Raw genomic sequence first — 56,308 nt, 5'->3', positions numbered from 1 at the left:
CTCGCCGGAGGCGTCCGAGCGCCCCTCGGCCAGCTTCAGGAACCGGCCGGGCTTGACCTTCTCCGGGGCCTCCACCTCGCCGTACGCGCCCTTCGCCGGGCGGCGGCGACGCAGCGGCGGCTCGACGCCGTCCGCCAGGCGGCGGGAGGTGAGCAGGAATCCGGTGTGGCCGATCATCCGGTGGTCCGGGCGCACGGCCAGTCCCTCGACGTGCCAGCTGCGCACCATCGACTCCCAGGACTGCGGCTCGGTGAAGGTGCCGTGCTCGCGCAGCGCCTCGACGGTGCGCGAGAGCTGCGTGGTCGTGGCGACGTAGCAGCAGATGACACCGCCGGGCACGAGCGCCTTGGAGACGACGTCCAGGCACTCCCAGGGCGCGAGCATGTCCAGCACGACCCGGTCGACCTCGGTCTCGACGAGGTTGTCCTGGAGGTCGCCCAGGGTCAGCTTCCACGCGGGGTGCGGGCTGCCGAAGTAGCGCTCGACGTTGTTCCGCGCGATCTCGGCGAAGTCCTCGCGGCGCTCGTAGGAGGAGAGCGAGCCGCTGTCCCCCACCGCGCGCAGCAGCGACATGCTCAGCGCACCCGAGCCGACGCCGGCCTCCACGACGCGGGCGCCGGGGAAGATGTCGGCCATGGTGACGATCTGCCCCGCGTCCTTCGGGTAGACGACCGCGGCACCGCGCGGCATGGAGAGGACGTAGTCGGGGAGCAGGGGGCGCAGCGCGAGGTACTGGGTGTTCCCGGTGGTGCGCACGACGGAGCCCTCAGGGGCCCCGATCAGCTCGTCGTGCGAGAAGGCACCCTTGTGGGTGTGAAAGGCCTTCCCGGCTTCGAGCGTGATGGTGTGGTGGCGCCCCTTGGGGTCGGTGAGCTGGACCTGGTCCCCGACCTGGAAGGGCCCACGGCGGCGGGCGGCGCCGGTCGGTTGAGTCATGGGCGCTAGTTTACGGGCGCGGGGACGGGCCCCCGACCAGGATGGGCGGCTCACCGGCCATCGCTCGGGCGAAGGCGCCCTCGACGTCGACGGCCGCGAGGACGCCGAGCGGGGTGCCGTCGGCGTCGCGGACCAGGTACTCGGCGGCCGGGGCGGCCCGCAGGGTGTCCAGCAGGTCCTCGCCGACGAGGGCGGAGTCCACGTAGCTGCCCGGACCCAGCGGCACCGACACCTCGCTGACCTGCATCCACGGCCGCCGGTGCTCGGGGATCGCCCGGACCGCCCGCTCCCGCACCAGCGCGATCGGGGTGCCCGCCGAGTCGGTGACGATGATGCCGAGCGCGTCGGCGGCCTCCAGCAGGCGCAGCGCCTCGGCGAGCGGGGTGTCGGCGCTGACGCTGACGGCCGGCCGGGTCAGCGCGGTGACGCTGAGCTCGGGCAGGCGCTCGCGCAGCCGCGCGGTGCGCAGGCTGCTGCCCGCGCCGTTCCAGATGATCGCGGCGAGGATCGCGCCGAGCACGGCGTCGGTCAGCAGCGCGCCGATGCCGACGTCCTGGTTCTGGGTCGCGGACCAGGCGGGCATCAGGATCAGCACCGCGATCGCGAGGGCCCGGCCGACCCACGCGGCGGCGAGGGTGCCGGTCATCTGGCGACCGGAGAGCTTCCAGACGACCGCCCGCAGCATCCGGCCGCCGTCGAGCGGCAGGCCCGGCAGCAGGTTGAAGGCGGCGACCACGAAATTGCTCAGCATCAGTGCGGTGACCAGCACGCCGGGGACGGTGGCCGGGGTCACGAACTGCATGGCGCCGAGGAAGACGCCGCCCAGCACGAGGGAGAGCAGCGGACCGGCGAAGGCCAGCCAGAACTCGCGTCCGGCGGTCTCCGCCTCCTTGGTGATCTCGGATACCCCGCCGAAGAACTGCAGCTGGATCCTGAGCACCGGCAGCTTGAAGCGGAGCGCCAGCACCGTGTGGGCGAGCTCGTGGATCAGCACCGACCCGTAGAAGGCCACCGCGAAGAAGAGCGAGACCAGGTAGCGCGCGTTGCCCAGCCCGGGCAGCACCGAGTCGATCTGTCCGCCGAAGAGCCAGGTGATCAGCGCGGCGATCAGGAACCAGCTGGGCGTGACGTACACGGGCACCCCGAACGGGCGGCCCATCCGCAGCGCCCCGGTGGGGCGCTCCTCTTCGGGCTCGCTCGCTCTGCTGTCCGCTTTGCCGTCGGTTCCGCTCACGTCCGCCCCTCCGTACCCGTGCCCGCGCGCCACACGCTACGCGATCAGTTCCCGCCGGGAGCGCGCGGCGGGCCGTCTGTTCAGTACTTACCCGCATGCTGTCGGTGCCAGGCCATAGGGTCGGACCCATGCAAGCCGCCGACCCGTCGACCGCTCCCGACGTCACACTGCCCGCCGTCACACTGCCCGCCGTCACACTGCCCTCCTCCCTCTCCCCCTCCCGGGCGGGAGACTTCATGACCTGCCCGCTGCTGTACCGGCTGCGGGTGATCGACAAGCTGCCCGAGCCGCCCAGCCCGGCGGCCACGAAGGGCACGCTGGTCCACGCGGTGCTGGAGCGGCTCTTCGACGCCCCCGCCGGCGCCCGCACCCCGGACGCGGCGCGGGCGCTGCTGCGCCCGGAGTGGGAGAAGCTGCTGCTGGAGCGGCCCGAAGCCGCCGAGCTCTTCCCAGCCGACGCGGACGCGACGGAGCTGGCCTCCTGGCTCGCCGAGGCGGAGAAGCTGCTCGACGCCTACTTCCGGATCGAGGATCCGAACCGGCTCCAGCCCGCCGAGCGCGAGCTGCTGGTGCAGACGACGCTCGAGTCCGGCCTGCTGCTGCGCGGTTACGTCGACCGGATCGACGTGGCGCCCACGGGCGAGGTCAGGGTGGTCGACTACAAGACCGGCCGGGCCCCCTCGCGGGACTTCGAGGGCAAGGCCATGTTCCAGATGAAGTTCTACGCCCTGGTGATCTGGCGTGAACGCGGCGTCCTGCCCAAGCGGCTCCAGCTGGTCTACCTGGGCGGCGGCGGGCAGATCGTCAGCTACGACCCGGACGAGGCGGATCTGCTCGCCGTCGAGCGCAAGCTGCTCGCGCTCTGGACGGCGATCCAGCAGGCGCTGGAGACGGGCGAGTGGCCGGCCAGCCCCAACCGGCTCTGTGACTGGTGTGCGCACAAGTCGCGGTGCCCCGCGTGGGGCGGCACTCCGCCTGCGTACCCTTTGGAGATCAAGACAGCTCTTGAACAAGCTGTGCCCGAACAAGCCCTGAACGAGACGGCCTGAACGAGACGGCCTGAACGGCCGAGTGGAGCGTGCTGTGACGATCCGAGTGCTGCTGGTCGACGACCAGCCGCTGCTGCGCACCGGTTTCCGGATGATCCTGGAGGCCGAGGGCGACATCGCCGTGGTCGGTGAGGCCGGGGACGGGCAGCAGGCGCTCGACCAGGTCCGCGCGCTGCAGCCGGACGTGGTCCTGATGGACATCCGGATGCCGCGCATGGACGGCGTCGAGGCCACCCGCCGCATCGCGGGCCCCGGCCGGGACGGCCCGGCCAAGGTGCTGGTGCTGACCACCTTCGACCTCGACGAATACGTCGTGGAGGCACTGCGCGCCGGGGCGAGCGGCTTCCTGCTCAAGGACGTGCCCGCGGAGGAGCTGGTCCAGGCGATCCGCGTGGTCGCCGAGGGCGCCGCGATGCTCGCCCCGAGCGTCACCCGCCGCCTGCTCGACATGTACGCGGGCCGACTGCCGTCCGGCGACGAAGCCCCACCGCCCTCCCTCGGCACGCTGACCGAGCGGGAGGTGGAGGTGCTGAAGCTGGTCGCCAAGGGCCTGTCGAACGCGGAGGTCGCCGCCGAGCTGTTCGTCAGCGAGACGACCGTCAAGACGCACGTCGGCCATGTGCTGACCAAGCTCGGCCTGCGGGACCGGGTCCAGGCCGCGGTCTTCGCCTACGAGAGCGGCCTGGTCCGTCCCGGCGGCAGCTGAACCACGGCAGCGAGGCTGCGCGAAGCCGCACGGGGCGGCCGACTCGTCGTCGGCCGCCCCGTGCGGTTTCTGCTCTGTCCCCGGCGGGATCAGCTCTTGCCGATCAGCCACCAGCGGGCGTTGCCTGAGCTGTCGAGCGTGAGCGGCACGCCGGTGACGTTCGCCTGCGAGGCGGCGTACTGCTGGTTGGCCCAGATCGGCAGGACCGGGACGTCGCGGGCGATGATGTCCTGGATCTGCTTGTAGATGGCGCGCGCGTCCTCGCGGTGCTGGACGGCCAGGCCCTGCTTGATCAGTTCGTTGATCCTGCTGTCGCTGTAGCCGTTGTACAGCGCTCCGGGGGCCGGGCCGGAGACCATGGGCGAGATGTAGTCGTCGGGGTCGAGGTAGTCGGCGGACCAGGCGACCATGAAGGCCTGGAAGTTGCCGGTCTCGAGAACCCTCTTCGACATCTCGGAGAACCCGCCGGCGAAGCCCTGGAGCGACACCTGGAAGAGCTTGGAGTTGTTCAGCTGATCGGCGATCATCTGAACCTCGCGCTCCTTGGCCGCGTCACCCTTACCGAAGGAGAGGGTGAACTTGACCGGCAGCGAGACGCCCGCGTCGACCAGAGACCGTTTGATCGCGGAGAGCGTCTTCTGCTTCGGCTGCATGTACGACACGTTCGCGAAGGACTCCGACTCGTCGGTGATGCCGGGGGGCATGACCGAGTAGGCGGGCGCGACCGTGTTCTGGTAGGGGCCGCTGATGATCGCGGTGCGGTCGATCAGCTGGGCCACGGCCTGGCGCACCGTGACGTTCTTGAACACGCCCTTGAGCGTGTTGAAGGACATCAGCCGGACCGTGCCGCCGGGGCCCTGGGCCACCTGCAGGCCGGAGCCGAGCTGCTGGTTGCCCTGCATCGAGACGATGTCGCTGGCGTTGAGGTCCTGGATGACGACATCGACATCCTTGGAGTCCAGCGCCTGCTTGGTACCGACCTGGTCCGCGTAGTACTTCAACTCGACGGCGGAGTTGTGCGGGGTCACCGTGGCGGCACCCTGGTAGTTCGGGTTCAGCGAGAGCTTGACGTCGACGGCGCGCTTGTCGGTCGAGCCAAGGGTGCCGAACTGCACCGAGTCGACCTTGTAACGGCCCGACCCGACCACGCCGGTGAAGTCGGCGGGCTCGGCGCTGGTCTCAGAGAAGACCTTCGGGTCCACCAACGAGGCGACACCGGAGGCGAGACGGTCCTTCAGGGTCGCGTCGGCCTGGGTCAGGTGGAAGGTGAACTGCGTGCTGCTCTGCACGTCGATCGACTTGATCGAGCTCAGCAGCGCGCCGACGCCGGTCTTCGACTTGATCTTCGCGACCCGGTCGAGCGAGAACTTCACCGCCGCCGCGTCGAGCGGGTCACCGTTGGAGAACTTGAGACCCGGCTTGAGCTCACAGTTGACCGTCACCAGGTCCGCGGCCGGGGTGCAGCTCTTGGCCGCATCCTCCGACGGGACGTTCGAGCCCGGTGCGTAGGTGTAAAGGCCCTGGTAGATGTTGTAGTACAGCGTCCACGAACCCTGGTCGTAGGCGTTTGCCGGATCCAGCGTGGAGTAGGCGTTGGCCGAGCCGACCTTGAGGGTCACGTTCGGAGCGCCCGCCACCGGTCCGGTCGACTTGGAGGAACCGCAGGCGGTGGTCGCGGCTATCAGGCCGACGCAGCTGATCGCTGCCAGCCGCTTGAGTGCTGACATGTGTCCTTCTTCTCCTTGCCGGCGCTGAGGGTCGCCGCCGTGCCTCGACGACACCGCGACACCACGACAAGGGGTGCCGCCGGGTCCGCGCAGGGTCGATCGTTGGGTAGCCTGCCATACGATCGCACGAAGCTGCAGCCGCCCTTTACCTAGGGTTCCTCCAAGAGCCCGAAAATGCGCCGGAATTGACGACCAGTGCACCGATAAGTCCGATTTGGCGTTAGCAGGTAGTTACCTTCGGCGGGCGAAACTCCGGGCGGTTCCCCTGCCCGGTCGCCTGCCCGGTCGCCCGCTCAGTCGTCGGCCAGCAGCGCGCGCAGCAGCGCGGTGTCGACGCCTTCCAGCGAGGCGCGCACCGTCGTGCGCGGGCCCGGCTCGATCACGGCGACGGAGGGCACCGCGAGCACGTGGCAGCCCGCGGCCTGGCCCGAGCGGACGCCCGTCGGCGCGTCCTCGATGACGACGCAGCGCGCGGGGTCGGCGCCCAGGCGGGCTGCGGCGAGGAGGTAGGGGTCCGGGTGCGGCTTGGTGCGGGCGAGCTCGTCACCGGCGACCGTGAAGGCGAAGAAGTGCGCGCCCAGGGTCAGCAGCACCTGGTCGATGATCCGTCGGTGCGAGGCGGAGACCAGGGCGACCGGCACGCCGTGGGCGGCGAGATCCACCAGCAGGGACTTGGCCCCCGGGCGGACCGGGACGCCCTGGCCGATCAGCTCGACGAAGCGCTCGTTGATCAGCTCGCCCAGCCGCTCCGGCGTGAGCGGCGCCCCGGAGACGGCGAGCAGGTGGTCGACCACCCGGGTCATCGGCCCGCCGACCACGACCTCGCGCTCCTGGACGCCGATCGGGTGACCCAGCTCGGCCAGGAGGGTCGACTCGGCCTCCCACCAGAAGTCCTCGGTGTCCACGAGGGTGCCGTCCATGTCGACGAGTACGGCCTGGAGGGTGCGGGAGGCGACGGTGGTCACGGGCGGTTCCGCCTTCTTCGTGCTGGTAGGGCCGTTCGGGCCGGTCACTTTCACAGTGGCCGGCCCGAATGGGTCCTACAGCTTAAGCCAGATCGATCCGCCTCGCAGATCGACTCGAAGCAGATCGACTAGAAGCCGATCGACTCACAGCGGATCGACTCAACGCGCGTTGAAGTACTTCGCCTCGGGGTGGTGGATGACGATGGCGTCGGTGGACTGCTCGGGGTGGAGCTGGAACTCCTCGGAGAGGTGGACGCCGATCCGTTCCGGGCGCAGCAGCTCCGCGATCTTGGCGCGGTCCTCGAGGTCCGGGCAGGCGCCGTAGCCCAGGGAGAAGCGGGCGCCCCGGTACTTGAGGGCGAACATGTCGCGCATGTCCTTCGGGTCCTCGGAGGAGAAACCCAGTTCTGCGCGGACCCGCGCGTGCCAGTACTCGGCCAGCGCCTCCGCCAGCTGCACGGACAGGCCGTGCAGCTCCATGTAGTCCCGGTAGGCGTTCGCCGCGAACAGCTCGTTCGCCTCCTCGGAGATCCGGTTGCCCATGGTGACGACCTGGAGCGCGACGACGTCCTTCTCGCCCGTCTCCTCCGCCCGGAAGAAGTCGGCCAGGCAGAGCCGGCGGCCGCGACGCTGCCGCGGGAAGGTGAAGTCGGTCCGCTCCTTGCCGTCCTCGCCCAGCACCACCAGGGTGTTGCCGCGGGCGACGGCGGGGAAGTAGCCGTAGACCACGGCCGCCTCCAGCAGGCCCTCGGTCTGCAGGCGGTCCAGCCACATCCGCAGCCGCGGCCGGCCCTCGGTCTCCACCAGCTCCTCGTAGGAGGGGCCGCCGGTGCGGGCGGCCTTCAGCCCCCACTGGCCCTTGAACAGCGCGTCCTCGTCCAGCCAGGACGCGTAGTCGGCCAGCGGGATGCCCTTGACGATCCGGTCGCCCCAGAACGGCGGGGACGGCACCGGGTTGTCGGCCGCCACGTCCGAGCGGGTCGTGGTCTCCTCCGGCTCGGCGACCTCCACCTTCGCGTGCCGCCGCTGCTTCAGCTCGGGCAGCACCGCGCCGGGGACGCCGCGCTTGACCCCGATCAGCGCGTCCATCAGGCGCAGGCCCTCGAACGCGTCACGGGCGTAGCGGACCTCGCCCTGGTAGATCTCGTGCAGGTCCTGCTCCACATAGGCCCGGGTCAGCGCCGCGCCGCCGAGGATCACCGGGAAGTCCGCGGCCAGGCCGCGCTGGTTGAGCTCCTGCAGGTTCTCCTTCATGATCACCGTGGACTTCACCAGCAGCCCGGACATCCCGATCACATCGGCGCGGTGCTCCTGGGCCGCTTCCAGGATCGCCGACACCGGCTGCTTGATGCCGATGTTCACGACGGTGTAGCCGTTGTTGGACAGGATGATGTCGACCAGGTTCTTGCCGATGTCGTGGACGTCGCCCTTGACCGTGGCGAGCACGATCGTGCCCTTGCCCTCGGCGTCGGACTTCTCCATGTGCGGTTCGAGATAGGCGACCGCGTTCTTCATCACCTCGGCGGACTGGAGCACGAACGGCAGCTGCATCTGGCCGGAGCCGAACAGCTCGCCGACCGTCTTCATGCCCTCGAGCAGCACCTCGTTGACGATCTCCAGCGCCGGACGCAGCGTCAGCGCCTCGGCGAGGTCGTCCTCCAGGCCGTTGCGCTCGCCGTCGACGATGCGGGCCTGCAGCCGCTCCTCCAGCGGGAGCGCGGCCAGCTCCTCCGCCTTGCCCGCGCGCACCGACGCCGCGCTGACGCCCGCGAAGAGCTCCAGGAAACGGGAGAGCGGGTCATAGCCCGCAGCGCCGCCTTCAGCAGGACGGCGCCGGTCGTAGACCAGGTCCAGAGCCACCTCGCGCTGCTCCTCGGGGATCCGCGCGATCGGCAGGATCTTCGCCGCGTGCACGATCGCGGAGTCGAGCCCCGCCTCCACGCACTCGTGCAGGAACACCGAGTTCAGCACCATGCGCGCGGCCGGCGAGAGGCCGAAGGAGATGTTGGAGAGCCCCAGCGTGGTCTGCACGTCCGGGTGACGGCGCTTCAGCTCGCGGATCGCCTCGATCGTCTCGATGCCGTCCCGGCGCGACTCCTCCTGGCCGGTGCCCAGCGTGAAGGCGAGACAGTCCACCAGGATGTCCGACTCGCGGATGCCGAAGCGGGAGCCCAGATCCGCGATCAGCCGCTCGGCGATCGCGACCTTCTTCTCGGCGGTGCGGGCCTGCCCGTCCTCGTCGATCGTCAGCGCGATCAGGCCCGCGCCGTGCTCGGCCGCCAGCGCCGCAATCCGGCCGTAGCGGGAGTCGTCCGCGTCGCCGTCCTCGAAGTTGACCGAGTTGAGCACCGCCCGGCCGCCGAGCAGCTCCAGGCCGGCCCGCAGCACCTCGGGCTCGGTGGAGTCCAGCACGATCGGCAGCGTCGAGGCCGTCGCCAGCCGCCCGGCCAGCTCCTTCATGTCCGCGACGCCGTCACGGCCGACGTAGTCCACGCAGAGGTCGAGCAGGTGCGCGCCCTCACGGATCTGCTCGCGGGCGATGTCGACGCAGCCCTGCCAGTCCGCAGCGAGCATCGCCTCGCGGAACTTCTTCGAGCCGTTGGCATTGGTCCGCTCGCCGATCGCGAGGTAGGAGGTGTCCTGGCGGAACGGAACCGCCTGGTAGAGCGAGGAGGCCGCCGCCTCCGGCTGCGGGGTCCGCGGCACGATGGGCAGGCCCTGGACGCGCTCGACCACCGCACGCAGGTGCTCGGGCGTGGTCCCGCAGCAGCCGCCTACCAGCGACAGGCCGTAGTCCCGGACGAAGACCTCGTGCGCGTCGGCCAGTCCGGCCGGGTCGAGCGGGAAGTGCGCGCCGTCCTTCGTCAGGATCGGCAGGCCGGCGTTCGGCATGCAGGAGACGCCGATCCTGGCGTTCCGGGCGAGGTACCTCAGGTGCTCGCCCATCTCGGCCGGGCCGGTGGAGCAGTTCAGTCCGATCAGGTCGATTCCGAGCGGTTCCAGCGCGGTCAGCGCGGCCCCGATCTCGGAGCCCAGCAGCATCGTCCCCGTGGTCTCCATGGCGACCTGGGCGATGAGCGGCAGGTTCAGGCCCGCCTCGGCCAGTGCTTGCTTGACGCCGAGGACGGCGGCCTTGACCTGGAGCAGGTCCTGGCTGGTTTCGATCAGCAGCGCGTCCGCGCCGCCCGCGATCAGACCGGCCGCGTTCTGGTGGAAGCCCTCGCGCAGCGCCTCGAAGCTGACATGGCCCAGGGTCGGCAGCTTGGTGCCGGGGCCGATCGAACCCAGCACCCAGCGCTGCCGCCCGTCCTTGGCGGTGACCTCGTCGGCTACCTCGCGGGCGATCCTGGCACCGGCCTCGGCCAGCTCGAAGATCCGGTCGGCGATGTCGTACTCGGCGAAGGCGGAGAGATTGGTGCCGAACGTGTTCGTCTCGACGCAGTCCACGCCGACGGCGAAGTAGGCCTCGTGCACGGCCCGCACGATGTCGGGACGGGAGACGTTCAGGACCTCGTTGCAGCCCTCGTGGCCCTCGAAGTCCTCCATGGTCGGGTCCTGCGCCTGGAGCATGGTTCCCATGGCCCCGTCGGCCACGACCACGCGGGTGGCGAGCGCCTCGCGGAGCGCGTCGGCGCGCTCTTGGGGGGCAGGAGGGGCGAAAACGGCCATGGTGAGCTCCCTGTGTGCGACGGCTGTCGACTTTGCGCCCGCACATCCACAGGCGCACGAGGCCCAGAGTATGTCAGCGGTCGACCGGAGAACCGCTTGATTCCGCCAGGTGGGACGGACGCGAAGGGGCGTCGGAGCCCTGCTGGTCACGGGCGGCAGGTCGAGCGAGTGCATCCGGTAAAAGGAATGGTTGCCCGTACGCTGGGCACTTACAGTCCGTGGGGCGGGCTCAGCCGGGCCCGACCCAGGCAAGTGGAGGGAGGCCCCGGGGTGATCGAGCTTGAGGACGTGCCCGAGCTCATCGACCCGGTCATGGTGGCCGCGTTCGAGGGCTGGAACGATGCGGGGGACGCCGCCTCCACCGCCGTCGCGCATCTGGACGAGATCTGGGGCGGCAAGGAACTCGCGGAGCTGGACGCCGAGGACTACTACGACTTCCAGGTCAACCGGCCGACCATCTGGATGGAAGGCGGAGTACGCCGGATCACCTGGCCGACGACCCGCCTCTCCGTCGTCCGGGTGACCGAGCCGAAGACCAGGGACCTGGTGCTGGTGCGCGGCATCGAGCCGAGCATGCGCTGGCGCAGTTTCTGCCAGGAGCTGCTGGGCGTCGCCCACGAGCTCGGGGTGGAGATGGTGGTGATCCTGGGCGCGCTGCTCGGCGACACCCCGCACACCCGTCCGGTCCCGGTCAGCGGGGTCACCTCCGACCCGGACGTGGCGAGCCAGCTCGAGCTGGAGGAGAGCCGCTACGAGGGCCCGACCGGCATCGTCGGGGTCCTCCAGGAGGCGTGTGCGCACGCGGGCATCCCGGTGGCGACCTTCTGGGCCGCCGTGCCGCACTACGTGGCGCAGCCGCCGAACCCGAAGGCGACGCTGGCGCTGCTGAACAAGGTCGAGGACCTGCTGGACATCCGGGTGCCGCTGGGCGAGCTGCCCGACGACGCGCGGGCCTGGCAGCTCGGCGTGGACCAGCTGGCCGCGGAGGACAGCGAGGTGGCCGAGTACGTCCAGCAGCTGGAGGAGGCCAAGGACACGGTCGACCTGCCGGAGGCCTCGGGCGACGCGATCGCGCGCGAATTCGAGCGCTACCTGCGCCGCCGGGACAACCAGCCGCCCAAGGCCGGCGACTGAACCGTCCCCATGTGCCGGGCCGGTCGTCCCCGCCGTTGCGCCCGTCCGTTGCGCCCGTCCGAGTGGGTTGCTCGCCGTTGACGCGCGCCCGCTCGGGAGAGTGAACTCCGTCGGTCGGGCGGATGACGCGAGCCGGAGAGGGTACGTCCGGTAAACATTGCATCAACAAACCCCCTGCCTGCGGCTACTCCATGCAGGTGATCTGACCGTTTTTCACACATTCGACCGGGCGTGCGACCCCTAAGGTCGACAAACACCACAACTACCTGCCGTGACACTCTCCTCAGCAGGCACGTTGTGGGCTTACGGTATGCCTCATGACCTCCCGCTCCTACGACGGAGTCGGTTACTACGCTCCGTCCTTCGCCTCGGACACCCCCATCTACGACAGCCTCGTGGCTGAGCGGGGGGTCCCGCAGATCGCGCCGATCAACGTGCCTGCGGCCCTGCCGCCGGCCTACGACAGCTTCGGCTCGTCGTCCTACGGTTCCTCGTACGGCTCCCCCTCGTCGTACGGATCCTCCTTCGGCTACGGCAGCAATCTGCCCGCTGCGCCCCCGGCGCCGCGGCTGGCCCTCGGCCCCGGACCGAGCAGTCCCAGCTACGCCCAGCCCACCCCGGTGCCGGCCCAGTACCCGGCCCCGCAGCCGTACATCCCGCAGCAGCCCTCCTACGGCGGCCAGTACGGGACCCCCGGGCCGTACACCACCCCGGCCAACGGCACGCCGATGCCGCCGGTCACCCCCCTGCGCCCGGCCTACCCCCAGAGTCAGCCGCAGTACGCCCAGCCCCAGAACGGCTACACCCAGCCGCAGCAGCAGTACTCCCCGCAGTACCCGCAGCAGCGGGGCTACTGACCAGGAGTTGCCGGCCAGAGTTGCCGACCAGGACGTGCCGAGCAGGACGTGCCGAGCAGATTGCCGAGAAGGGGCTACTGATCAGGGCTACTGATCAGCAGCCATCGCCCGGCTGACGCCCGGGTGCCGGTCGCACTGGCACCATGGGGGTATGTCCCAGCTGACCGCCCTGCGAATACATCCCGTCAAGTCCTTCCGTGCCCTGACACTGGACAGCTGTCTCGTCGAGCCCTGGGGTCTCGCCGGGGACCGCCGCTGGATGCTGATCGATGCGCAGAGCGAGGCCCTGACGCAACGCCAGGACCCGCGACTGGCCCTCTTCGAGGCACGGATCGAGGACGACGGAACACTGCTCGTCGGCCACCCGGACGCCGATGCGCCGCTGCGCGTGCCCACGCCCGTGCCCGGCCCCGACGCGCTCGGCCCGGTCTCCGTCTTCGGCCACGGCTTCTCCGCACCCGTCGCCGACACACCCGAGATCGCCGACTGGTTCCGCAAGCTGCTCGACCGGGAGCTGCGCCTGGTCCACCTGGACGTTCCCGCGCGCCGCCCCCGCCCGGCGACCACGAGCCTCGCCGACCAGTACCCCCTGCTGCTGACGACCAGCAGCTCGCTCGACGCGCTCAACGAGCTCATCGCCCGCGACCATCCGGACCTCGCGGCCTCCGCGGGCCCCGTCCCGATGGAGCGCTTCCGGCCCAACCTCGTCGTGGACGAGCCGACGCCCTGGGCCGAGACCGGCTGGCGCCGGATCCGCATCGGCGAGGTCGAGTTCGAGGTGGTCCAGCAGTGCGGCCGCTGCGTGATGACCACCGTCGACCAGGAGTCCGGCGTCTTCACCGGGCAGCAGCCACTGCGCACGCTGCGCAAGCGCCGACGCTTCGAGCAGGAGGCCACCTTCGGGATGCACCTGGTCCCGCTCGCCCCCTCCGGCGCGCTGCGCCTCGGCGACCCGGTGACCGTGCTCGACGCCGGTCCGCTGCCGCAGCCCGCCTGATCCGGTTCGGTTCGGGTCGGGTCGGGTCGGTGCAAGTCGGATCGGCGCAGGTCAGGTCGGATCGGGTCGGATCGGGGACCTGATCAGTCCAATCGTTCCAGCGGGCGGCTACCGATCGCCGCTCCGCTCGTTGTCACAGGAAGAGGGCCAGGCGAAGGTGCCGGACGCAGTACCGTGGGCGGACGCGGCAGTACGAGAGAGCTGGGGGCAGCGGATCGTCATGGGAGCAGGCGTGGTGCGGGTGACCTTGGACGGCGCCTCGCGCTGGCGTCGCCGCTCGGGCGAGTACGCGACCGTCGCCGAGGCGCTCGCCGCCGCCGAGCCCGGGGACACCGTGGCCCTCGGAGCCGGCGTCTACCGCGAGAACGTCGTGCTGGACAAGGCCGTGACGCTGCGCAGCGCGGAGGGTCCGGGCACCGTCCGGATCGAGCCTCCGGCGGGCAGCGCGCTGCTGGTGCTGGCGTCGGCGGCCGTGCACGGGCTGGTGCTCGAGGGCCAGGACGGCTCCGCTCCGGCCGTGCTGATCGCTTCCGGCGCGTCGGAGTTGACGGAGTGCCGGATCGCGACCCGCTCCTCGGTGGGCATCGAGGTACGCGGCGAAGCCGCGCCCAGCGTGCGGAACTGCCGCGTCGAGAACCCGGGCGGCCTCGGCATCCGGGTCTCGGAGGCCGCTCAGGCCCTGGTCGAGGACTGCGTGGTCGACACCACCGGTCAGTCGGGCGTCGTGGTGCGCGCGGGCGGGACGCTCAGGATGCTGCGCTGCAAGATCCGGCAGACCACCGGGGCCGGCCTGGTGCTGACCGGTGAGGGCAGCCGCGCCGAAGTGGAGAGCTGCGAGATCTCCGAGGTCAACGGCAACGGCGTGCAGGCCGACGATCTCGCGGGCGGCGTGCTGACGGACTGCAGCATCTCGCGGGTGAGCGACAACGGCCTGACCCTGGACGGCCAGGCGACGTTGCTGCTGGACCGCTGCCGGATCCACGACGTGCCGGAGAACGCCGCAGACCTGCGGGGCCGCTCGCGGCTGACGCTGACCGACTCGCAACTGCGCGCCTTCGGCCGGAACGGGCTCTCAGTCTGGGACGCGGACACCTCCGTCGAGGCCACCGGCTGCGAGCTGCGGGACAGCACCGGGGACTACCCGGCGGTCTGGGTGATCGACGGCGCGTCGGCGAAGCTGACCGCCTGCCGGATCCACGACGTGCCGGACGCACTGTTCGTCCTCGACCGCGGCTCGGCCGCCGAGGCGGTCGACTGCTCGCTCTCGCAGGTGCGCAGCACGGCCGTCTCGGTGAGCGCGGGCGCGGCCGTCCGGCTCGACCGGCTGCGGGTACAGGACGCGACGACCGGCCTCTGGTTCCGCGACCACGGCAGCGGCGGGCTGCTGACGGACTGTGAGATCGCCGACGTCGCGACGGCGGTGATCGTCACCAAGGGCGCCGACCCCGTGCTGCGCAACTGTGTGATGCGTGGCAGCGCGGAGGCCGCGGTCTACGTCTCGGCGGGCGGCCGCGGCAGCTTCGAGGAGTGCACGGCCACGCACGGCAAGGGTTTCGGCTTCCACGTCATCGACGGCTGCGAGACGGCGCTGACGCGCTGCCGCGCGGAGCAGAACGCGCGCGGCGGCTTCGAGTTCTCCGAGCCCGGGCCGGTGGTGGAGGCCTGCGTCTCCGACGACGCCAAGCCGCTCGCCCCGCTCGGCGCGGCGGCTGCCGTCCCCGCGTCCGCGGCCGGGTCGACGGGAGCCAGGGGGACGGGGGCCTCGGCGCTGGTGCCTGCGGCGGTCCCGGTGCCGGCCCAACTGCGGGCGCCCGCAGCGCAGCAGTCCCGGACGACCCTGGCGCAGGCGATCGGCCAGATCGCGCCGATCCCCGACTGTCGGCCTGCCGAGGAGGCACTGGCGGAGTTGGACGCGCTGGTCGGTCTGGCGACGGTGAAGCAGGAGGTGCGCACCCTGATCGACCTGATCTCGGTGGGCCGCCGTCGCCGACAGGCCGGGCTGAAGGCCCCCTCGCTCCGCCGCCACCTGGTCTTCACCGGCTCCCCCGGCACGGGAAAGACGACGGTCGCCCGCCTCTACGGCGAGATCCTCGCCTCGCTCGGGGTGCTCCAGCGCGGCCACCTGGTCGAGGTCGCGCGCATGGACCTGGTCGGCGAGCACATCGGCGCGACCGCGCTGCGCACGGCCGAGGCCTTCGACCGCTCACGCGGCGGCGTCCTCTTCATCGACGAGGCCTACGCGCTGGCCCCGGAGGACGGCGGCCGGGACTTCGGCCGCGAGGCGATCGACACCCTGGTCAAGCTGATGGAGGACCACAGGGACGAGGTCGTCGTCATCGTGGCCGGCTACACCACCGAGATGGAACGCTTCCTCGCCGCCAACCCTGGCGTCGCCTCGCGCTTCTCCCGAACCATCACCTTCCCCGACTACTCGTCGGAGGAGCTCCTCCAGATTGCCCGCACCCAGGCCGACGAGCACGAGTACGCGCTCGCGGAGGAGACTGCGGCAGCCTTGCTGACCCACTTCGCGGCCCTCCCGAAGGGACCCTCCTTCGGCAACGGCCGCACGGCCCGGCAGGTGTTCGAGACGATGATCGAACGACACGCGGTCCGCATGGCCCAACTCCCCGACGCGACGATGGAACAACTGCAGCTACTGCTCCCGGCCGACCTGCCCTAGCGGCCCGCCCGTGGTGGGCGCGTGGCGGGCGCGTGGCGGGCGCGTGGCGGGCGCGAAATCGATAGCAGGCGGAGAGCGTCTGGTGTTTGGATGGCGCCCGTGACTTCTACTGATCATGACGTCCCGCGCCCACTGCTCGACCGCCTGGAGCACTACTACGACTCGGTGCCGCGCGCCGCGGCCCGGGTGGAGGAGTTCGGACCACTTTCGCTCTTCGTTCGTGAAGGTGCGGGCTTCCCGTACTACGCCCGACCGGCGCTCGCGATGAACGGCACGCACGGCGAGGTGGACGTGGCCGACGTGAACCGGATCCGCGCTCGACAGCGGGAGCTGGGCGTCCCGGAGAGCTTCGAATGGGTAGCCGAGACGACTCCGGCTCTCCGGGCAGCCGTGACCGCGTCCGGCCTGGACATCCACGAACACCCTCTGATGGTGCTGGACTCGGATGCCGAGGTGCCGAAGTTGCCGATTCTCGACGAGGGCGCATCCGTTCGGCTGCTCGACACCGACGACGACGCCCTGCCGAGTGCGCTCGCGCTGCTCTGGGTCGCGTTCGGTCAGCCGGACACCGCTGTGGGTGCGGCCGGAGTCGCAGAACTGGACCGGGCGGTACACGACCGGGCGGGCGACGGGACGATCGCACTGACTGCGGACCGCATCCGCGCAGGCCTGACCCGAGTCGCCGCTGCGGTCCAGGATGGACGTGCGCTCTCCTCCGGCAGCCACCAGCCCGTCGGCGATGTCAGCGAAATCGTCGCCGTGGGGACTCTGCCGGCCGCCCGCAGGCGCGGTTTGGGCCTGGCGGTGACGGCAGCACTGGTCGCTGACGCTCGCTCACTCGACGTCAAAACCTTCTTCCTGTCCGCCAGTGACGACGCAGTGGCCAGGATCTACGCTCGCCTCGGCTTCCGCCGGGTCGGAACCGCTCTGATCGCGGAACCGGCCGAGTAGCCGAAGACCGGTTCTGAGCTGGGGTTTTTCACTCTTGTGGGTGATGGTTCGGGCTTGGCGTGGGGCTGTTTGGGTGTCACAATTGTTCTATGGACGCCTCGATGTTCGGGGGCGGGTGTGAAGACGGAGATGCGTCCATGGGTGAGGGCTGTTCTGGCCCCTCGCTCGGGGATGTGTTCCGTGCGGACCCGCTGACCCCCAAGTCTTCCCGCCAGGCCCGTACCACTACGGAGCCTCTTCGTACCCTGCCCGCTTCCGCGCTCTCGTTCCTTGCTGCTCTGGCGGCGGAGGACGACGAGGTGCTGCACGCGGCCGGGGCCCGGTTCCAGTCCGAGCAACTCCTGGCGCTGGTGCGGTTCGAGGAAATGGTGGGCGCGGAGTTGGCGCGCCGCCTGGCGGTGTTCGACCGCACCGGCGGCGCCACCGCCGTCCGGTCCCGCACCACGAAGGGCTTCCTCCGCACCCACGGGCAGCTCGCGGAAAAGCACGCGAACCAGCTGGTCGGCCGGGCCCGGGACCTGGACAAGCTCCGCAGCGTCCGCACCGCCCTCGCGGCGGGTGAACTCTCCTCCAGCCAGGTGGAGGTCATCGCGAAGGAGATCGCCCCGGTCGAGGACCCCCAGGCCCGCCAGCAGGCCGAGGAACTCCTCATCGCCCAGGCCAAGGTCCTGCACCTGTCGGGGCTGCGGACGGCCGCCCAGCAGGTCCACGCCCACCTGATCGCCGAGGAAGACCCCAAGCACGACGACGTTCCCGCGAGCTTCCAGTCCTGGGCGAAACTCTCCCCGACCGGCACCTCCGACGACCCGTTCTGGGTCCTGTCGGGTGAACTGTCGCCGGTGGTGGGGGAGAAGCTCCGCGTCGCCTTGGAGGCCGCCATGGGCGCTCCCGTCGACGGCGACCCGCGCACCCACGCGGAGCGGATGGGCGACGCGATCGAGACCGTCGCCGACCTGGCGCTCGGCTCGGACCAGCTCCCCACCACGGGCGGTCAGCGTCCGCACCTCACCCTGATCGCGGACCTGGACGCGCTGCGGACGACCTGCCCCACCCACCCCACCCTCGACCACGACGAGTCCGAGGACGACGAGCCCGAAGAGGGTGAGGATGACCTGTCGGGGCTGCTGCGCCCTCGGGTGGCGGCGACCACGACCCGCGGCTACCAGCTCCCCGCCTGGCAGGCCCGCAAGGAAACCTGCGACTGCCAGCTCCGCGTCATCCTGACGCGCGGCCAGGACAAGCCCGTCTCCATCGGCCGCGCCACCCGCACCGTCCCCGCCCACCTGCGCGACGCCGTCATCGCCCGCGACCGGCACTGCGTCTGGCCCGGCTGCACCCGCCCCCCGACCTGGTGCGAAGCACACCACCTGACCCACTGGGCCGACGGCGGCCCCACCAGCCTCGACAACCTCGCCCTCCTGTGCGGCGAACACCACACCGACCTCCACCAAACCGGCTGGGAACTCGAAATGATCAACGGCCAACCCCAAGCCGTCCCACCACCCGACACCCCACCACCCCCCAACACCAGATACCCCGGCTGACCCACAGCACGGCCCATGAGCCGCCGCACCCCACGGCGGCCCATCGGCACGCCCACACGCATGTCACGTGGTGCTCAGGTGCTCCAGCAGGTCGTTCCTCGCCTCGATGAAGCGCGGATCGGACCGGTAGTCGGAGTGGCCGTTGATCGGGACCAGAATCGGGTGGGCGTCCGTGCGGCCGAAGGCCAGGGGGTCGGGGAAGGGCGGCTGGTCCGGGCCGGAATTGCCGGAGCCGGGGCCGGAGCCGGTGTCGGGGCCGGGCAGGCGTACCGGGCCGCCGATGGGGTCGGTGAGGCGGAAGAGGTTGTCCCAGCGCGGGACGTCGCGCAGCAGGCGGCCGAGCTGGTCGGGGCCCATGTAGGCGGGGAAGAACCGGCCGTAGAGACGGCGCAGTGGCGAGCCGTAGGTCAACAGCGCGACGCGGCCGCGTGTGGCCGGATCCAGCTGCCAGAGCGCTGCCGCCGCCAGGACCGTGCCCTGGGAGTGTGCGGAGAGGACCAGTCGGCGCTGCGGGTCCGCGCCGAGCCACGAGCGCATCCTGGCCTCGATGTCGGGGACCGCGCGCTCCGCGTAGCACGGCGGGGCCAGCGGGTGGGCGGCCCGGGGCCAGAAGGTGCCGATGTCCCAGAGCATGCCGACGCTCCGGCGCGTCGCCGCCGACTTGTAGGCGCTGCGACCCAGGCCGATCAGGCCGACGACCATGGCCGAAGTCAGCCAGCCGCCGAGGCTCTGCAGCGTCTGGCCCAGGCGGGAGACGATCATCCCGTCGCCATGGGTGGCGGCCTTCAGGGACTGGCCGGTGGCCAGCGAGCCGACGAGCGAGGCCAGCAGCATCACCGCCGCCACGCCCGCGAGCGTGGCGATCAGCGCGGCACCGGACTCGGTGAGCCGTGCGCCCGAGAGTGCGGTGGCGATCGAACCGGTGCGCGGCGAGTCCATGGTCGAGGGCTCCCCGTAGGCGGAGAGCACCTGCGGCCGCAGCGTCTTCGCCCGGCGTACCAGGCCGCCGCCGACCACGGCCGCGATCACCAGGAGTGCTGGGACGAGCAGAGTCACCCCGCTCGCATGCCAGACCAAGAGCGGCGCGGCCAGCGGGCCCGGCCGGGTTCCCGCCAGCCGTTGGGCGACGAACAGCGCCGCGCCGGAGGAGAAGAAGCCGCCCAGCCCGATGGCGAGCATCGCTGTCACGGGGCCGCCGAGGCCACGCAGCGCCGCACCGTTGGCGCCGCCGAAGCCACTGTCGGCGGGGCGGGCGCCAACGGGCCCGGGGATGGTCAGCGAGGGGTCCCCAGGGGCGGCCGGGGCCTGACCGCGCGTCATCCACCAGGCCACGGCGCCGAGCGCGAGCACCAGCGCGGTCTGGCCGGCGGCCAGCGCGGCGAAACCGCGCTGCGCTCCCGGCAGCATTCCGGCCGCTGCCCACCCGGGCCTGGACCAGAGCCCGTAAAGGGAGACCAGGACCAGCGCCCCGGCCGCCGACCAGAATTGGACGCGCGGCGGCAGCGCATCGTCGCCCAGGGCGAGGCCGACGAGCAGCAGCGCACCCAGCACCACCAGGACGACGAGCAGCACCACCCCGACCCAGCCCACACCCGCCCCGGCCGTCCGGTCGTGGGCGAGTACCGGGACCAGCACGGCCCAGGCCACCGTCAGCAGCCCGGCCGTCAGGTGCAGTGCGCGCAGTCGGCCGACCATGGCCACGCCGTACCAGAAGCCGTCCGCTTCCATCTCCAGCGGTTCCTCGCTCGGCCGCGCCGCGTCCATCGGGCGCACCATCTCGTAGCTGCTCCAGGTCATTCTGGACAGCTGCCCCAGCCCGGCCAGGACCGCGACCGGCACCAGGGCCGCCACGACGAGTCGCCGTCCCGGCTGTCCCCACCACCCGCCGTGTCCGCCGAGCGCGAAGACGAGCCAGGAGTGATGCGCGACGCACGCGCTGTCCGCCGCGCACTGCCAGGCGGCGAGGTCCAGGGCGATCTCGCACGCGGCGCCGGTCAGCAGCACGGTCAGCGAGACGGCGACGAGCTTGACGAGCGCCTCGTACGGGCTTCGCCCGCGGGTGTCGCCGGCGTCGCGGCCCGGCGGGCGCATCCAGTGGGCAAGGTTGGCGAACATGAAGGGCAGGAGGAGCAGCCACAGCGCGCGACTGGCCGCGCCCGAGGTGAGCTTGGCCCAGGAGTAGGCCTCCAGCACGGCCTGGCCGGAGTAGTCGGCGACACGCTGCTCGGCGTCCTGGTCGGGCCAGCGGCGGTAGGTGCCGGACATGGAGTCGCCGGTCATCTGCTTCAGGTGGGGGTCGTCGAGCATGGCCTCGGGAGTGGTGCCGCCGATGCCGTGGACGAGCAGTTCCAGCCAGAGGCCGCCCTGGCCGCCCGACTCACCGCCACCCGACTCACTGCCACCGGGCTCCACACCGGGCTCCACACCGGGCCCCGCATCGGACGCCGTCTCGGGTGCGCGCTGTCCGGGCAGTGCGGCGCCGTCGGCGACTCCGCTCCGACCGGGGCCGGGGCTTGCTGTTTCCCTGTCTCTGTCCATGTCCGCGTCCATGTCCGCCCCGCCCTGCCTCGCCCGTTCCTACGACCGCCGAAGCGCGTGTCTGCCGATATGCTGCCGCCTCGCGCTGGTCCGCACAGCACTTTTGCGCCAGGGACCACACTGTCGTGCGAGGATGGCGCGAGCAATTGTCGAGGCGGAGAGGACAGCACCCGGGTGGCCGAGAACAGCAGCCTGCTGGCCGAGCAGCGGCGTGCCCTGATCCTGGACGAGGTGCGCCGTCGGGGCGGGGTCCGCGTCAACGAGCTGACGCGGAAGCTCAATGTGTCGGACATGACGGTCCGTCGCGACCTGGACGCCCTCGCCCGGCAGGGCATGCTGGAGAAGGTGCACGGCGGGGCCGTGCCGGTGCTGGAGGCCAGCACGCACGAGCCCGGCTTCGAGGCGAAGTCGGCCCTGGAACTGAACGCCAAGGAGCAGATCGCCGAGGCCGCGGCCCGCTTGGTGGTCCCCGGCAGCGCGGTCGCGCTCTCCGGCGGCACGACGACCTTCGCGCTCGCGCACCACCTGGTCAGGATCGAGGGGCTGACGGTGGTCACCAACTCCGTCCGGGTCGCCGACGTCTTCGAGCACGCCGCCCGCCAGGGCACCGCCGCGTCGCCCGCGGCGACGGTGGTGCTGACCGGCGGGGTGCGCACGCCCTCGGACGCGCTGGTGGGACCGATCGCGGACCGGGCGATCCGTTCGCTCCATTTCGACCTGCTCTTCCTCGGCTGTCACGGCATCTCCCTGGAGGCGGGCCTGTCGACGCCGAACCTGGCCGAGGCCGAGACCAACCGGAGCTTCGTGGCCGCCGCGCGGCGCGTGGTCGCGGTGGCCGACCACACCAAGTGGGGCACGATCGGACTCTCGACCTTCGCCTCGCTCGCCGAGGTGGACACCCTGGTCACCGACGGGGGGCTGCCGATGGAGATCCGCAGTGCCGTCGCCGAGCAGGTGCGCGAGGTCGTCATCGCGGGCTGAGAAGTCCCATGGCACGCGGTCGGTCGTGGGACGGGCAGCGGCTCCGGAACCTGCCTGGCGTGTATGAAAGAGCGTCAACTACACTGCGCCCCACACTGATCGAATTTGGGGAGGGGTCCGCATTGGGAGTGCGCCTGCGACCGGTGACGACGGAGTTCCTGGCGTCGGCACCGTTGCGAATAGTCGTCACCCAGAGCCTGGGCGCGCCCCGTGAGGCGCTGTTCAGCGAACTGACCGACGACGCGTCCACCTGGCCCACCTGGTTCCGCGAGGTCAGCCGTGCCTCCTACATCGGCCCGCCGCCCTACGGGGTCGGCGCGGGCCGTTCGGTCGCGCTCATGGGTGGCGTGCGCTTCGTCGAGAGCGTCCAGATCTGGGAGGCCCCGGAGCGCTTCGTCTACCGGGTCGAGGAGGCGAACCTGGCCGGGCCCCACGCCTGGCTGGAGGAGTGGCTGCTCACCGAGGACGCGGGCGGCGGCACGACGGTCCGCTTCACCATGGCGATCGAGGCCCACGCCGCGATCGAACTCCTGATGCGCGCCACCCGCCCGCTGGTCGAGCAGGCGATCCGCCGGGCGATGAAGAAGCTGGACGCCCGAGTCAGGGATGCCCAAGCGAAGGACGCCCAAGCAGAGGACGCCCAAGCCAACGACGCGTCAGCCAAGGACACCTCGACCAAGGGCTGATCCGGGCCGGTTGGCACTCGATCGAGTGATGCCGTCGGGTCGTGGAATGCATGAAACGCGAGCCGGGTTGTGACCCAACACGCGACGACGAGCTGTCGCCGCCGACCCCGACTCGGAAGGCTGTTCCATGAAGATCGGCATCATTGGCGCAGGCAACATCGGCGGAAACCTGACCCGGCGTCTCACCGCTCTCGGCCATGAGGTCTCGGTCGCCAACTCACGCGGCCCGGAGACCCTCGCGGCACTCGCCGCCGAGACAGGCGCGAAGGCGGTCCCGGCTGCCGAGGCTGCGCGTGACGCCGAACTGGTGATCGTCACCGTCCCGTTGAAGGCTGTGCCGGGTCTGCCCGCCGACATCCTCGCCGGGGCCGCTCCCGGCTTCGCCGTCATCGACACCAACAACTACTACCCGCAGCGGCGCGACGGCCGGATCGCGGGGATCGAGGACGACGGCCTGACCGAGAGCCGCTGGGTCGCGAACCAGCTCGGCCACACGGTCGTGAAAGCCTTCAACGGCACCTACGCGCAGGACATCCTGGAGCGTCCGCTGCCCGCCGGGGATCCCGGCCGCATGGCCCTGCCGGTCGCCGCCGACGACGAGGCGGCGAAGAAGCTGGTCCGCGAGCTGATCGACCAGCTCGGCTTCGACACGGTCGACTCCGGTGGCCTGGACGACTCCTGGCGCCAGCAGCCCAACACCCCGGTCTACGGCCTGCGCGCCGGCGTGGAGGCCGTGACCAAGGCGCTGGCCGACGCGTCCCCGGTGCGCAGTGCGGAATTCAAGGGCTGAGCCTTCAGGGGCTGAGACTTCCCGGGCTGAGACGTGTGGGCCTGACGGCCCATCACTCGCCCGTCCACTCCCCCGTCGCCAGCAGCTTTTCGAGGACGGTGAGGTAGGGCGCGATGTCCAGGCCCTGTTCGGCGAGCCAGGCGTCGGAGTAGTACTTGTCGAGATAGCGGTCGCCGGGGTCGCAGATCAGCGTGACGACGCTGCCCTGCTCCCCCGCGGCCCGCATCTCCGCGACGATCTTGAGCGCACTCCACAGTCCCGTCCCGGTCGAGCCGCCGGGCTTGCGCCCCATGACCCGGTCCAGCAGGCGGACGCCCGCCACGCTCGCCGCGTCGGGGACCTTCATCATGCGGTCGATCGCGCCCGGCACGAAGCTCGGCTCGACGCGGGGCCGGCCGATTCCCTCGATCCGGGAGCCGCAGTCGCAGGTCACGGACAGGTCGCCGGTGACCCAGCCGTCGAAGAAGCAGGAGTTCTCCGGGTCGGCGACGCAGACCCGGGTGTCGGCCTGCATGTAGTGCACGTAACGGGCCAGGGTTGCCGAGGTGCCGCCGGTGCCGGCGGTGGCGACGATCCAGCTGGGTTCGGGGAAGCGTTCCTGCTGCATCTGGTGGTAGATCGACTCGGCGATGTTGTTGTTGCCGCGCCAGTCGGTGGCCCGCTCGGCGTAGGTGAACTGGTCCATGTAGTGACCGCCGGACTCGGCGGCGAGGCGGGCCGAGACCTCGTAGAGCGTGCGGGTGTCCTCGACCAGGTGGCAGTCGCCGCCCTGGGCCTGGATCAGCGCGATCTTCTCCTGGCTGGTGGTACGGGGCATCACCGCGATGAAGGGGACCCCGATCAGCTTGGCGAAGTACGCCTCCGAGACGGCCGTCGAACCGCTCGACGCCTCGACCACCGGCTTGCCCGGCCGGATCCAGCCGTTGCAGAGCGCGTGCAGGAAGAGCGAGCGGGCCAGCCGGTGCTTGAGCGAGCCGGTGGGGTGGGTGGACTCGTCCTTCAGGTAGAGGTCGATCCCCCACTCCTCCGGCAGCGGAAAGCGCAGCAGGTGGGTGTCGGCGGACCTGTTGGCGTCCGCCTTGACCTTCCGGACCGCCTCCTTGAGCCAGGCTCGGTACGCGGCGTCGCTTCGGTCCACGTCCAGGGTCTTCACGGCGGGCCACCTTCAAGTGCAGGGAGAACACGTGCTCTGCCTGCATCGTAACGTGTTACAAATCACAACATTTCCTTGGACGTCCCCCTAGCGACCTGCATGCGTTCGAGTGCGGCGCGGTCCCGACCCGCCGGATTCGCGGGATTCCGTGTCCGACGAGTTGCGATACCCGGCGAATCAGGAAACTCTGGTCGCATCACGGAACGCTTCTCGTTGCTCACTCTTCGAAGTCGGCCGCCGCCCCATGCGGAAGGAGTCGAAAGCACGATGGAGGATCTGGACCGGCACTACGAACTGCGCCTCACCGCCGAACCCTGTCGGTTCGGAGTGGTGCGCAGGATCGTCCAGGCGCATCTTCGGCACTGGAATCTGACAGCCGTCACCGACCAGACACTGCTCGGCCTGACCGAGCTGCTGGCCAACGTGCACCAGCACGTCGGCCCTGCCGCCCGCTGCACGCTCCGGCTGCACGCCGGCGCCGACGCGCTGACCGTCGAGGTCTCCGACAGCTCCCCGGAACTGCCGCAGGCCCACTGCCCGGAGCCGCTGGACGCGGGCGGGCGCGGGTTGACGATCGTGGCGGGGCTCTGCAAGGAGTGGGGCGCGCAGCCGGACGGGGACGGGAAGACGGTGTGGTTCACCGTCGCCACCGCTCCCGTCCAGGCCCCCGCCCTGCTCCAGCCGGTCCCGCTGGCCCTCGAGGTCGACGCGCTGGAGCTGGAAGCCGTGCTGGCCGACTGAGACCGGCAGGCTGACGCAGCCTCAGGCTGTTGTGTTCAGGCCGTGTTCAGGCCGTGCTCAGGCCGAGCCTCAGGCCGTGGTGTCCTCGCCGTTGAGGACGTCGAGGCGCTGGCGGTACTCGAACTCGTCGATCTCGCCGTCCGCGTAGCGGCGGTTCAGCGTCTCGAGCGGGGACGGCGCCGGCCCCTGGCGCTGTCCCCAGTTCTGCGGGCCGTACCCCTGCGGCCCGCCCATCGGCCCGCCGGCCGGACGGCCCGCGCGGGGTCCGCCCGCCGCGAACCAGGCGGCCGGGCCGCCGCGCATCCGCCACAGGAACCGGCGGGCGACGAAGATCGCGCCGATCCAGAAGAAGGGCATCAGCAGGATCCAGGGCCCGGGTCCGCCGTGCCAGCCGTCGGCCAGGAAGGTGTTCATCTCGCGCTCCTCAGTACTGCTCGGTAGCGGTTCGTTCGCTACTGAAGAGACTGCTCCGCGCGGACGGCCGGGGCGTCGTACGGCGGCGGGCAGTTGGACTGCTCCCCAGGGAGTACGCCGCCGACCCCAGCCGCGTGTCCCAGTCGCGTGCCCCAACCGCGTGCTCCAACCGCGTGCTCCAGCCCGTTCTAGCCCGCCGCCAGCTGGGGCTCCGCCAGCACCGGCGCCCAGGCCAGCTCCGCCGCCCCGGCCAGCTCCGGCGCGGCCAGCTCCGCCGCGCGCAGTGGGACGCAGCCGTAGCGTCCCCAGTGGGCGCGCGCCGCGATCGTCGCCGGCAGGAGCTCGGGCGCGCCCGCGAGCAGCGCGCTGTGGAAGGCGCCGAGGACGACCCGGTCCGGGTTGAGGATGTCCACGACGGCGGCGATGCCGCGCCCGAGGCGTTCGGCGACATGGTCGACAGCGGCCTGCGCGGCGAGGTCGCCGGCCCGCGCGGCGGCGAGGACGGCGTCGACCTCCGCGAGCGGCGCCTCCGGCGGCGTGCCGTACGCGGCGAGCAGGGCCGGCGGGCCGGCCTCGACGTCCAGGCAGCCACGCCGTCCGCAGCGGCACCGCAGGCCGTCGGGATCGACCGTCAGCTGGCCGATCTCCAGGGCGAGTCCGGCGCTGCCGGTGTGCAGGCGGCCGTCCACCACCAGTGCGCCGCCGACGCCTTGGTGGCCGGAGGTCACGTAGAGGAGGTGCCGCGCGCCGCGTCCCGCGCCGTGGCGGTGCTCGGCGAGCGCGGCGAGGTTCGCGTCGTTGGCGACGCCGGGCTCGACGCCCTCGGGCAGCTCCAGGCCCGCCTCGCGCAGCGCTTCGGTCCACAGCTCGCCGATGGGCGTCCCGGTCGGCCAGCCGAGGCAGGCCGAGATGACGGCGACCCGCTCGGGTTCGGTGACCGGGGTGGGCGCGGCCAGCCCTGCGCCGACGCAGCGGCGCGGGCTCGCGGCGACCAGCCGGACGGCCTCGTCGGCCATGGTCCGCAGCACTTCGCGCGGGCTGGCGCCCGGGGTCAGCGGCAGGTCTAGCGGCTGTCCGATCCGGCCGCCGAGACCGGCCAGCGCCAGGGTGAAGCCGTCGGTGTGCAGTTGGGCCGCGAGGACGACGGGCCCCTGCGGGTCGATCTCCAGCCGGTGCGAGGGCCGCCCCCGGGAGCCGCCCGCGGGCCTGGCGTCGACGCTGATCAGCCGCAGCGCCTCCAGCTCGGAGGTGATCGCCCCGACGGTCGTCCGGGTGACGCCCAGAGCGCCCGTGAGCACGGAACGGGTGGGCGCGGCGCCGGTGTGGATCAGCTCCAGGGCGGGGCCGAGCACCGCGCGACCGCGGTCCGGGCTTGTGTGTGTCTGCGTCACCCTCCTATTATGAATTTGTGCCGCTGATGAACAAAATAGAGTCGGCTTCCTTCCCTGCTACTTCTGCCCACCGCCGCTGGCCCGCCGCCCGCACCGCGCTGACCGGCTTCTTCGCCCTGGACGGCTTCCTCTTCGCCGGCTGGGTCGTGCGCATCCCCGAGATCAAGGCCCAGGTCCACGCCTCCGCGGGCCTGCTCGGCCTCGCCCTGCTCTGCGTGTCGGCCGGGGCCGTCGCGATCATGGGCCCGATCGCGCGTCTCTGTGTCCGCTACGGCAACCACGTGATGACGGTCGCGGCCTCGGTGCTGCTCTGCGCCTCGGTCGTACTGCCGCCACTGACGCACTCCGTCCTCGCGCTCGGCCTGGTGCTGCTGCTGTTCGGCGCCGGGTACGGCGCGGTGAACGTCGGCATCAACAGCGCGGCCGTCGACTTCGTGGCCTCCGCCGACCGCCCCGTCATGCCGGCCTTCCACGCCGCCTACAGCCTCGGCGGCCTGGTCGGCGCGACCGTCGGCGGTCTGCTGGCACCGGTCATGACGGCGACTCAGTACCTCGGCCTGCTCGCGGTGGCCGGGCTGGCGGTGACCGCCTGGGCGGGCACCTCGCTGCTGCGCCACCCGGTCGCACCCGCGGTGCGACGCGACGGAGCACACCCGGCGACCTCCTCCGTACCGGCCGGGGCAGGGCTGCTCGTGCTGCTGCTCGGTGTGGTGGCGCTCTGCGACGCCTACGGCGAAGGCGCGATGGCCGACTGGGGCGCTCTCCACCTGCACCAGGACCTGCACGCGAGCTCGGCCGTCGCGGCGGCGGGCTTCGCTGTCTACTCACTGACCATGACGGTCGGCCGCCTCAGCGGCACCCGCCTGGTCGAGCGCTTCGGACCGACCAAACTGCTGGTCGCCGGCGCGGCCGTGGCCTCGGCGGGCATGGTCGCCGCCGCGCTCAGCCCCACGCTGCCGCTGGCCCTGGCGGGCTTCCTGCTGGTCGGACTGGGTCTGGCGAACATCTTCCCGCTCGCCATCGACCGCGCGGGCGCGCTGCGCGGCCCGCGCGGCGTGGCGACGGCCTCCATGCTCGGCTACGGCGGCATGGTGGCGGGCCCGCCGATCATTGGCTTCCTGGCCCAGGGCCTGGGCCTGCCGACGGCGTTGCTGTCGGTGGCCCTACTGGTGGCCCTCGCGGGCGCAGCCGCCCTGGTGGTCAGGGCGCGAGCCTAGGACCGGTCGGTCTTACGACCTGGGGCGCTCCCGATCGCCCCCAGGTCGTAAGACCCGGCGGGAGCTCAGGCAGCCGAGGACGGGGTGGTCAGGCCGAGCGCGGCGTCGGCCTTGAGGATGGCCCGGTGGTAGTAGACGGTTGCGGCCTGCGAAGAGTTTCCGGCGACCTGGATGTAGAGATAGACGAAGGCCACATTGGGGCTCAGCCGGTCGATGGCCAGATAGCCGTTGACCGGAACACCCTGCACCGTCGCGTCCATCCGCTTCGCCACGGAGCCGGGACTGCCGAAGTCGACGTTGGTGAGCTTGAAGTTGATCTGGGTGGAGCCCGTGGGCAGGTTCAGCTCCTGGCAGGACTTGAGCGCGTTCACGGCCTGCGGGTAGCGCTGGTCCAGCATCGCCGCAGGTCTCGCCGTCAGGAACTCGCCGACGAACGGTCCGGTCTGGCCGCCTGCGAGGACCACCTGGGCGTCCTGGCCCGGCCCTCGACTCGGGCTCGGCGAGGCGGTCTGAGCCTGGTTCATCAGCATGGTCAGCTGGCTGCAGCCGGTCGCCTGGCCGGCGCCGGCCGATGGCGACGCGGTATCGCTGGGCTGGACGGTGAAGGCGGGCCCGAGGTCGGACGGGGTCAGCAACGCGGACGTGAGCTGGTCGGCACCGGGGAGCGACTCTGCGGGCGAAGGAGGCGAGGGATTGGTGGCATCGGCGGAGATGCCGACGGCTGCCTGGGTCCCCCCGGCGGTACATCCGGTGAGGGCTACTGCGACGGTGAGGGCTGCTGCGACGCCCATGAGCTGGATACGCATGAAGCCTCCTCGAAGGCCGGGCGCACACGAATCCTTCCCACTGTGCCACCTGGCCCGGCGGCCCGCCTCCCGAAGTGGGGCGGGACAGGCGGGTGTCGCGGGGGCACAGCGGGCGGGCCGGCGCCCGGGACTGCGGCAGGCGCGGGCAAGCGGCAGGCGGCAGGCCGAGGTGTCCGCCGGGCACCGGGCACTGGGACACCGGAGGCGCGGGTCAGGGAAACCGGGTCAGGGAACCGGGTCAGGGTCCTGTGCCGGGTCCGACGTCTGCGCGGCGTCTGCGGGGAGCCTCAGGTCCCAGCCGATGAGGGCGAGCAGTTCCTCGTGGGTGATGCCCTCGGGGATCGAGCGCGGCGGGGCGGTGCGGATGGGGGGCTGCCAGCCGTCGGACTCCGTCCAGCGGCGGACCGGCTTGGCCGGAGCGCCCGCGACCACGCTGTGGTCGGGGACGTCGCCGCGCACCACGGAGTTGGCGGCCACGACGACATTGCGGCCGATGTTCGCGCCCGGAAGGATCACCGCTCCGGTGCCGATCCAGCTGCCCGAGCCGATCCGGACCGGCGCGTTCCGGGGCCACTGCTTACCGATCGGCAGCTCGGGGTCGTCGTAGGAATGGTTCTGGTCGCTGATGTAGACGCTCGGACCGGTCCAGACGTGGTCCTCGAGGACGATCGACTCGTGGCCCACGATGTTGCTGTCCCGGCCGATCACGCAACCGTCCCCGATGCGCACGATCGGCTCCGGCCCGAGCCGCTGTCCGGGCGCGAAGCCCGCCGAGATCGAGACGCGCTCGGCGATGATGCAGTAGCAACCAAGCGCGATGCCGTGCTCGTTGAAGATCGAGCCCTGCGGGAACGCGAGCTTGGTGAAGGCCCCGATCTCGGCGAAGCGCAGCGGGCCCGGCTGCTCGGCGCTGATCGCACCCGCCTCGCGCACCCACCCCCAGCCCCGATGGACCAGGCGCGACGCGACACGGCGCGACCGCATCCGGGCGGCGCTGCGTATCTTGTCGGCGAACGGCAACGGCATGCGCCTACGTTAACCGGTCGGTAACCGTCTGAAAGGCGGGGGTGGCACGACTCACGTGCTCACTCGCTCGCCCACGCGGGCGGGCGGCGCTCCAGGAAGGAGAGCATGCCCTCGCGGGCCTCCTCGGAACCGAAGAGCAGCGCCGACTGCGCCACCATCGACTCGCCGTCGCGTTCGAAGGACCGCAGCACCTCCGCCGTCACCAGCCGCTTCGTCTCCGCCAGGCCCTGCGGACTGGCCTTGCGGAAGGCGTCCAGGATGCCGGAAAGGGCCTCCTTCGGGTCCTCGCGGGCCTCCGTGATCAGGCCGATCCGTTGCGCCTCGGCCGCGTCGAAGACCGAGCCGGTCAGGTACCAGCGCGACGCGCCGCGCGGGTCCAGGCGCGGCAGCAGCGGCAGCGAGATCACCGCGGGCGCGAGGCCGAGCCTGACCTCGGTGAAGGCGAAGGTCGAGGCCGGTCCGGCGAGGACGATGTCGCAGGCGCCGAGCAGACCCAGGCCGCCCGCGCGGACGTGGCCGTCGACGAGGGCGACGACGGGCTTGGGCGACTCCAGCACGCTGCGCATCGCGGTCACCAGGCGCCGCGGATTCGCGGTCGGGTCGCCGCCGGTCGCCTCGGACAGGTCCGCGCCGGCGCAGAAGGTGCCGCCGGTGTGGGTGAGCACGACCACCCGCACGGATGGGTCCTTCGCGGCGTCGGCGAGCCCCTGCTCCAACTCCGCGACCAGCCGCGCGGAGAGGGCGTTGCGGTTGGCGGGCGAGTCGAGGGTGAGCGTGGCGACTCCGCGCTCGACGGCGTGGCGGACCAGCGGCTGCTGCGGCTCTTGGGCGGTCATCGGTGCGCGTCCTTCCCAGGGTGGGCAGCCACGACTCTGTGGCGGCGCTCCACAGCCTATGCAGCCGGTCAACCATCCCGACAGCGGACATTCCTCACACCCGGACGAGAGTCAGATGCGGCCGACGACCGGGGTCATCGACCCGTCATCCGCCTGCTCGGCTACCGCCGCAGAGCCGCGAGCTCGCGTCGGCGGATCCCCGACCAGAGCAGGCGCTGCACGATCAGCGTCAAGGTCCCCGCGAAGGCGATGCCCGCCAGATTGACGCCGAGTTGGACGAAGGATCCCCAGCCCTGCGCGTATGCGTGGAAGGTCACCGCGAGCGCGGCGTTGCCTGCGGCCGGGACAGTGGTGACCGAGATCGCGACGCCGATGAGGGTCGCGGACTTCGCCGAGGTCAGCGAGAGCATGCCCGCGACGCCGGCGAGCATGGCGACGAGCAGAGACAGGATGTCCGGCTGCCAGATGAAGGAAGTCTGCGGGCGCGGCGCCTCGAACTGGGACTCCTTGAAGACCCCGAAGTGCTCCAGGAGCAGGCTGAACAGGATCGTCAGCAGGATCGCCACCATGAAGCCGATCACCAGCGTCACCACGGACCGCCAGGCCTCCTTGCGCTGACGGCGCACCAGCGCGACGCAGAGTCCCGCCAGCGGGCCGAACTCGGGGCCGACCACCATCGCGCCCACGATGAGGATCGCGTTGTCGAGCATCACACCGCAGGCCGCCAGCATCGTCGCGACCGTCAGGAAGGCGACGAAGACGAGGCTGAGCGTCGACTCCTCCTGCGTCATCTCGCTGACGGCCTCCCAGACGACGGCGTCCGCGCCCTCGCCCGGGGCCTCCTCCAACGCGCGGGTCGCGGCGTCGGACTGGGTGAAACCGGCGTCGCGCATCGTGATCGCGCCTTCGCGCGCCAGGCCGCTGTCCCGCAGAGCGGCGAGCAGTTCGTCCGTCGACTCGCGGGCCACGTCGCACTCGATCACGGTGCCCGCGGGGCGCACTGCGGCTCCCGGGAGCACCACGAGATGGGTGACCCCGAGGGCCTGGTCGAGCAGCGCCCGCACGCGGGCCTCCTGTGACGGCGGGACGATCAGGCGCAGATGCATCACATTGGTGAGGGTATGCGCTGCTCTGACGTGTTTATCCGATATCGCGTCGTCGCAGACCGGCGAGTCCCGCTCCGGCCAGCGCGGCCGAGATCAGTGTCAGCCAGAGCAGCGGCGCGACGTGGAAGCTGCCGCCGGGCAGCTTGGGGACGTGGGTGAAGGGCGTCAGATCCAGCAGCCACTGGCCCGCGTTGAGCGCGGGGCCGAGGTAGCCGATGAACAGCCACACGCCCAGCACGCTCCAGGCGGCCGCCGTCCACTGCGGCCGCAGGCCGAAGAGCGCGACGGTCGCCGCCGCGAAGACCCAGACCGCCGGCAGCTGGACCAGGGCGCCGACCAGCAGCTTGCCGGTCCAGCCTGCCGTGTCGCCAAGGGCGACCCCGGCCCCGAGGCCCGCCGTCAGCCCGCCGACGAGGAGCAGTGCGCCCGAGCCGAGCAGCGGGTAGAGCAGGTGGCTGCCGGCCCAGCCGAGGCGGCCGACACCGGTGGCCAGCACCGGTTCGGCGCGTCCCGAGGTCTCCTCGCCGCGCAGCCGCAGCGTCGCTTGGACGGCGTAGACGGCGGCGACCATGGCGAGCAGGTTCATCGAAGTGGCGAGGTAGGAGTCGACGACGCCGGTGCTGCCGCCCATCCGCTGCACGATCTGCTCGACGTTGGCGCTGCTGGAGATCAGCTGTTTCACGCCCTGGCTGATCCCGCCGAGCATCGCGCCACCGACGGCGAAACCGAACGCCCAGCCCAGCAGCGTGCCGCGCTGGAGCCGCCAGGCGAGGCCGACGGTGCCGCGCAGCGAGGGCGCGGCCGAGGGCGGGCCCGGACGCTGCGGCAGCAGACCGCTGCCGAGGTCGCGGCGTCCGGCGAGCGCGTAGCCGAGGGCGAGCTGTGCTCCCCCGGCGGCGATCAGCAGCGCGACCAGCCACCAGGCGTTGTCGTCGTAGGGGCGGACGCGCTCCGCCCAGCCGAGCGGGGAGAGCCAGACGAGCCAGCCGGGCCCGGTGCTCCCGGCCGCGTCGCCGCAGGCGCGAAGCAGGAAGGCGAGACCCAGGACCGCGCCGCCGATCCCGTTCGCGGCACGGCCGGTCCCGGTCAGCTGCGCGGCGACGGCGGCGACGCCCGCGAAGCAGACCCCGCAGCCGAAGAGCGCCGCGCCGAAGACCAGCGAGCCGGCGACCTGCTGACCCATCGCCAGCAGGACGACCGCGTTCACCCCGCCGACGAGGGCGGACGCGGTGACGGCGGCGCCGATCCCGGCCGCGAGCGGCGCGCCGCGCCCGACCGCGCCCGCGCCGATCAGCTCCAGCCGACCGGACTCCTCCTCGGCACGGGTGTGGCGGACCACGAGCAGCACGCAGAGCAGGCCGAGCAGCAGACCACCGAGGCCGAGCATCCGCCAGGCCGTCAGCGCGCCGGTGCTGCCGGTGTCGTAGACCGAGCCGTAGAGCGCGCGCAGCGAGCCGTTGCTGTTGATGCTCTGGGCCAGTTGCTCGCGGGAGGACTGGGAGGGGTAGAGCTTGCCGAAGGAGACGGCCGTCCCGGCGACGGAGCCGATCAGCGCGTAGAGCCAGCAGGCGAGCATGATCCGGTCGCGGCGCAGCGCGAAGCGCAGCAGTGTCGAGGCGCCTGCGAGGTTCATGACGCCCGCTCGGCGGCTGCGCCGGGGGCTGCCTCGGGAGCTTCCTCGGCGGCTGCCTCGGGGGCTGCCTCGGGGGCTACCTGGGGAACTGCCTCGTAGCGCCGCAGGAACAGCTCCTCCAGGGTCGGCGGACGGCTCGTCAGCGAGCGGACCCCGGCCGTCGTGAGCGCCCGCAGCAGGCCGTCGAGCCGGTCGGTGTCGACCTGGCAGTGCAGGTGCGTCCCTTCGAGTTCGACGTCGTGCAGGCCGGGCAGCGCGTCGAGGCCGGTCGGCGGGGCCGCGAGCTCGGCGGTGACGGAGGTGCGGGTGAGGTGGCGCAGCTCGGCGAGCGTGCCGGTCTCGACGGTGCGGCCGGCCCGGATGATGCTGACCCGGTCGCAGAGGGCCTCGACCTCGGACAGGATGTGACTGCTCAGCAGCACCGTCCGGCCGCGCTCGCGCTCCTCGGCGACGCAGCCGCGGAAGACCTCTTCCATGAGCGGGTCGAGGCCGGAAGTCGGTTCGTCCAGGATCAGCAGCTCGGCGTCCGAGCAGAAGGCGGCGACCAGGGCGACCTTCTGCCGATTGCCCTTGGAGTAGGTCTGGCCCTTCTTGGTCGGGTCCAGCTCGAAGCGTTCGAGGAGTTCGGCCCGGCGCTCGGGGTGCTGCCCGTTGCCGCGCAGCCGCCCGAGCAGGTCGATCACCTCACCGCCGCTCAGCCCGCGCCACAGCGTCACGTCGCCGGGGACGTAGGCGAGGCGGCGGTGCAGGGCGACCAAGTCGCGCCAAGGGTCGCCGTCGAGCAGCCTGGCCGCGCCGGAGTCGGCGCGGATCAGGCCGAGCAGCACGCGGATGGTCGTGGACTTGCCCGAGCCGTTCGGGCCGAGGAAGCCGTGCACTTCGCCCCGCGCGACACTGAGGTCCAGGCCGTCCAGGGCACGCGTCCGGCCGAAGGTCTTCACCAGTCCGGACACGTCGATCGCCGTCGTCATGGCCCCGACGCTACACTTGTTTCAGGAATTCGTGAATATTCTGAAGCTGCTGATGCGAGGATAGGCTGGCGCCATGGGGACACCACCGGAGGCCGAGGCACTGCGCTCGTACATCGAGCGCTTCTCCCAAGTGCTGACCGACACCGGCTTTCCGCGCATGCCGGCCCGTGTCTTCGTCGCACTGATGACCGCCGACAGCGGCAAGCTGACCGCCGCCGAGCTCGCCGAGCGACTGCGGATCAGCCCGGCCGCGGTCTCCGGCGCGGTGCGGTACCTGGGCCAGCTGAACCTGGTCGGCCGCGAACGCGACCCGGGTTCGCGGCGGGACCGCTACCTCGTCTTCGACGAGGTCTGGCGCGAGGCCATGCTCCGGCGCGACACGGTGCTCAGCCGCTGGGAGAGCGCCCTGACCGAGGGCATCCGGCTCCTCGGCCCTGAATCCCCCGCGAGCGCGCGGCTGGACGAGTCGCGGCACTTCTTCGGCTTCCTGCGCCGGGAGATGCCATCGCTGCTGGAGCGCTACTACCGCGAGCGCGAAGCGGCGTCCGCCGCGCCCGGCGCAGCCGACTCGACCGGCGACGAGGCGGAGCCTGCGGCCCGGCCCTGATCAGCCCAGCCCTGATCAGCCCAGCCAGCCCGGGCGGACCAGGCCCGACTCGTAGGCCAGCACCACCAGTTGCGCCCGGTCGCGCGCGCCCAGTTTCACCATCGCGCGGCTGACGTGCGTCTTCGCCGTCAGCGGGCTGACGACGAGGCGGCCGGCGATCTCCTCGTTGGTCAGGCCCAGACCCACCAGCGCCAGCACCTCGCGCTCACGGTCCGTCAGCCGGGCCAGGGACGCGGGCTGCTCGGGCACCTTCGAGCGAGCGGCGAACTCCGCGATCAGGCGGCGGGTGACGCCGGGCGAGAGCAGCCCGTCCCCCGCGTGCGCGGCGCGGACCGCACGGACCAGTTCGGCGGGCTCGGTGTCCTTCACCAGGAACCCGGCCGCGCCGGCCCGCAGGGCGTCGAAGACGTACTCGTCCATCTCGAAGGTGGTGAGCACGACGACCTTGACCTCGGCGAGGGCCGGGTCGGCACAGATGCGGCGGGTGGCGTCCAGCCCGTCGAGCTCGGGCATCCGGATGTCCATCAGCACGACGTCCGGCACCAGCTCGCGGGCCAGCGCGACGGCCTGGAGCCCGTTGTCCGCCTCGGCCACGACGGTGACGTCCGCCTGGGCGTCGAGCAGGGACCGGAACCCGGCGCGGACCAGCTGCTGGTCGTCGGCGAGCAGTACCCGAATCATCGTCATGTCCTTCACTTCGCCGGGTAGGAGTTCAGGGGCAGGAGGGCATGGACCAGGTAGCCGCCGTCGGGCGCGGGGGCGGCCTCGACGCTGCCGCGCAGTGCGCTGACGCGCTCCCGCATCCCGATCAGGCCGGAACCGCTGCCGCCCGCGCGCGGCCCACCGGCCACCGAGGCCGGGCCGGGGTCGCGGACAGTGATCGCCAGGCGGTCCGGGCCGTAGTCGAGGGTGACCTCGGCACTGCGCGCCGAGGAGTGGCGGATCACGTTGGTCAGCGCCTCCTGGACGATCCGGAATGCGGCGAGCTCGACCCCCAAGGGCAGCGCGCGCTGCTGGCCCGCGTGCCGCACGCGGACGGTGAGCCCCGCCGCGGCGGCCTGCTGCACGAGTTCGTCGATGCGGCGCAGGTCGGGCGCGGGACTGCGCGGCGCGCCGGGCCCGCTGCTGCTGCCGTTGCTGCCGGTGCCGCCTGTGCGCAGGGAGCCGAGCACCTGACGGACCTCGCCGAGAGCCTGCTTGCTGGTGTCCTTGATGGTGCGCAGCGCGGTGCGGGCTTGGTCGGGGTCGTCGTCGATCAGTTCCAGGGCCACGCCCGCCTGCACGTTGATCAGCGAGATGCTGTGCGCGAGCACGTCGTGCAGCTCACGCGCGATCGCCAGCCGCTGCTCGTCGGCGAGCCGCGCCTCCCGTTCGGCCCGTGCGATCCGCCACTGTCGGCGCTGCTCGACCCGCATACGCATCATCTCGGCGGCGCCGACCACGACCAGCAGCCACGCGAGCAGTCCCAGCTCAGCCGGCCAGCTGAGCCCGTGCGTGAAGGCGTTGACGACGACGTGGGCGGCGTAGAGCGTGCCCATGCTGATCCACGCGGCGCGCCGCCTCCCGGCCAGCACGGCGTTGACGTAGGCGAAGACGACGCTGAGCACGATCGGGCCGTAGGGGTAGCCCAGCAGCAGGTACACACCGGCGACGAGGGTCGTCCCGATGCATACCTCGAGCGGCCAGCGCCTGCGCACCACGAGCAGCGCGGGCCCGAGCAGCAGCAGCGCGTACGCGAGGTGGTCCATGGCCCGATGCGACCCGTGCTGATGCGCGGCAGCGGCCCGCGTCCCCACCACCTGGACGAACGCGACCGCCACCGCAGCGGCCAACGGCGCTCCGCGCCACCGGGTTCTCATAAGGGAACCGTAGGCCAGCCGCCCCCGCCGCGCCGTCACCTCCGGGCAGTCCCCCGACGTACTCCCTCCGGAGTACCTGCGGAGTACCTGTGGGGGGCGCGGGCGAGTCGGCGGACGGGACCCGTCAGCGCGGCGAGCGCCCTGTCGGGGCCTCCGGCCTGGGCGGTCCGCCGAGCCCTTCTGCGGATTCCGGGCACGCCGCGCCACGCCGGGCGCAGCACCGGCGACGGCGAGGCCGGCAGGCGCAGCCGCAGCAGCGGCGGCGAGGGCCGCAGGCGCAGCGGCAGCGAGGCCGGCAGGCGCAGCGGCAGCAGCGGCGGCGAGGGCCGCAGGCGCAGCGGCAGCAGCGGCGGCGAGGGCCGCAGGCGCAGCGGCAGCGAGGACGGCAGGCGCAGCGGCGGCGGCAGCGAGGACGGCAGCGGCGAGGGCGGCAGCAGCGGCCGACTGCCTCGGTTTCCTCCCCGGCACGACATCCAGCCCAGATCCGGGTCTAGCCCCCGGGCCTGGCTCGCCCTCCCTCCGGGACGGCGTCATCGGCGGCGGCGAGGGCGGCAGGCGGAGCCGCAGCGAGGGCGGCAGCGGCGGCCGACCGCGTCGGTTTTTCCCCGGCACGACATCCAGCCCAGATCCGGGTCCAGCCCCGGGCCTGGCTCGCCGTCCCGCCGGGAGGGCGTTAGCGGCGGGTGAGGAAGGCGATGGTCTGGCGGGCCAGGCCGTATTCGCGGCTGAGGCGGGCGAAGGTCGTGTGGCCCTGGGTGACGCGCGCGAAGGCGCGCCACGCGGGGCGGAAGCCGAGGACCGCCGCGTGGAAGGCCTGCGGGCGGCGTTCGAACGCGGCGAGCATCCGGCGTCCCACGCGCATCTCCACGCCCAGGTCGGCGCGGATGTCGAAGGTGTAGCCGAGGCCCTCGCGGCGGACCGCAGGCTCCGTGTCGGCGACGGCGGCGCGCGCCGCCCACTTGCCGGCGAGGCGGCCCGAGCGAAGCGCGTAGGAGATGCCCTCGCGGGTCCACGGCTCCAGCAGGCCCGCCGCGTCGCCCGCGACCAGGACCCGACCACGGGAGAGCGGGGAGTCCTCCGCGCGGCAGCGCGTCAGGTGGCCGGACTCGACGCTCGGGGTGAAGCCGTCGAGTCCGAGCTGGGCGATGAAGTCCTTGAGGTAGGCGCGCGTCTCAGCGCCCTGGCCGCGCGCGGCGATGACGCCGACGGTCAGACTGTCGCCCTTGGGGAAGACCCAGCCGTACGAGCCCGGCAGCGGCCCCCAGTCCAGCAGCACTCGGCCGCGCCAGGTCTCGGCGACTGCAGGCGGGACCGGGATCTCGGCCTCCAGGCCCAGGTCCACCTGGTCGAAGACCACCCCGACGTGCGCACCGACGCGTCCGGCGCTGCCGTCCGCGCCCACCACGGCCCGCGCCTTGACGACACGTCCGTCCTGGAGAGCGACGAGTGCGAGGCCGCCCTCGGCCTCGTCCGGCTGGGTCACGCCCGTCACCGTCACGCCGGTGACCAGCATGGCGCCCGCCTTCTCGGCGGCCTGGACCAGGCCGTGGTCGAACTCGTCGCGGTTGATCAGCCCGAAGAGCATCCGCTTCGAGCGCCGGGTGCGCTCGTACCGGCCGCCGAGGGTGAAGGTGATCGCGTGGACGCTGTCCTTGAGCGGCAGCGTGAAGCCGGGCGGGAGGGCGTCCCGCGAGGGGCCGATGATGCCGCCGCCGCAGGTCTTGTAGCGGGGCGGCGCGGCCTTGTCGAGCAGCAGCACCCGTGTCGCCCCGGCCTCCGCCGCCCCGTAAGCGGCCGAGGCTCCGGCCGGGCCCGCGCCCACGACGACGACGTCCCAGACGCCGCCCAGTTCATCCTCCAGCAGCTCGGCCGCGTGCAACTCGGCCGCGCCGAGCTCAGCCGTCAGGCCCTCGGCGGCGGCGAGGTTTTCGAGGTCATCTGCGCCGGGGCGCTGGTTCTGGCTCACGATCGGTCATATTACTTGCGCGTCCGCGCGCGAGCGCGGACAGCGCCCACCCGGCCGCGCCGAGCGCCGCGCCGGCGCCGCCCCCGAAGGAGACGGCCGCGACGAGGTCGTTCCCGGCCAGCCGCCCGGCGACGCTGCTGGCCGCGTCCCTGCGCACCCGATGGACCGCGCCCACGGCCGTCGCAGCGGCGATGAGGGACACGCCGCGCGCGCGGGAGGCGGGAGAGACAGTGGCGGCGGGCTCCTCCGGCGGGGTCGCCCGCAGGGTTCGGCCGCCCGTGTAGGCGAGCGCGGCGAGCCCGGCGACAGAGCTCGCCCACTGCAGCGCCTGGTAGACGGGCATCCGTCCGTTGATCCGGTGGCCGAGCGCGGGCCAGTGGCGCTCGCCGAAACGACCGTGGTGGGTGAACGCGTCCCAGGCCACGTGGGTGAGCGCCCCGGCCCCGGCGGAGGCGACGAACCACGCGGCGTCGGCGGGGGTGACCTCCTTGCGGGTCGGCCTGGTGAGGACGGCGACCCGGTCGGCGAGATCCTGCGGCAGCAGCGCGGTGAGCGGCTCGCGCAGCAGCCCGTGCCAGGCGCCGGCCAGCCCGGCGGCGACCGCGACGTCCAGCGTCGCGACGGCCCACGGCCGGTGGGTCAGCCGGCCGATGCCGTAGGTCCCGGGGAGCACGCTGTCGAGGAAGTACGGCACGTCGGGCGCGAGCGACCCGGCGACCAGGGCCGACGCGACCAGACGCCCCCGCGGTCGCCCCGAACGGAGCAGCGGAAGTACGGCGGCGGGATGACTGAACGTGAACGGCACAGTGCCCATCCTGCCCCGAACGTCCCCCGCCCCGCCCATGGACGCGACCGCCGGGGCCGCCCGTCCCGCCCGTCTCAGCGTTCGTGGCCCGCTTCGAGGTAGAGGACACGGCCCGCGGCGCGAGCCGCGAGCGCGGCGCGGAGGCGGGCCAGCTTGTTGGGGGCCAGGTGGGCGGCCCAGTCCTCCGGGCCGACGAAGCTCCAGGCGCGCAGCTCCGCCGCCGGGAGGGTCAGTCCTTCCTGCGCGGCGGCGCTCACCAGGCCGCCGTCGAAGACCAGGCGTAGGCCGCCCGAGCGGGGGCCGCCGTTCGGCTCCCAGTCAACGGCGAGCAGCCGGAGCGAGTCCTCGGCGAGGACGAGGCCCAGCTCCTCCTCCGCCTCGCGGACCGCCGCAGCGGACGGGGCCTCGCCCGTCTCGACGACGCCGCCCGGGAACTCCCATCCCGGCTTGTAGACCGGATCGACGAGCAGGACCCGGCCCGCCTCGTCGAAGAGGAGGACCGCCGCCGCGACGGTGTCGCCGCCCGCGACCGGGTCCTGCACGATCGGGACGCACGCGGAGCCCTCTCGTACCAACTCCAGTATCTGCTGGGCCGCCTGTCCCGGCGTCAGCTCGGAGGAGTCGACGACCGCCGCGTCCTGGCGGAGCCAGTCGAGGGCGGCGGAGTAGGAGTCGACGTGGGCGAGACGCCAGCCGCGCGCGCCCGCCTCGGCCTGGTCGGCCTCGATGCGCTTGCGCAGAATCGTTTCCTCAGCGTGCAGCAGGACGTGGTGGACCTCCATTCGCCGCGAGGCCAGCGTGCCGAAGATCTCGTCGCGGTAGTCCTGCCTGAGCAAGGCCATCGGCACCAGCAGCGGGACTCCGTCGCCCAGTTGGGCGCTCAGCGCGGTCAGCGCATCGGGAACGAGACGGCGCCAGGCAGTCAGGTCCTGGTAGTCGGCCAGATCGAGCAGCAGGTCCGCCGGGAGGATGTTGCGCAGAAACTCGCCGATGTCCTCGGGGTCGAAAACGTGGGAGCCGGGGAGCAGTCGGTGCAGTTCACGCACGGTCGTTGTCTTGCCGGCGCCGAATGCGCCGTTGAGCCAAACGATCACATGTCCCCCAGCCGGAGTTCAGCGAGCCAGCCCGCATCGTACGACGGACCCTGCGCGGCGGGGTGGCTGCGCGGGGTCCGTCGGGTGGTTCCGGGGGTGTGTCCGGGGTGGGGTCAGCCCTTGCGGGTCTTGATCTCCTCGGTGAGCTGCGGCAGGACCGCGAACAGGTCGCCGACGACGCCGAAGTCGGCGAGTTCGAAGATCGGCGCCTCCGGGTCCTTGTTCACCGCGACGATCGTCTTGGACGTCTGCATGCCCGCCCGGTGCTGAATCGCACCCGAGATGCCGTTCGCGATGTACAGCTGCGGCGAGACCTGCTTGCCGGTCTGCCCGACCTGGTTGGAGTGCGGATACCAGCCCGCGTCCACCGCGGCGCGGGACGCGCCCACGGCCGCACCCAGGGAGTCGGCCAGCGCCTCCACGACGGAGAAGCCCTCCGCCGCGCCCACACCACGCCCGCCGGAGACCACGATCGCGGCCTCGGTCAGCTCCGGACGCCCGGTCGAGACCCGCGCGGTCCGGGAGGTGACCTTCGTACCCGTCGCCGCCGGGGAGAACGCCACCGTCACGGTCTCGATCGTGCCGGCGGCCGGGGCCTGCTCCGGGGCGGCCGCGTTCGGCTTGACCGTGATCACCGCGATGCCGTGCGAGACACGGGAGGTGACGGTGAACGACGCCGCGAACGCCGACTGCGTCGCCACCGGACCCTGCTCGGAGGCGGTGAGGTCGACGGCGTCGGTGATCACACCCGAACCCAGGCGCAGCGCCAGCCGCGCCGCGATCTCCTTGCCCTCACCCGAGGACGTCACCAGCACCGCCGCCGGGTTCACACTCGCCGCGATCTGCGCCAGCGCGTCGACCTTCGGCACCACCAGATAGTCCGCGAACTCGGACGCCTCCGCGGTCACGACGCGCTCGGCGCCGAACTCGCCCGCCTTCGCCGCGACAGCGGCAACCGCATCGCCCGCGCCCAGCACCACCGCGACCGGCGTGCCGATGCGACGCGCCAGCGTCAGCAGCTCCAGCGCGGGCTTACGCACGACACCGTCCACATGGTCCACCAGGACCAGAATCTCATCCATGATCAAAACTCCAGAAGAAGGGGAAACGGTCCAGGAAGGGCTAGATGAACTTCTGCGCGGCCAGGAACTCGGCCAGCTGCCTGCCGCCCTCGCCCTCGTCCTTCACGACCGTCCCCGCCGTACGGGCCGGACGCGCCACGGCCGCGTCCACCACGGTCCACGCCCCCGCCAACCCCACCCGCTCGGCGTCCAACCCCAGGTCGTCCAGATCCCAGGACTGCACCGGCTTCTTCTTCGCCGCCATGATCCCCTTGAAGGACGGGTACCGCGCCTCACCCGACTGGTCCGTCACCGACACGACCGCGGGAAGGGACGCCTCCAGCACCTCCGTCGCCGAGTCACCATCACGGCGACCCGTCACCGTGCCACCGTTCACCGCGACCTCGGAAACCAGCGTCACCCCGGGCACGCCCAAGCGCTCCGCCAGCAGCGCCGGCACCACACCCATCGTCCCGTCCGTCGACGCCATCCCACACACCACCAGGTCGAACCCGGCCTTGCCCACCGCAGCCGCCAGCACCGCGGAAGTAGCGATCGCATCCGACCCGTGAATGTCGTCGTCGTTCACGTGCACGGCCTTGTCCGCACCCATCGACAACGCCTTACGCAACGCGTCCTTCGCGTCGTCCCCACCCACCGTCAGCACGGTCACCTCGGCGTCCCCCGACGCCTCCGCGATCCGCAACGCCTGCTCCACCCCGTACTCGTCCAGCTCCGACAACAGGCCGTCGACCCCGTCACGGTCGGTCGTGAAATCCTCCGCAAACCGACGATCCCCCGTCGCGTCGGGCACGTACTTCACACAGACAACGATCCTCAAGCTCACGACCTGTCTCCTGTACTGGTCCCTTTGTTACTGCCAGGTAGCTTACGCCCTGGCGCGACCCGTCGTGCGGAGACCCCGCCAACGCGCCCACTGTTGGAGCCATACTCCCCCAAGCGGCTGTAAAGGGAACGACAGGCCCGTCGTCGATCGTTGTGACTTCGACCCTATTGACCGCCGACGATCGACCATCGACTCCTATGGCACACGTCATGCACGGCACGAGGCACGCCTGCGAATCCGAGGTGAGGTGCCTCTCGATCGTATTAATTCGGCCAACGTTCGTGCGAAACTATCCGCGAGTCAGCAACCTACGCTGACGTAACCGTAGGCTCGGGCATCAGCCCGCTGAGCATTGGGCTGACTGTGGCAGATCTTGTGTACCCGCCGATCATCGGTTCCGCCTTGGCCGTGTTCCGCGGACTGGACCTGAAGATCGAGATCGTCGGCGCGGAGAACGTACCGCGTCGCGGCGGGGCCGTGCTGGTCAGCAACCACATCAGCTACCTCGACTTCCTCTTCGCCGGCCTCGGCGCATTCAAGTCGGCCCGGCGGATGACCCGTTTCATGGCCAAGGACGAGGTCTTCCGGCACCGGATCTCCGGCCCGCTGATGCGCGGAATGAAGCACATCTCCGTGGACCGCTCCGACGGGCAGCCCGCCTACGACGATGCCGTGAAGGCGCTGCGGGCGGGCGAGGTCGTGGGCGTCTTTCCCGAGGCGACGATCAGCCGCTCGTTCATGCTGAAGAAGTTCAAGACCGGCGCCGCCCGCATGGCTGCCGACGCGCAGGTGCCGCTGCTGCCGGTGGCGCTGTGGGGCACCCAGCGGCTGTGGACCAAGGGCCGGCCGAAGAACCTGACCAGGCGCCACACCCCGATCACCATCTACATCGGTGAGCCGATCGTGCTCACCCCGCAGGACAGGCCGGTCATGGTGACCCGTCGGCTGCGCGCCGCGATGAGCGAGCTGCTGGACCGCGCCCAGCGCAACTACCCGGACTCCCCCTCCGGCCCCGAGGACACCTGGTGGGTGCCCGCGCAGCTGGGCGGTACGGCGCCCACCCCGGAGCAGGCCGAGGCCGAGGACGAGAAGGCGGCGGCCGAGAAGGCCGAGCGCGCCGGCCAGTCGGACTGATCAAATCCGCGCAGCTCAGCGGGTGTGCTGTCGGCGGCGGGTGGTACGTTCGTGAGATGGACCAGCAACAGCTCGCCAACCTCGCCCACCTTCGGCGGGCGCGGGATCTGGTCGACCGGGATTACGCCCGTCCACTCGACGTCCCGACCATGGCGCGCCATGCGCTGATGTCGCCGGGGCACTTCTCACGGGCCTTCCGTGCGGCCTACGGCGAGACGCCGTACAGCTACATCATGACCCGGCGCGTCGAGCGGGCGATGGCGCTGCTGCGCACGGGCATGAGCGTGACGGACGCGTGCATGGCGGTCGGCTGTACCTCGCTGGGCTCGTTCAGTTCGCGATTCACCGAGCTCGTGGGTCTGACGCCGAGCGCCTACCGCGCCGGGGAGCACAGCGCCGTGCTGGCGATGCCCTCATGCGTCGCCAAGGTGCGCACCAGGCCGATGAAGGGCCGCCAGGTCAGGAACGAAGAAGCGGACGACACCGCCGCTGCCTAACGTTGGCTGCATGACCATCTCACTCCAGTACTGCAACATCACCGTCAACGACACGGACGAGGCGCTGGGCTTCTACCGCGACGCGCTCGGCTTCGAGGTGCGCAACGACGTGGCCTCGGAAGGCTTCCACTGGATCACGCTGGGCAGCCCGGCCCAGCCCGGCCTGGAGCTCGTTCTCTCGGTCCCGCACGCGGGCAGGTCCCAGGCCGACGGCGACACCCTTCAGGAGCTGCTGGTCAAGGGCGTCCTGCCGCAGCTCGTGTTCCGCACCGACGATCTCGACGCGACCTTCGAGAAGGTGCGGGCCTCCGGCGCCGAGGTGATGCAGGAGCCCATCGATCAGCCCTGGGGCCCGCGCGACTGCGCCTTCAGGGACCCTTCCGGCAACCTGGTGCGCATCGCGCAGGCGCCGAAGGCCTAGCCCCAGGGCCAGCCCCCTCCCGGATTCGGAACTGGTTCGGCCGTTCGGGGAACCGGACGGCCTTCCGTTCCGTCCCAACGGCACCTGACCTGTCGAGGAGCCACCATGAAGCCGTTCGTCGTCGCCGTCACCGCCGCCGGCGCCATCAGTCTCGCCACCGTGCTGACGGGATGCGCATCGTCCACCCCCATATCCGTCAGCAGCCAGAGCACGCCCGTCACGCCCGGCACGCCGACGACCGGCGCTGTCGTGAAGGTCGGTGCGAGCGACAAGGGCCGCACCGTCACCGTGCACCAGGGCCAGCGCGTCGCGCTCGTGCTGACCGGCGGCTACTGGCAGGTCCAGGGCAGCAGCGCGCCCGCCGTGGTCCGGCAGGACGGCGGGTCGAGCTACCTCTCCCCCTCCCCCGCGGGCTGCGCGCCCGGGGTGGGCTGCAGGCCGCAGGAGACCGACTTCACCGCGCTGACCGTCGGCACGGCCAAGCTCACCGCCTCGCGGACCAGCTGCGGCGAGGCACGGCGCTGCACCGGCGACCAGGGCAGCTACGCGGTGACCATCAACGTCACGGCGGGCTGAGTCAGCTCAGCATCCGTGCCGCGTGCAGGCGGCTTGCGTGTTCGACCAGAGCGATCAGCACCTTCTTCCCCGAGTCCCGCTCGCGCGCGTCGCAGAGCAGCACGGGGGTGCCGACCTCCAGGTCGAGCGCGGTGCTGATCCGTTCGATCGCGTGCTGGCGGGCGCCGGTGAAGCAGTTCACCGCGACGACGAAGGGGATGCTGCGCCGCTCGAAGTAGTCGACCGAGGGGAAGCAGTCCTCCAGCCGCCGGGTGTCCGCCAGCACGACGGCGCCGAGCGCGCCGTGGGCCAGCTCGTCCCAGAGGAACCAGAACCGGTCCTGCCCGGGGGTGCCGAAGAGATAGAGGGACAGGCCGTCGCGGATGGTGATCCGGCCGAAGTCCATGGCGACCGTGGTCGTGGTCTTCTGCTCGACGCCACCGAGGTCGTCCACGCCCCGGCTGGCCTCGGTCAGCAGTTCCTCGGTGCGCAGCGGGCGGATCTCGCTCACCGCGCCGACCAGCGTGGTCTTGCCGACCCCGAAGCCGCCGGCGACCAGGATCTTCAGGGCGAGGGCGGGCTCCGGGTCGGGCGCGGCAGCCTTCTTCGCGGCGGGTGCGGGGACGGGTGCGTCAGAGTGCACGGAGGCCATTGATCACTTCTCGCAGGATGCGCTCGTCGGGGAGCATGGCGGGCGGAACGGGGCGGCTGACGCGGATCAGAGCCGCGTCCAGGAGGTCGCCGAGCAGCACGCGGACGACGCCGACCGGCAGGTCCAGGTCGGCGGCGATCTCGGCGACGGACTGGGCCTGGAACCGGCACAGGTCGAGGATCGCGGCGGGTTCGGGGGCGAGCCCGAGGTCCGCGCCGTACGGGCTGTCGGCGCCGTAAGGGGTGTCCGCGACGACCATGGCGATCAGGTCGAAGGCCTCGCTGGCGGGCCTGGTCCGGCCCCGGGTCAGGGCGTAGAGGCGGACCATCGGGCCCGCCTCCTCGTCGAACCAGTTCGAGTCCATCGCGCTCAGCCTGCCGAGGGCGCGTCCACCGCGGCGCGCGGCGGCGTGTACAGGTGCTCGCCCACCCGGCGGACCAAGCGGGCCATCTCGTAGGCGATCAGGCCGATGTCGGCGTCCGCGCCGGCGAAGACCGCGAGGCAGGTGCCGTCCCCCGCGGCGACGACGAAGAGGAAACCGCCGTCGAGTTCGACCATGGTCTGCCGGACCTCGCCCGCGTCGAAGTGGCGGCCGGTGCCCTTGGCGAGGCTGTGGAAGCCGGAGGCGACGGCGGCCAGGTGCTCGCCGTCCTCCCTGCTGAGCCCGGCCGAGACGCCGAGCGCCAGCCCGTCGCGGGAGAGCACGACGGCGTGGCGGACCTGGGCGACGCGGGACACCAGCTCGTCCAGCAACCAGTTCAGCTCACCGGTGTGGTTCATCGTCGCGGCCATCCGCGGCCTTCCTCTCGAAGTCTTCGAAGTCCTGATGCTGGTCCTGCTGCCGGTCCTGCTGCTGGTCCTGATGGATCTTCAGATGGCGCGCCGGGCCGTGGCCGCCCTGCCCGCCGCCGCGGCCTCGGGCCCAGCCGTCGCGCAAGGCCGACATCGTGGCCCTGGCCTGCTCCGGGCTGCGGTCCGGTGTCGCGGCCGCATCGCGGGACGACCGGATGCGTTCCTGTGGTGGGGCCTCCCGCAGTTGCACGGCGAGGCTGGCCTGGCGGACCCGGCGCGGGAGGTCGTCGGCGTTACGCCGCAGCGGCGTCGCGGAGCCGCGGTCCGGGTCCCTAACTGTGTCCGGGTCCGGGTCCGCGAAGGGTCCGGTGCCGAGGGGGGTCGGCGCGGCGTGTCCGGCCGCTGCTCCCGGTCCGTGCCCGACGACCCGGCGCGCCGGTCCGGAGGCCGCGGCGGGGCGGTCGTCGAGGTGGCGGAAGGGTCCGGCCGCGGCGCCCGCAGGCTGCTCCGCCGACGGCTCCGCGACCAGCGGCGGAACGGGACGCCCGGCGCCGTTGACCCCGACGCGTCCACTCGACACGATCCCCGTCGCGGTGGGCGAGGGCAGCGGCGGCAGGTCGAGCTCCGCATCGATCGGCGCGCGCTGGCGGGTGCGGCCAGTCTCCAGCAGTGCGGTCGGCAGCAGCACCACGGCCGTCGTGCCGCCGTAGGCGGAGGGCCGCAGCGAGACCCTGACGCCGTGGCGGCGGGCCAGGCGGCTGACGACGAAGAGGCCGAGCCGGTCGCTGTCGAAGAGGTCTGCCTGCTGGGCGTCGGCGATCCTGCGGTTGGCTTCCGCGACGGCCTCCTTGCCCATGCCGAGCCCACGGTCCTCGATCTCCACCGCGTAGCCGGCGCCGACCTGTTCACCGGTGACGACGACCTTGGTGTGCGGGGGCGAGAAGCCGGTCGCGTTCTCGACCAGCTCGGCGATCAGGTGGGTGAGGTCGGCGACCGCCGCGCCCACCACCGCGACGCCGGGCAGCCGACGGACGTCGACCCGCGAGTAGTCCTCGACCTCGGCGACCGCCGACCTGACCACGTCCAGCAGCGGCACCGGCTTGCGCCAGGCCCGGCCGGGCGCGGCGCCGGAGAGGATGATCAGACCCTCGGCGTGGCGGCGCATCCGGGTGGTGAGGTGGTCGAGCCGGAACAGGTCGTCCAGTTCGGCCGGGTCCTCGGTGCGGCGCTCCATCGCGTCGAGCAGGGTGAGCTGACGGTGCACCAGCACCTGGCTGCGGCGGGCGAGGTTGACGAAGACGCCGGAGACCCCGGAGAGCACCTCGGCACGCTCGACGGCGGCGGTGAGCGCGGCGCGCTGGACGGAGTTCAGCGCCTCGCCCACCTGGCCGATCTCGTCGTCGCCCGCCTCGACCACGGGTGCCTCGGCCTCGATGTCGATCTCCTCACCGGCGCGCAGCCGCCGCATCGCGGCCGGGAGCCGGCGGCCGGCCAGCTCGAGCGCGGAGTTGCGCAGCCCGACCAGTTCGACGACGAGGCTGCGGCCGATCCGCACCGAGATCAGCAGCGAGACGCAGACGGCGAGCAGGCCGAAGAGCACGGCGGCGCCGTTCTTGGTCAGCACCCCGAGGCTGTAGGGGTCGGCGTTCGCACCCGCGTCGGCGCCCGCGCCGGCCAGGACGGCGTCGAGTTGCTGCTGCACGCCGGCAGCTGTCGGCGTCCACTCGGCTCCGGCGGCCTGGACCGACCGGGTGCCTCCGCCGCCGGCGCGGATCGCGTTCTCCAACTGCGCCAGCGACTGCGCCTGCGGTCCGCCCGTCACCTGCTGGTAGGCGGCGCGGTCGGCGGTGCGCAGATCGGGTGCGGCGGACTGGGCCAGGGCGCGCTGGGCGTAGAGCGCCCCGGCGAACTCCTGGTACTGCTCCGGGCTCATCCGCCCGACCGCCTGCGCCGCCTGCACGGCCGCGTCCTCGCGAGCCAGCATCTCGCGTGCCTGGGACAGTTCGAGCACCACGCGGGCGTCGGAGGCGACGGCGCTGTTCTGCACGCCGGTGAGCGAGCCGACGATGCCGAAGCCGCTGTCGACCAGACCGGCGTAGCCGGTGGCGGCGGCGGACCAGTCGAGTTGGCGTCCCTCGACCCTGGCACGGAGCCCGTGCAGGCCGGCCGTGGCCGCGTTGAGCGCGTCGATCCGCGTGGAGAGGGTCGGGGAAAGGCCGGTGGCGGTGGACTCGCCGCGCAGGATGTTCTGGTTCATCGCCGCGACGGCCGCGTCCGTGGCGCGTGCCCTGGCGTCGAGCGCGTCCATCCGGGGCTGGTCGGGCGCGGCCAGGTAGGCGAGGGCGGCGGAGCGCTCGGCCTGGACGGCGTCGACGGTGGCGCCGACCGGCGCGAGCAGGGTCTGGTCGACCTGCTTGAGCCGGATCAGCGAGTCCACGGACTGGGCGGTGGTGACGGTCGCGAAGGCCCACAGCGCGATCAGCGAGACGACGGGCACCATGAGCAGGGAGACGATGCGCGCGCGGACCGTGCGTGGACGCAGCCGGAACGAGAGAGTCACCGGGCGGGCGGATCGGTAGCCGCCGCCGAGGCGTTCCTCGCTGGCGGGCGGACCGGCGTGGGCGGGGCGGGGCCGGTTCGTCGCCGTCCCTGCCGCGGGGCTGATGACGCCGGTGGTCGAGGTGGTCGTGCCGGCTCCTCCGCGTGGCGAGGACGAGGACGGGGACGTGGAGTTCGGGGCCGTCATGGCTGCACCGCCGGGAGGTGGCGCAGGCGTTCGGCCGTCGCGTTCTCGGCCCGTTCCTGCGCGGTGGGCGAGAGGGCGACGAACGCGGAGGTGAGGAAGAGGTACGAGCCGAGGCCGACCGCGAGCGGGAAGATGAACTGCATCAGCGTCGCTCCGTGCAGCGGGGCGACGGACGGCTGCACCTGCACCGTCACCGCGTACATCCCGGTGTAGTGCATCGAGCTGACGGCCAGTCCCATCACCAGCGCCGCGCCCGCCGCGGCGACGGGGCCGGCGATGTTCAGGCCGGCCCAGAGCGCCGCGGTGGCCGCGCCGATGGCGATCAGCACCGAGAGGGCGACGGTGGTCGGGTCGTAGCGCAGCGTGCCGTGCAGGTTGAGCGCCAGCATCCCGATGTAGTGCATGGCCGCGACGCCGAGGCCCGTCGTGGTCCCGCCCAGCAGCAGCGAACGGAACTTGTGCTTCCCGTAGCCGACGGCGAAGACGCCCAGTCCGACGAAGACCACCGCGCCCAGCAGGCTGACGACGGTGAGCGGCACGTTGTAGCGGATCTCCGTGCCGGTCACCGTGAAGCCGAGCATCCCGATGAAGTGCATGGTCCAGATGCCGGACCCGATCGCGGACGCGGCTGTCAGCAGCCAGTTGCGCTTGGCGCGCCCGGTCGCGGCGACCGCGCGTACCGTGCAGCGCAGCCCTAAGGCGGAGCCCAGGACGGCCATCAGATAGGACAGGATCGGCGTCAGCCAGCCGTATCCCAGCTCGGTCATGCTCCCCATGGCGCCCATGCAGCAGCCCCTCCGTACGCTCGTTGCGACACGGGGACGGACGCTACCCAGCGGATTCACCCGATTACGCGGACATGGGCAAAAGCCGCGCAAAGCGACGCAGGGTGTGCTGAACTAATGAGGCATATGCCTACCGAAGCGACGGCCGCTACTGGAGCACACCGACCGCACGGGCGATCACGAGCGCGAGCGTGAGCAGCGAGACCATCGACTGCGAGGCCATCAGCAGCTTCGCCCAGCGCGAGAGCGGCATGGTGTCGGTCGGGCTGAACGCGGTCGCGTTGGTGAAGGCCACATAGAGGTAGTCGACGTACTGCGGCTCCCAGTTGGGACGCGCGATCCCCTCCTGCTGCATCTGCGGGAAGAGGAAGTCCGGATGCTTGTGCGTGCCCATGGAGCGCAGGATGGGGCCGCCGCGGTCCCACTCCCAGTACCAGAGGCTGTAGGCGATGATGTTGGTCAGCCAGATCCCGGCGCCGGTCATCAGCAGCTGGACCGGGGTAATGCCGTGCGCGCCGTGGATCAGGTCGCGGACCAGCATCACAGCCGACCAGGCGTTGGCGAGGCTGACGGCGCCGGCGAGCAGCAGTCCCAGGATCCGGACGTTCCTGGCCGGCTTGTCGGGGATCCGCTGGTGCGGGTTGACGGCCACCAGCGCCACGATCAGCGCCAGTTCCAGCGCGGGGATCAGCCAGCGGGGATGAATGCTCAGGCTTTCCGGCAGAGTCAACTGAATAGCGATGGCGACGAGCAGCGCGGCTGTTACGGCCCAGCGCTGCTCGCCTTCGGTCCGTCGGAGCCACGCGGGCACGTTGGCGTCGTCGTCATCGGGGTCCTGCGCGGCAATCTCGTGATCAGTCACGGCGCACATTGTGCAGAGTCCTGGTATGAGCAGTCCAAGAGTCCCCGCCGCTGCGCCATACCCGCAGGTCAGCGTGTCACCAGGGCAGCGGATCAGCAGGTCAGCGGGTCAGCAGGTCAGGCGTCGACGCGGAACGGGTCGTGCTCGGTGAGCAGCTTGTCCAGGCGGGCCTGGTCGACGCGGCTGCTGTAGCGGGTCTCGTCCTGCCGATCACGGATGACCTTGGCCAGCGTGAAGGCGGAGGTGACGACGTAGAGGAGTCCGAGCGCCATGAAGGCGCGGATCCAGCCGTCGGCGTGGAGGTAGGCGATGCCCACGGCCATGGCGACGAGCGAGATGGCGAAGGAGATGACCGCCTGGGCGTAGTAGGCGCCGGTGGTCCCCTGTCTGACAGGTGGTGTGTTGGCCATGACCGCAGGATGGACCCGGGCCCGCCGCCGGGCATGAGTACGCGTACTCAATCCCTGCGGGCGCTCCGCAGGAGTCGCCCCGCGGGCGCTCTCGCTACGCTCGACCCGTGAACGACAGTCGCCCCGACCGGCCCCGCGAGTACCGCACCGAGGAACTGGCCCAGGCGGCCGGCATTCCGGTGCGCACCCTTCGCTTCTACCGGGAACGCCGGCTGCTCCCGCCGCCGCGCCGCGCGGGCCGGATCGCCTGGTACAGCGGAGCACACCTGGAACGTCTGCGGGTGATCGCGGACCTGCTGGAGCGCGGGCACACGCTCGGGGGCATCGCCGAGCTGCTCGCCGCCTGGGAGTCCGGCCAGGACGTCGCCGAGCTGCTCGGCCTGGAGGCGGCGATCGCGGCGCCCTGGTCACAGGAGACGCCGGTCCCGGTCACCCTCGACGAGCTGCGCGACGCCTTCCCCGGCGAGGTGGACGACGAGTCGCTGCACGCCTCGCTCGAACTCGGCTACCTGCGGATGGAGGGCGACCAGCTCACGCACGTCAGCCGCCGCCTCCTGGACGCCTCGGCCGCGCTCGTCGCCGAGGGCGTTCCGCTGGGCGCCGTGCTCGCCACCGCCCGTGGCGTCCGCGCCAGCGCGGACGCGCTCGCGGACCAGTTCGTGGAGCTCATCGCCGAGCAGTTGCTGGCCGGCCTCGAGGACCGGCTGACCCCGGGCGAACCCGCGCGCCTTGCCGACGCGCTGGACCGGCTGCGCGAGGTGGCCCGCACGGTGGTCGACGTGGAGTTCTCGCTGGCGATGGACCGCCGCGTGCAGCGCGAACTCAAGCGCCTGACGGCGACGATGCACGGCCGCTGAGACGCGTGCATCACCGTGTCCTGGGTGGCGGGCCGCCTACGTGGAGCCGATGAAGGCGGCCCGCCGCTCCCCCTGGGGTGGTGGTCGGCGGTTCAGGCGACGATGCGGCGCAGGCGTTCCGGGGTGGCCCCCGGGCGGACCTTGTGCAGGAAGGCACGCCGTAGCTGGTGGTACTCGTCGTCGGGGCCGTAGAAGTTGCGGTGCATCAGGGCCAGTTCCTCCGCGCGGTACCAGGCGAGCGGCCGTCGGCCCTGCGCGCGGCGGAGCGCGCCGCGTTTCGCCGCGAGACGGCGGGGCAGGCGTGCGTCGGCGGCGAGGGTCTCGGCGAGCTCGGCGACGTGGTCGGGGACGCGCTCAGGGGTGCAGCGCAGCACGCGGTCGACGAGGCCGAGCTCCAGCGCGCGCTCGGGCCCCAGCGGCAGCGCCTCGGTCGTCAGGCGCAGCGCCTGTTCCGGGCCGACGCGACGCGGGAGCGTGTAGGTCCAGTACTCCGAGCCGTGCAGGCCCATCAGCCGGTAGTGCGGGTTGAGCACCGCGCCCGCGCGGACCCAGACCTCGTCGGCGGCGAGCGCGAGCATCAGTCCGCCTGCTGCGGCGTTGCCGCCGAGCGCGGCGACGGTGAGCTTGTCGTCGGTGGTCAGGATCGCCTCGACGAGGTCGTCCATGGCGTTGATGTTGGCCCAGGACTCGCGGGCAGGGTCGGGCGCGGCCTCGATCGCGCCGAGGTGGATGCCGTGGGAGAAGACGTCCCGGTGTGCGCCGAGCACCAGCACCCGCGTCGGCCGGCTGCACGCGTACCGGTACGCGGAGAGCAGCCGGCGGCAGTCGCCGGTGCTCATCGCCCCGCCGGGATAGGAGAAGCGCAGCAGGCCGACGCTGCCGTGCTCGGCGTAGCGCACGGTGGCCCAGGTCTGCCGCTTGTGGTGCGGCCGCAGCCGGACGCCGACCTCGGGCACGCCGCGCAGCAGGCCCGCCGCTGCGAGCACGGTCGCGGCCGGGGCCTTCGCGGTCGGCGGCCCGCCGGGCGTGCGGCGCGGGCGGGCGGCGGTCAGCCAGACCGCGCCGTCGACGGTGGCCCGGCAGACCGCTCCGTCCCTGGTCGCCAGCAATGTGCCCGGCTCACCGCGCAGTTCGTCCTCGGGCTGGCCGCCGTGGAGGTAGTACTCCCGGCCGCCGAGCTCGTCCAGCAGGCCCGGGCTGGAATCGGCGGTCCGGAGCTTGCGGGCGACGGCGTCGGTGCCCTCCCCGCGCCAGTCGATCCGCCGCCGCTCCTGCCGGAAATACGGTCGCACGGTCCCTGGCAGCACAGTTCCAAGAGGTGCGGGACGCGGCCGGTACGCTCCGGAGGCGTAGCGCTCGACCGCGCGCAGCACGGCGGCTGACGCCGCGTCGGCCAGCTCGTTGCGGTACAGGTCGCTCTTGGCGATACCGCCGCCGTCGGCGTGCTCGGGGATGTCGAAGGCTTCGGCCGCCCAGATGTCCCCCGCGTCCATCTCGCCGACGGCCTGCAGCACGGTCACCCCCCAGCTGCGTCGGCCCTCGCTGAGCGCCCAGTCGAGGGAGGAGGGCCCCCGGTCTCCGGGCGGGCCCGGATGGACGATCAGGCAGACGTGCCGGGACCAGACGTCTTCCGGCACGGCACTGGTCAGCATCGGCGCGACGATCAGCTCGGGCCGATGCCGGCGTATCGCCTCGCGCAGCTCGGCGTCTCCGCGCGGCCCGCCGCCGAGGTCGAGGCTGACGGCGGTCCGGTGGCCCTGGTGGGCTAGTTCGACGGTGATGCGCTGGGTGAGACTGTTGAACGCGCTGGCGTGAACGAGGATGCGCATGGCTCCCTCCAGGAGGGTCGGCGTGCCTCGGCGGTGACCGGCGGCACGCGGCCTGCATATGCCGCCGTCCTTACCCGGGCCCCTAGGTCGACACGCGCCGACGATGCGGACGACTGGTTGCCTCTTCGCACGCGTGCCGCAACCCGCGCCCCCGCACGCCCCCGGCCTCCTCCTTGACGCGCCCTCAGCCCCCGCCGTACGCGCGCGTGTGCGCGCCGTGGACACCCTCGGCACGGTGGGGTCGCATCCGGCTCGAGGCGGGACGGAAGCGGAAGCGGGGCTTTTCGGGCCAGCACCTAAATGCTTGGCATGGACAGGTCGCAGACGATGGAATGTCGTTCGGCAAGCCGGATCGACGGTTCCACCACTGTTCGCCACAGGGCGCGCAGTCACTGACGGTTCATCAAGGAGCGGGCAACCATGAGCAAGATTGTCAAGTCCATGTCCATTGCTGCGATCGCCGCCGGCACGCTCGTCGGCGCGGTCGCGCTGGGCGGCACGGCCTCCGCGGCAGCCTCGCACCCGGCCAGGGCGCACGCGCCGGTCAGGGTGCACGCGCCGGTCAGGGTGCAGGGGCCGGTCACCGTGTCCAAGACGCTACCCGCACACACCCACCTGAAGTCCTTCCACAGGATCGGTGGCATCCAGCCGATGCACGTCTCGAGCGTCGACAGCACCTGGTACAACTCCGTGGAGTGGGGGGAGAACGTCGCGATCGACTGGGGTCAGGACGGCGCGGTGACGACCTGCTCCGACGGGAGCACGAAGTACGGCCCGCTCATCGGCCCCGGCTACTGGCAGTTCGGTGGCAACTGCTACGGCAACGGCTACCTCACCGGTTTCGGCATCTACGGCAACTGACCCCACCGGCCCGTAGGGCAGAAACACGAGGACACCCACCGCGCGCCCGTTCCGGGGCCGCGGTGGGTGTCCTTGTGTCGACAGCGGTTCCAGACGGATCAGCGCAGCGGGTACGCCCCCGGGCGGAACTTGCCGAGGAAGCGTTCGGCGATCGTCGTGCTCCAGGGCAGCACCAGTTCGTGCAGGCGGCGGGTGCCGTCCTGGCCCAGGGTCTGCCAGGGCGCGAGGGCGAGGCGGTCCGTCAGGTCCTCGATCTCCTCCCGGATCTCCCGCGCACGGAGCGTCAGGCCGCCGTCCTCCGTGAGCAGGTGGCAGCCGTGGAGGCGCCGCTCCGCCGCCTCCCACTCCGCGTCGCTCCAACCGCGGCGCGGCTGGATGCTGGCGCGGCGCTCGTGGCCCGCCGCCACCGCGTTGACCAGGACCTCGACCGCGTCCAGGCCGGAGGCCAGCAGTGCGGCGTTGTGTCCGTCGCCGCGCCACTCGCGCAGCGTCGTCACCGCCTGCCAGAGCCGCAGGTGCGGGGCGTCGGGCAACGGCAGCGCCGCGTTCGCCGCGCCCAGCGGGCGGCCCGCGGCCGTGCACGCGCCGACGGCGGTCGCCGCGAGCTCCGCTGCCTCGGCGATCTCCGCGGAGCCGACGACGGACGCGCCCAGGCACTCCCGCAGGGCCGCGTCCACGGCCTCCAGGCGCAGGGCCAGCAGCTTGTCAGGGCCGCCTGCGGCCCGGACCTCCGCCATCTTTCCGGCGATCATGCCGGGCTCGAAGTGGAAGAAGATCGCCTCCACCAGGCCCTCGGACGCGGCACCCAGCGGCGCCGAGCGTCCGGCGAAGTAGGCCGCCCAGGGGTCGAGGCCGGCCTCGGCGAAGACGCCGACGGCCGCCGGGCTGAAAACGATCAGCGCGTAATAGGGGTCGAGGCCGTCACGCATG

Annotated in this window: 51 protein-coding genes and 1 pseudogene (2 of these 52 only partly in view); 20 read left to right on the top strand and 32 right to left on the bottom strand. The window is 72.0% G+C overall.

The window, feature by feature from the left end; all coding sequences use genetic code 11:
- Together ABIA32_RS17345 and ABIA32_RS17340 are read right to left on the bottom strand one after the other, a co-directional pair.
- Positions 1 to 936, bottom strand: the 5' portion of a protein-coding gene (locus ABIA32_RS17345) for a tRNA (adenine-N1)-methyltransferase (RefSeq protein WP_370096023.1). The gene continues 30 nt to the left of window position 1, outside the view; only the first 936 of its 966 coding nucleotides appear in the window; the start codon lies at positions 934 to 936; its stop codon lies off the left edge, out of view.
- 10 nt (positions 937 to 946) lie between these two features.
- Complete coding sequence (locus ABIA32_RS17340; protein ID WP_370096021.1) at positions 947 to 2,170, bottom strand: site-2 protease family protein; 1,224 nt, start codon at positions 2,168 to 2,170, stop codon at positions 947 to 949.
- Between the two features lie 128 nt (positions 2,171 to 2,298).
- Here ABIA32_RS17340 and ABIA32_RS17335 point away from each other — a divergent pair, with 128 nt between their 5' ends.
- Positions 2,299 to 3,219, top strand: a complete 921-nt coding sequence (locus ABIA32_RS17335; protein ID WP_370096019.1) for a RecB family exonuclease — start codon at positions 2,299 to 2,301, stop codon at positions 3,217 to 3,219.
- A 34-nt stretch (positions 3,220 to 3,253) separates the two neighbouring features.
- A complete protein-coding gene (locus tag ABIA32_RS17330; protein ID WP_370096017.1) occupies positions 3,254 to 3,925 on the top strand; it encodes a response regulator in 672 nt (223 codons plus the stop codon).
- 89 nt (positions 3,926 to 4,014) lie between these two features.
- On the opposite strand, the gene ABIA32_RS17325 is transcribed toward ABIA32_RS17330, so the two are convergent.
- The 3 genes from ABIA32_RS17325 to metH form a co-directional block, all read right to left on the bottom strand.
- Positions 4,015 to 5,652: an ABC transporter substrate-binding protein gene (locus ABIA32_RS17325; RefSeq protein WP_370096015.1), complete on the bottom strand. Its 1,638-nt coding sequence runs from the start codon at positions 5,650 to 5,652 to the stop codon at positions 4,015 to 4,017.
- A 293-nt stretch (positions 5,653 to 5,945) separates the two neighbouring features.
- Positions 5,946 to 6,617, bottom strand: coding sequence for an HAD family hydrolase (locus tag ABIA32_RS17320; RefSeq protein WP_370096013.1), 672 nt, complete (start codon positions 6,615 to 6,617; stop codon positions 5,946 to 5,948).
- 159 nt (positions 6,618 to 6,776) lie between these two features.
- On the bottom strand, positions 6,777 to 10,286 hold the full coding sequence (metH, locus tag ABIA32_RS17315; RefSeq protein ID WP_370096011.1) for a methionine synthase: 3,510 nt from the start codon (positions 10,284 to 10,286) through the stop codon (positions 6,777 to 6,779).
- 270 nt (positions 10,287 to 10,556) lie between these two features.
- On the opposite strand from metH, the gene ABIA32_RS17310 reads away from it, so the two are divergent.
- From ABIA32_RS17310 to ABIA32_RS17285, 6 genes are all read left to right on the top strand, one after another.
- A complete protein-coding gene (locus tag ABIA32_RS17310) occupies positions 10,557 to 11,420 on the top strand; it encodes a PAC2 family protein (RefSeq protein WP_370096009.1) in 864 nt (287 codons plus the stop codon).
- 317 nt (positions 11,421 to 11,737) lie between these two features.
- Positions 11,738 to 12,277, top strand: coding sequence for a DUF6643 family protein (locus ABIA32_RS17305; RefSeq protein ID WP_370096007.1), 540 nt, complete (start codon positions 11,738 to 11,740; stop codon positions 12,275 to 12,277).
- Between the two features lie 151 nt (positions 12,278 to 12,428).
- Entirely contained in the window at positions 12,429 to 13,274 is an 846-nt protein-coding gene (locus tag ABIA32_RS17300; RefSeq protein WP_370096005.1) for an MOSC domain-containing protein, read from the top strand.
- A 220-nt stretch (positions 13,275 to 13,494) separates the two neighbouring features.
- Complete coding sequence (locus ABIA32_RS17295; protein ID WP_370096181.1) at positions 13,495 to 15,954, top strand: right-handed parallel beta-helix repeat-containing protein; 2,460 nt, start codon at positions 13,495 to 13,497, stop codon at positions 15,952 to 15,954.
- Between the two features lie 90 nt (positions 15,955 to 16,044).
- Positions 16,045 to 16,905, top strand: coding sequence for a GNAT family N-acetyltransferase (locus ABIA32_RS17290; protein ID WP_370096003.1), 861 nt, complete (start codon positions 16,045 to 16,047; stop codon positions 16,903 to 16,905).
- A 137-nt stretch (positions 16,906 to 17,042) separates the two neighbouring features.
- On the top strand, positions 17,043 to 18,449 hold the full coding sequence (locus tag ABIA32_RS17285) for a DUF222 domain-containing protein (RefSeq protein ID WP_370096001.1): 1,407 nt from the start codon (positions 17,043 to 17,045) through the stop codon (positions 18,447 to 18,449).
- A gap of 63 nt (positions 18,450 to 18,512) precedes the next feature.
- Here ABIA32_RS17285 and ABIA32_RS17280 read toward each other — a convergent pair whose 3' ends face one another.
- Positions 18,513 to 20,987 (bottom strand): hypothetical protein, encoded by a 2,475-nt coding sequence (locus tag ABIA32_RS17280; protein WP_370095999.1) that lies wholly within the window; start codon positions 20,985 to 20,987, stop codon positions 18,513 to 18,515.
- A 174-nt stretch (positions 20,988 to 21,161) separates the two neighbouring features.
- Here ABIA32_RS17280 and ABIA32_RS17275 point away from each other — a divergent pair, with 174 nt between their 5' ends.
- From ABIA32_RS17275 to ABIA32_RS17265, 3 genes and pseudogenes are all read left to right on the top strand, one after another.
- A complete protein-coding gene (locus ABIA32_RS17275) occupies positions 21,162 to 21,968 on the top strand; it encodes a DeoR/GlpR family DNA-binding transcription regulator (protein WP_370095997.1) in 807 nt (268 codons plus the stop codon).
- Between the two features lie 143 nt (positions 21,969 to 22,111).
- Positions 22,112 to 22,654: an SRPBCC family protein gene (locus ABIA32_RS17270; protein WP_370095995.1), complete on the top strand. Its 543-nt coding sequence runs from the start codon at positions 22,112 to 22,114 to the stop codon at positions 22,652 to 22,654.
- A 115-nt stretch (positions 22,655 to 22,769) separates the two neighbouring features.
- A pseudogene (locus ABIA32_RS17265) lies at positions 22,770 to 23,444 on the top strand (NADPH-dependent F420 reductase); the annotation flags it as partial.
- Between the two features lie 52 nt (positions 23,445 to 23,496).
- Here the strand turns inward: ABIA32_RS17265 and ABIA32_RS17260 are convergent.
- Positions 23,497 to 24,597 (bottom strand): PLP-dependent cysteine synthase family protein, encoded by a 1,101-nt coding sequence (locus ABIA32_RS17260; protein ID WP_370095993.1) that lies wholly within the window; start codon positions 24,595 to 24,597, stop codon positions 23,497 to 23,499.
- 267 nt (positions 24,598 to 24,864) lie between these two features.
- Between ABIA32_RS17260 and ABIA32_RS17255 the strand changes: the two genes are divergently transcribed.
- Positions 24,865 to 25,338 (top strand): ATP-binding protein, encoded by a 474-nt coding sequence (locus ABIA32_RS17255; protein ID WP_370095991.1) that lies wholly within the window; start codon positions 24,865 to 24,867, stop codon positions 25,336 to 25,338.
- Between the two features lie 69 nt (positions 25,339 to 25,407).
- On the opposite strand, the gene ABIA32_RS17250 is transcribed toward ABIA32_RS17255, so the two are convergent.
- Both ABIA32_RS17250 and ABIA32_RS17245 read right to left on the bottom strand, forming a co-directional pair.
- Positions 25,408 to 25,752 carry an SHOCT domain-containing protein gene (locus tag ABIA32_RS17250; protein ID WP_370095989.1) on the bottom strand — a complete coding sequence of 115 codons (345 nt, stop codon included), beginning with the start codon at positions 25,750 to 25,752 and terminating at the stop codon, positions 25,408 to 25,410.
- Positions 25,753 to 25,940: 188 nt separating this feature from the next.
- Positions 25,941 to 27,143 carry an ROK family protein gene (locus ABIA32_RS17245; RefSeq protein WP_370095987.1) on the bottom strand — a complete coding sequence of 401 codons (1,203 nt, stop codon included), beginning with the start codon at positions 27,141 to 27,143 and terminating at the stop codon, positions 25,941 to 25,943.
- Between the two features lie 17 nt (positions 27,144 to 27,160).
- Between ABIA32_RS17245 and ABIA32_RS17240 the strand changes: the two genes are divergently transcribed.
- The gene (locus ABIA32_RS17240) at positions 27,161 to 28,360 is read left to right on the top strand and encodes an MFS transporter (protein ID WP_370095985.1); all 1,200 of its coding nucleotides are present in this window, start codon (positions 27,161 to 27,163) and stop codon (positions 28,358 to 28,360) included.
- Between the two features lie 65 nt (positions 28,361 to 28,425).
- On the opposite strand, the gene ABIA32_RS17235 is transcribed toward ABIA32_RS17240, so the two are convergent.
- The 6 genes from ABIA32_RS17235 to ABIA32_RS17210 form a co-directional block, all read right to left on the bottom strand.
- Entirely contained in the window at positions 28,426 to 29,166 is a 741-nt protein-coding gene (locus ABIA32_RS17235) for a hypothetical protein (protein ID WP_370095983.1), read from the bottom strand.
- A 225-nt stretch (positions 29,167 to 29,391) separates the two neighbouring features.
- Positions 29,392 to 30,192, bottom strand: a complete 801-nt coding sequence (locus ABIA32_RS17230) for a DapH/DapD/GlmU-related protein (RefSeq protein WP_370095981.1) — start codon at positions 30,190 to 30,192, stop codon at positions 29,392 to 29,394.
- A 59-nt stretch (positions 30,193 to 30,251) separates the two neighbouring features.
- Positions 30,252 to 31,028, bottom strand: coding sequence for an enoyl-CoA hydratase family protein (locus ABIA32_RS17225; protein ID WP_370095979.1), 777 nt, complete (start codon positions 31,026 to 31,028; stop codon positions 30,252 to 30,254).
- Positions 31,029 to 31,189: 161 nt separating this feature from the next.
- Positions 31,190 to 32,137: a DUF389 domain-containing protein gene (locus tag ABIA32_RS17220; RefSeq protein WP_370095978.1), complete on the bottom strand. Its 948-nt coding sequence runs from the start codon at positions 32,135 to 32,137 to the stop codon at positions 31,190 to 31,192.
- Positions 32,138 to 32,168: 31 nt separating this feature from the next.
- Entirely contained in the window at positions 32,169 to 33,767 is a 1,599-nt protein-coding gene (locus tag ABIA32_RS17215; RefSeq protein ID WP_370095976.1) for an ABC transporter permease, read from the bottom strand.
- Entirely contained in the window at positions 33,764 to 34,738 is a 975-nt protein-coding gene (locus ABIA32_RS17210) for an ATP-binding cassette domain-containing protein (protein ID WP_370095974.1), read from the bottom strand. The genes ABIA32_RS17215 and ABIA32_RS17210 overlap by 4 nt, the downstream gene beginning before the upstream one ends.
- Before the next feature lie 73 nt (positions 34,739 to 34,811).
- On the opposite strand from ABIA32_RS17210, the gene ABIA32_RS17205 reads away from it, so the two are divergent.
- Positions 34,812 to 35,345 (top strand): GbsR/MarR family transcriptional regulator, encoded by a 534-nt coding sequence (locus tag ABIA32_RS17205; protein ID WP_370095972.1) that lies wholly within the window; start codon positions 34,812 to 34,814, stop codon positions 35,343 to 35,345.
- A 15-nt stretch (positions 35,346 to 35,360) separates the two neighbouring features.
- On the opposite strand, the gene ABIA32_RS17200 is transcribed toward ABIA32_RS17205, so the two are convergent.
- The 8 genes from ABIA32_RS17200 to ABIA32_RS17165 all read right to left on the bottom strand — a co-directional run bounded on the left by ABIA32_RS17200 (position 35,361) and on the right by ABIA32_RS17165 (position 42,977).
- Positions 35,361 to 36,026 (bottom strand): response regulator, encoded by a 666-nt coding sequence (locus ABIA32_RS17200; protein ID WP_370096179.1) that lies wholly within the window; start codon positions 36,024 to 36,026, stop codon positions 35,361 to 35,363.
- Positions 36,027 to 36,037: 11 nt separating this feature from the next.
- Positions 36,038 to 37,204, bottom strand: coding sequence for a sensor histidine kinase (locus ABIA32_RS17195; protein ID WP_370095970.1), 1,167 nt, complete (start codon positions 37,202 to 37,204; stop codon positions 36,038 to 36,040).
- Positions 37,205 to 37,239: 35 nt separating this feature from the next.
- Positions 37,240 to 37,677 carry a hypothetical protein gene (locus ABIA32_RS17190; RefSeq protein ID WP_370095969.1) on the bottom strand — a complete coding sequence of 146 codons (438 nt, stop codon included), beginning with the start codon at positions 37,675 to 37,677 and terminating at the stop codon, positions 37,240 to 37,242.
- A 200-nt stretch (positions 37,678 to 37,877) separates the two neighbouring features.
- Positions 37,878 to 39,083, bottom strand: coding sequence for a geranylgeranyl reductase family protein (locus tag ABIA32_RS17185; protein WP_370096177.1), 1,206 nt, complete (start codon positions 39,081 to 39,083; stop codon positions 37,878 to 37,880).
- Between the two features lie 55 nt (positions 39,084 to 39,138).
- Positions 39,139 to 39,975 (bottom strand): DUF4184 family protein, encoded by an 837-nt coding sequence (locus ABIA32_RS17180; RefSeq protein WP_370095967.1) that lies wholly within the window; start codon positions 39,973 to 39,975, stop codon positions 39,139 to 39,141.
- A gap of 74 nt (positions 39,976 to 40,049) precedes the next feature.
- Complete coding sequence (locus ABIA32_RS17175; RefSeq protein ID WP_370095965.1) at positions 40,050 to 41,069, bottom strand: NUDIX domain-containing protein; 1,020 nt, start codon at positions 41,067 to 41,069, stop codon at positions 40,050 to 40,052.
- Positions 41,070 to 41,182: 113 nt separating this feature from the next.
- Positions 41,183 to 42,151, bottom strand: coding sequence for an electron transfer flavoprotein subunit alpha/FixB family protein (locus ABIA32_RS17170; RefSeq protein ID WP_370095963.1), 969 nt, complete (start codon positions 42,149 to 42,151; stop codon positions 41,183 to 41,185).
- 40 nt (positions 42,152 to 42,191) lie between these two features.
- The gene (locus ABIA32_RS17165; protein WP_370095961.1) at positions 42,192 to 42,977 is read right to left on the bottom strand and encodes an electron transfer flavoprotein subunit beta; all 786 of its coding nucleotides are present in this window, start codon (positions 42,975 to 42,977) and stop codon (positions 42,192 to 42,194) included.
- A gap of 363 nt (positions 42,978 to 43,340) precedes the next feature.
- On the opposite strand from ABIA32_RS17165, the gene ABIA32_RS17160 reads away from it, so the two are divergent.
- The 4 genes from ABIA32_RS17160 (at position 43,341) to ABIA32_RS17145 (ending at position 45,605) form a co-directional block, all read left to right on the top strand.
- Positions 43,341 to 44,111 carry a lysophospholipid acyltransferase family protein gene (locus ABIA32_RS17160; protein ID WP_370095959.1) on the top strand — a complete coding sequence of 257 codons (771 nt, stop codon included), beginning with the start codon at positions 43,341 to 43,343 and terminating at the stop codon, positions 44,109 to 44,111.
- A 56-nt stretch (positions 44,112 to 44,167) separates the two neighbouring features.
- Complete coding sequence (locus ABIA32_RS17155; RefSeq protein ID WP_370095957.1) at positions 44,168 to 44,608, top strand: helix-turn-helix transcriptional regulator; 441 nt, start codon at positions 44,168 to 44,170, stop codon at positions 44,606 to 44,608.
- 10 nt (positions 44,609 to 44,618) lie between these two features.
- Positions 44,619 to 45,029, top strand: a complete 411-nt coding sequence (locus ABIA32_RS17150) for a VOC family protein (RefSeq protein WP_370095955.1) — start codon at positions 44,619 to 44,621, stop codon at positions 45,027 to 45,029.
- A 105-nt stretch (positions 45,030 to 45,134) separates the two neighbouring features.
- The gene (locus ABIA32_RS17145) at positions 45,135 to 45,605 is read left to right on the top strand and encodes a hypothetical protein (protein ID WP_370095953.1); all 471 of its coding nucleotides are present in this window, start codon (positions 45,135 to 45,137) and stop codon (positions 45,603 to 45,605) included.
- 1 nt (position 45,606) lies between these two features.
- Here ABIA32_RS17145 and ABIA32_RS17140 read toward each other — a convergent pair whose 3' ends face one another.
- From ABIA32_RS17140 to ABIA32_RS17110, 7 genes are all read right to left on the bottom strand, one after another.
- A complete protein-coding gene (locus ABIA32_RS17140; protein ID WP_370095951.1) occupies positions 45,607 to 46,236 on the bottom strand; it encodes an ATP/GTP-binding protein in 630 nt (209 codons plus the stop codon).
- The gene (locus ABIA32_RS17135; RefSeq protein ID WP_370095949.1) at positions 46,217 to 46,600 is read right to left on the bottom strand and encodes a DUF742 domain-containing protein; all 384 of its coding nucleotides are present in this window, start codon (positions 46,598 to 46,600) and stop codon (positions 46,217 to 46,219) included. Before ABIA32_RS17135 ends, ABIA32_RS17140 begins: the two co-directional genes overlap by 20 nt.
- A 5-nt stretch (positions 46,601 to 46,605) precedes the next feature.
- Complete coding sequence (locus ABIA32_RS17130; RefSeq protein ID WP_370095947.1) at positions 46,606 to 47,028, bottom strand: roadblock/LC7 domain-containing protein; 423 nt, start codon at positions 47,026 to 47,028, stop codon at positions 46,606 to 46,608.
- Complete coding sequence (locus ABIA32_RS17125; protein WP_370095945.1) at positions 47,000 to 49,774, bottom strand: nitrate- and nitrite sensing domain-containing protein; 2,775 nt, start codon at positions 49,772 to 49,774, stop codon at positions 47,000 to 47,002. Before ABIA32_RS17125 ends, ABIA32_RS17130 begins: the two co-directional genes overlap by 29 nt.
- A complete protein-coding gene (locus ABIA32_RS17120) occupies positions 49,771 to 50,550 on the bottom strand; it encodes an MHYT domain-containing protein (RefSeq protein WP_370096175.1) in 780 nt (259 codons plus the stop codon). The genes ABIA32_RS17125 and ABIA32_RS17120 overlap by 4 nt, the downstream gene beginning before the upstream one ends.
- A 157-nt stretch (positions 50,551 to 50,707) precedes the next feature.
- A complete protein-coding gene (locus tag ABIA32_RS17115) occupies positions 50,708 to 51,421 on the bottom strand; it encodes a hypothetical protein (protein WP_370095943.1) in 714 nt (237 codons plus the stop codon).
- Positions 51,422 to 51,537: 116 nt separating this feature from the next.
- Complete coding sequence (locus tag ABIA32_RS17110) at positions 51,538 to 51,831, bottom strand: YiaA/YiaB family inner membrane protein (protein WP_370095941.1); 294 nt, start codon at positions 51,829 to 51,831, stop codon at positions 51,538 to 51,540.
- Between the two features lie 107 nt (positions 51,832 to 51,938).
- On the opposite strand from ABIA32_RS17110, the gene ABIA32_RS17105 reads away from it, so the two are divergent.
- On the top strand, positions 51,939 to 52,688 hold the full coding sequence (locus tag ABIA32_RS17105) for a MerR family transcriptional regulator (protein WP_370095939.1): 750 nt from the start codon (positions 51,939 to 51,941) through the stop codon (positions 52,686 to 52,688).
- 92 nt (positions 52,689 to 52,780) lie between these two features.
- Here ABIA32_RS17105 and ABIA32_RS17100 read toward each other — a convergent pair whose 3' ends face one another.
- Positions 52,781 to 54,517 (bottom strand): enoyl-CoA hydratase-related protein, encoded by a 1,737-nt coding sequence (locus ABIA32_RS17100; RefSeq protein WP_370095937.1) that lies wholly within the window; start codon positions 54,515 to 54,517, stop codon positions 52,781 to 52,783.
- Between the two features lie 420 nt (positions 54,518 to 54,937).
- Here ABIA32_RS17100 and ABIA32_RS17095 point away from each other — a divergent pair, with 420 nt between their 5' ends.
- On the top strand, positions 54,938 to 55,378 hold the full coding sequence (locus ABIA32_RS17095; protein ID WP_370095935.1) for a hypothetical protein: 441 nt from the start codon (positions 54,938 to 54,940) through the stop codon (positions 55,376 to 55,378).
- 98 nt (positions 55,379 to 55,476) lie between these two features.
- On the opposite strand, the gene ABIA32_RS17090 is transcribed toward ABIA32_RS17095, so the two are convergent.
- Positions 55,477 to 56,308: the 3' portion of a hypothetical protein gene (locus ABIA32_RS17090; protein WP_370095933.1), read on the bottom strand. It continues 41 nt past the right edge of the window; the window shows 832 of its 873 coding nt (coding positions 42-873); the start codon falls outside the window, past its right edge — the gene reads right to left on this strand; the stop codon is at positions 55,477 to 55,479.

Source organism: Streptacidiphilus sp. MAP12-20 (genome assembly GCF_041262525.1).
GTDB lineage: Bacteria > Actinomycetota > Actinomycetes > Streptomycetales > Streptomycetaceae > Streptacidiphilus.
Note: the sequence above shows the minus strand (reverse complement) of the source record. Positions and strands in the feature narration are given on the sequence as shown.

What these genes read in the sequence shown, in the direction of transcription:
- ABIA32_RS17215 (WP_370095976.1), bottom strand. Translation starts at nt 33,767, where the DNA reads ATGAACCTCGCAGGCGCCTCGACACTGCTGCGCTTCGCGCTGCGCCGC.
- ABIA32_RS17335 (WP_370096019.1), top strand. Translation starts at nt 2,299, where the DNA reads ATGCAAGCCGCCGACCCGTCGACCGCTCCCGACGTCACACTGCCCGCC.
- ABIA32_RS17170 (WP_370095963.1), bottom strand. Translation starts at nt 42,151, where the DNA reads ATGGATGAGATTCTGGTCCTGGTGGACCATGTGGACGGTGTCGTGCGT.
- ABIA32_RS17155 (WP_370095957.1), top strand. Translation starts at nt 44,168, where the DNA reads ATGGACCAGCAACAGCTCGCCAACCTCGCCCACCTTCGGCGGGCGCGG.
- ABIA32_RS17210 (WP_370095974.1), bottom strand. Translation starts at nt 34,738, where the DNA reads ATGACGACGGCGATCGACGTGTCCGGACTGGTGAAGACCTTCGGCCGG.
- ABIA32_RS17195 (WP_370095970.1), bottom strand. Translation starts at nt 37,204, where the DNA reads ATGAGAACCCGGTGGCGCGGAGCGCCGTTGGCCGCTGCGGTGGCGGTC.
- ABIA32_RS17130 (WP_370095947.1), bottom strand. Translation starts at nt 47,028, where the DNA reads ATGGCCGCGACGATGAACCACACCGGTGAGCTGAACTGGTTGCTGGAC.
- ABIA32_RS17095 (WP_370095935.1), top strand. Translation starts at nt 54,938, where the DNA reads ATGAGCAAGATTGTCAAGTCCATGTCCATTGCTGCGATCGCCGCCGGC.
- ABIA32_RS17290 (WP_370096003.1), top strand. Translation starts at nt 16,045, where the DNA reads ATGGCGCCCGTGACTTCTACTGATCATGACGTCCCGCGCCCACTGCTC.
- ABIA32_RS17125 (WP_370095945.1), bottom strand. Translation starts at nt 49,774, where the DNA reads ATGACGGCCCCGAACTCCACGTCCCCGTCCTCGTCCTCGCCACGCGGA.
- ABIA32_RS17225 (WP_370095979.1), bottom strand. Translation starts at nt 31,028, where the DNA reads ATGACCGCCCAAGAGCCGCAGCAGCCGCTGGTCCGCCACGCCGTCGAG.
- ABIA32_RS17190 (WP_370095969.1), bottom strand. Translation starts at nt 37,677, where the DNA reads ATGTCGTGCCGGGGAGGAAACCGAGGCAGTCGGCCGCTGCTGCCGCCC.
- ABIA32_RS17280 (WP_370095999.1), bottom strand. Translation starts at nt 20,987, where the DNA reads ATGGACAGAGACAGGGAAACAGCAAGCCCCGGCCCCGGTCGGAGCGGA.
- ABIA32_RS17100 (WP_370095937.1), bottom strand. Translation starts at nt 54,517, where the DNA reads ATGCGCATCCTCGTTCACGCCAGCGCGTTCAACAGTCTCACCCAGCGC.
- ABIA32_RS17295 (WP_370096181.1), top strand. Translation starts at nt 13,495, where the DNA reads ATGGGAGCAGGCGTGGTGCGGGTGACCTTGGACGGCGCCTCGCGCTGG.
- ABIA32_RS17120 (WP_370096175.1), bottom strand. Translation starts at nt 50,550, where the DNA reads ATGGGGAGCATGACCGAGCTGGGATACGGCTGGCTGACGCCGATCCTG.
- ABIA32_RS17145 (WP_370095953.1), top strand. Translation starts at nt 45,135, where the DNA reads ATGAAGCCGTTCGTCGTCGCCGTCACCGCCGCCGGCGCCATCAGTCTC.
- ABIA32_RS17205 (WP_370095972.1), top strand. Translation starts at nt 34,812, where the DNA reads ATGGGGACACCACCGGAGGCCGAGGCACTGCGCTCGTACATCGAGCGC.
- ABIA32_RS17230 (WP_370095981.1), bottom strand. Translation starts at nt 30,192, where the DNA reads ATGCCGTTGCCGTTCGCCGACAAGATACGCAGCGCCGCCCGGATGCGG.
- ABIA32_RS17200 (WP_370096179.1), bottom strand. Translation starts at nt 36,026, where the DNA reads ATGATTCGGGTACTGCTCGCCGACGACCAGCAGCTGGTCCGCGCCGGG.
- ABIA32_RS17235 (WP_370095983.1), bottom strand. Translation starts at nt 29,166, where the DNA reads ATGCGTATCCAGCTCATGGGCGTCGCAGCAGCCCTCACCGTCGCAGTA.
- ABIA32_RS17255 (WP_370095991.1), top strand. Translation starts at nt 24,865, where the DNA reads ATGGAGGATCTGGACCGGCACTACGAACTGCGCCTCACCGCCGAACCC.
- ABIA32_RS17135 (WP_370095949.1), bottom strand. Translation starts at nt 46,600, where the DNA reads ATGGACTCGAACTGGTTCGACGAGGAGGCGGGCCCGATGGTCCGCCTC.
- ABIA32_RS17305 (WP_370096007.1), top strand. Translation starts at nt 11,738, where the DNA reads ATGACCTCCCGCTCCTACGACGGAGTCGGTTACTACGCTCCGTCCTTC.
- ABIA32_RS17110 (WP_370095941.1), bottom strand. Translation starts at nt 51,831, where the DNA reads ATGGCCAACACACCACCTGTCAGACAGGGGACCACCGGCGCCTACTAC.
- ABIA32_RS17300 (WP_370096005.1), top strand. Translation starts at nt 12,429, where the DNA reads ATGTCCCAGCTGACCGCCCTGCGAATACATCCCGTCAAGTCCTTCCGT.
- ABIA32_RS17285 (WP_370096001.1), top strand. Translation starts at nt 17,043, where the DNA reads ATGGGTGAGGGCTGTTCTGGCCCCTCGCTCGGGGATGTGTTCCGTGCG.
- ABIA32_RS17140 (WP_370095951.1), bottom strand. Translation starts at nt 46,236, where the DNA reads ATGGCCTCCGTGCACTCTGACGCACCCGTCCCCGCACCCGCCGCGAAG.
- ABIA32_RS17250 (WP_370095989.1), bottom strand. Translation starts at nt 25,752, where the DNA reads ATGAACACCTTCCTGGCCGACGGCTGGCACGGCGGACCCGGGCCCTGG.
- metH (WP_370096011.1), bottom strand. Translation starts at nt 10,286, where the DNA reads ATGGCCGTTTTCGCCCCTCCTGCCCCCCAAGAGCGCGCCGACGCGCTC.
- ABIA32_RS17150 (WP_370095955.1), top strand. Translation starts at nt 44,619, where the DNA reads ATGACCATCTCACTCCAGTACTGCAACATCACCGTCAACGACACGGAC.
- ABIA32_RS17325 (WP_370096015.1), bottom strand. Translation starts at nt 5,652, where the DNA reads ATGTCAGCACTCAAGCGGCTGGCAGCGATCAGCTGCGTCGGCCTGATA.